The 56313-nt window shown below is 65.4% G+C and carries 52 protein-coding genes (1 of these 52 only partly in view); 32 read left to right on the top strand and 20 right to left on the bottom strand.

Features of this window, described 5'->3' with window-relative positions; translation table 11 throughout:
* Positions 1-316, bottom strand: partial view of a hypothetical protein gene (locus SSO01S_RS14450; RefSeq protein WP_066800082.1) — the 5' portion only. It extends 98 nt beyond the left edge of the window; only the first 316 of its 414 coding nucleotides appear in the window; it begins with the start codon at positions 314-316; its stop codon lies off the left edge, out of view.
* A gap of 87 nt (positions 317-403) precedes the next feature.
* Here SSO01S_RS14450 and SSO01S_RS14445 point away from each other — a divergent pair, with 87 nt between their 5' ends.
* The 5 genes from SSO01S_RS14445 to SSO01S_RS14420 all read left to right on the top strand — a co-directional run bounded on the left by SSO01S_RS14445 (position 404) and on the right by SSO01S_RS14420 (position 8676).
* Entirely contained in the window at positions 404-1081 is a 678-nt protein-coding gene (locus SSO01S_RS14445) for a DUF2490 domain-containing protein (protein ID WP_066800079.1), read from the top strand.
* Positions 1082-1604: 523 nt separating this feature from the next.
* Complete coding sequence (locus SSO01S_RS14435; protein ID WP_066800073.1) at positions 1605-3773, top strand: primosomal protein N'; 2169 nt, start codon at positions 1605-1607, stop codon at positions 3771-3773.
* A gap of 107 nt (positions 3774-3880) precedes the next feature.
* Complete coding sequence (locus tag SSO01S_RS14430) at positions 3881-5410, top strand: hypothetical protein (RefSeq protein ID WP_066800070.1); 1530 nt, start codon at positions 3881-3883, stop codon at positions 5408-5410.
* Positions 5411-5539: 129 nt separating this feature from the next.
* The gene (locus SSO01S_RS14425) at positions 5540-7060 is read left to right on the top strand and encodes a tetratricopeptide repeat protein (protein WP_066800067.1); all 1521 of its coding nucleotides are present in this window, start codon (positions 5540-5542) and stop codon (positions 7058-7060) included.
* A 74-nt stretch (positions 7061-7134) separates the two neighbouring features.
* Positions 7135-8676 (top strand): S1C family serine protease, encoded by a 1542-nt coding sequence (locus SSO01S_RS14420; protein WP_066800220.1) that lies wholly within the window; start codon positions 7135-7137, stop codon positions 8674-8676.
* A gap of 25 nt (positions 8677-8701) precedes the next feature.
* On the opposite strand, the gene ada is transcribed toward SSO01S_RS14420, so the two are convergent.
* Positions 8702-9739 carry a bifunctional DNA-binding transcriptional regulator/O6-methylguanine-DNA methyltransferase Ada gene (gene ada, locus SSO01S_RS14415; protein WP_066800064.1) on the bottom strand — a complete coding sequence of 346 codons (1038 nt, stop codon included), beginning with the start codon at positions 9737-9739 and terminating at the stop codon, positions 8702-8704.
* Positions 9740-9968: 229 nt separating this feature from the next.
* Here ada and SSO01S_RS14410 point away from each other — a divergent pair, with 229 nt between their 5' ends.
* From SSO01S_RS14410 to SSO01S_RS14395, 4 genes are all read left to right on the top strand, one after another.
* Positions 9969-11402, top strand: a complete 1434-nt coding sequence (locus tag SSO01S_RS14410) for an MFS transporter (RefSeq protein ID WP_083943118.1) — start codon at positions 9969-9971, stop codon at positions 11400-11402.
* Positions 11399-13006: a glycoside hydrolase family 43 protein gene (locus tag SSO01S_RS14405; RefSeq protein WP_066800061.1), complete on the top strand. Its 1608-nt coding sequence runs from the start codon at positions 11399-11401 to the stop codon at positions 13004-13006. The genes SSO01S_RS14410 and SSO01S_RS14405 overlap by 4 nt, the downstream gene beginning before the upstream one ends.
* Positions 13007-13133: 127 nt before the next feature.
* Complete coding sequence (locus tag SSO01S_RS14400) at positions 13134-13529, top strand: cupin domain-containing protein (protein ID WP_066800058.1); 396 nt, start codon at positions 13134-13136, stop codon at positions 13527-13529.
* Complete coding sequence (locus SSO01S_RS14395) at positions 13526-14059, top strand: hypothetical protein (protein ID WP_066800054.1); 534 nt, start codon at positions 13526-13528, stop codon at positions 14057-14059. Before SSO01S_RS14400 ends, SSO01S_RS14395 begins: the two co-directional genes overlap by 4 nt.
* A gap of 14 nt (positions 14060-14073) precedes the next feature.
* Here SSO01S_RS14395 and SSO01S_RS14390 read toward each other — a convergent pair whose 3' ends face one another.
* Positions 14074-14502 carry a PilZ domain-containing protein gene (locus SSO01S_RS14390; protein ID WP_066800051.1) on the bottom strand — a complete coding sequence of 143 codons (429 nt, stop codon included), beginning with the start codon at positions 14500-14502 and terminating at the stop codon, positions 14074-14076.
* Positions 14503-14777: 275 nt separating this feature from the next.
* Here SSO01S_RS14390 and SSO01S_RS14385 point away from each other — a divergent pair, with 275 nt between their 5' ends.
* Positions 14778-16205: a DEAD/DEAH box helicase gene (locus tag SSO01S_RS14385; protein WP_066800048.1), complete on the top strand. Its 1428-nt coding sequence runs from the start codon at positions 14778-14780 to the stop codon at positions 16203-16205.
* Positions 16206-16261: 56 nt separating this feature from the next.
* Here the strand turns inward: SSO01S_RS14385 and SSO01S_RS14380 are convergent, their stop codons facing one another.
* The gene (locus tag SSO01S_RS14380; RefSeq protein WP_066800044.1) at positions 16262-17170 is read right to left on the bottom strand and encodes a tetratricopeptide repeat protein; all 909 of its coding nucleotides are present in this window, start codon (positions 17168-17170) and stop codon (positions 16262-16264) included.
* A 197-nt stretch (positions 17171-17367) separates the two neighbouring features.
* Between SSO01S_RS14380 and SSO01S_RS14375 the strand changes: the two genes are divergently transcribed.
* From SSO01S_RS14375 to SSO01S_RS14350, 6 genes are all read left to right on the top strand, one after another.
* A complete protein-coding gene (locus SSO01S_RS14375) occupies positions 17368-17922 on the top strand; it encodes a F0F1 ATP synthase subunit delta (protein WP_066800217.1) in 555 nt (184 codons plus the stop codon).
* 2 nt (positions 17923-17924) lie between these two features.
* Complete coding sequence (atpA, locus tag SSO01S_RS14370) at positions 17925-19454, top strand: F0F1 ATP synthase subunit alpha (RefSeq protein WP_066800041.1); 1530 nt, start codon at positions 17925-17927, stop codon at positions 19452-19454.
* Positions 19455-19554: 100 nt separating this feature from the next.
* Positions 19555-20442, top strand: coding sequence for a F0F1 ATP synthase subunit gamma (locus tag SSO01S_RS14365; RefSeq protein WP_066800037.1), 888 nt, complete (start codon positions 19555-19557; stop codon positions 20440-20442).
* A 99-nt stretch (positions 20443-20541) separates the two neighbouring features.
* Positions 20542-22071: a F0F1 ATP synthase subunit beta gene (atpD, locus tag SSO01S_RS14360; protein ID WP_174520797.1), complete on the top strand. Its 1530-nt coding sequence runs from the start codon at positions 20542-20544 to the stop codon at positions 22069-22071.
* Positions 22072-22076: 5 nt separating this feature from the next.
* Complete coding sequence (locus SSO01S_RS14355) at positions 22077-22601, top strand: hypothetical protein (RefSeq protein WP_066800034.1); 525 nt, start codon at positions 22077-22079, stop codon at positions 22599-22601.
* A 1-nt stretch (position 22602) separates the two neighbouring features.
* Complete coding sequence (locus tag SSO01S_RS14350) at positions 22603-22860, top strand: ATP synthase F1 subunit epsilon (protein ID WP_066800031.1); 258 nt, start codon at positions 22603-22605, stop codon at positions 22858-22860.
* Between the two features lie 33 nt (positions 22861-22893).
* Here the strand turns inward: SSO01S_RS14350 and SSO01S_RS14345 are convergent, their stop codons facing one another.
* The 3 genes from SSO01S_RS14345 to SSO01S_RS14335 all read right to left on the bottom strand — a co-directional run bounded on the left by SSO01S_RS14345 (position 22894) and on the right by SSO01S_RS14335 (position 25305).
* Positions 22894-23325 (bottom strand): DUF6265 family protein, encoded by a 432-nt coding sequence (locus SSO01S_RS14345; RefSeq protein ID WP_066800028.1) that lies wholly within the window; start codon positions 23323-23325, stop codon positions 22894-22896.
* Positions 23325-24020 carry a Crp/Fnr family transcriptional regulator gene (locus SSO01S_RS14340; RefSeq protein ID WP_066800025.1) on the bottom strand — a complete coding sequence of 232 codons (696 nt, stop codon included), beginning with the start codon at positions 24018-24020 and terminating at the stop codon, positions 23325-23327. Before SSO01S_RS14340 ends, SSO01S_RS14345 begins: the two co-directional genes overlap by 1 nt.
* 184 nt (positions 24021-24204) lie before the next feature.
* Positions 24205-25305 (bottom strand): GNAT family N-acetyltransferase, encoded by a 1101-nt coding sequence (locus tag SSO01S_RS14335; protein WP_245646798.1) that lies wholly within the window; start codon positions 25303-25305, stop codon positions 24205-24207.
* A gap of 113 nt (positions 25306-25418) precedes the next feature.
* Between SSO01S_RS14335 and SSO01S_RS14330 the strand changes: the two genes are divergently transcribed.
* Together SSO01S_RS14330 and SSO01S_RS14325 are read left to right on the top strand one after the other, a co-directional pair.
* The gene (locus SSO01S_RS14330) at positions 25419-25880 is read left to right on the top strand and encodes a DUF2721 domain-containing protein (protein WP_066800022.1); all 462 of its coding nucleotides are present in this window, start codon (positions 25419-25421) and stop codon (positions 25878-25880) included.
* An 89-nt stretch (positions 25881-25969) separates the two neighbouring features.
* A complete protein-coding gene (locus SSO01S_RS14325; RefSeq protein ID WP_066800019.1) occupies positions 25970-29086 on the top strand; it encodes a hybrid sensor histidine kinase/response regulator in 3117 nt (1038 codons plus the stop codon).
* Positions 29087-29137: 51 nt separating this feature from the next.
* Here the strand turns inward: SSO01S_RS14325 and SSO01S_RS14320 are convergent, their stop codons facing one another.
* The gene (locus SSO01S_RS14320; protein ID WP_066800016.1) at positions 29138-29602 is read right to left on the bottom strand and encodes a GreA/GreB family elongation factor; all 465 of its coding nucleotides are present in this window, start codon (positions 29600-29602) and stop codon (positions 29138-29140) included.
* The gene (mgrA, locus tag SSO01S_RS14315) at positions 29599-30660 is read right to left on the bottom strand and encodes an L-glyceraldehyde 3-phosphate reductase (RefSeq protein ID WP_066800013.1); all 1062 of its coding nucleotides are present in this window, start codon (positions 30658-30660) and stop codon (positions 29599-29601) included. Before mgrA ends, SSO01S_RS14320 begins: the two co-directional genes overlap by 4 nt.
* 70 nt (positions 30661-30730) lie before the next feature.
* On the opposite strand from mgrA, the gene SSO01S_RS14310 reads away from it, so the two are divergent.
* Positions 30731-31225, top strand: a complete 495-nt coding sequence (locus SSO01S_RS14310) for a CAP domain-containing protein (RefSeq protein WP_066800010.1) — start codon at positions 30731-30733, stop codon at positions 31223-31225.
* Here SSO01S_RS14310 and SSO01S_RS14305 read toward each other — a convergent pair.
* From SSO01S_RS14305 to SSO01S_RS14270, 8 genes are all read right to left on the bottom strand, one after another.
* Positions 31222-31569, bottom strand: coding sequence for a HesB/IscA family protein (locus tag SSO01S_RS14305; protein WP_066800007.1), 348 nt, complete (start codon positions 31567-31569; stop codon positions 31222-31224). The two genes, SSO01S_RS14310 and SSO01S_RS14305, sit on opposite strands and share 4 nt — an antisense overlap.
* Positions 31569-32027 (bottom strand): SUF system Fe-S cluster assembly protein, encoded by a 459-nt coding sequence (locus tag SSO01S_RS14300; RefSeq protein WP_066800003.1) that lies wholly within the window; start codon positions 32025-32027, stop codon positions 31569-31571. The genes SSO01S_RS14305 and SSO01S_RS14300 overlap by 1 nt, the downstream gene beginning before the upstream one ends.
* A complete protein-coding gene (locus SSO01S_RS14295) occupies positions 32024-33235 on the bottom strand; it encodes a cysteine desulfurase (protein WP_066799999.1) in 1212 nt (403 codons plus the stop codon). Before SSO01S_RS14295 ends, SSO01S_RS14300 begins: the two co-directional genes overlap by 4 nt.
* Positions 33232-34317: a SufB/SufD family protein gene (locus SSO01S_RS14290; protein ID WP_066799996.1), complete on the bottom strand. Its 1086-nt coding sequence runs from the start codon at positions 34315-34317 to the stop codon at positions 33232-33234. Before SSO01S_RS14290 ends, SSO01S_RS14295 begins: the two co-directional genes overlap by 4 nt.
* A gap of 154 nt (positions 34318-34471) precedes the next feature.
* Positions 34472-35212: a Fe-S cluster assembly ATPase SufC gene (gene sufC / locus SSO01S_RS14285; RefSeq protein WP_066799993.1), complete on the bottom strand. Its 741-nt coding sequence runs from the start codon at positions 35210-35212 to the stop codon at positions 34472-34474.
* Positions 35213-35276: 64 nt separating this feature from the next.
* Complete coding sequence (locus SSO01S_RS14280) at positions 35277-35813, bottom strand: hypothetical protein (RefSeq protein ID WP_066799990.1); 537 nt, start codon at positions 35811-35813, stop codon at positions 35277-35279.
* Complete coding sequence (sufB, locus tag SSO01S_RS14275; protein ID WP_066799987.1) at positions 35810-37291, bottom strand: Fe-S cluster assembly protein SufB; 1482 nt, start codon at positions 37289-37291, stop codon at positions 35810-35812. The genes SSO01S_RS14280 and sufB overlap by 4 nt, the downstream gene beginning before the upstream one ends.
* The gene (locus SSO01S_RS14270; RefSeq protein ID WP_066799984.1) at positions 37291-37725 is read right to left on the bottom strand and encodes an RrF2 family transcriptional regulator; all 435 of its coding nucleotides are present in this window, start codon (positions 37723-37725) and stop codon (positions 37291-37293) included. The genes sufB and SSO01S_RS14270 overlap by 1 nt, the downstream gene beginning before the upstream one ends.
* Before the next feature lie 184 nt (positions 37726-37909).
* Between SSO01S_RS14270 and SSO01S_RS14265 the strand changes: the two genes are divergently transcribed.
* The 3 genes from SSO01S_RS14265 to SSO01S_RS14255 are packed head-to-tail and all read left to right on the top strand — an operon-like array spanning position 37910 to position 42474.
* Positions 37910-38887: a quinone-dependent dihydroorotate dehydrogenase gene (locus SSO01S_RS14265; RefSeq protein WP_066800209.1), complete on the top strand. Its 978-nt coding sequence runs from the start codon at positions 37910-37912 to the stop codon at positions 38885-38887.
* A 45-nt stretch (positions 38888-38932) separates the two neighbouring features.
* Complete coding sequence (gene ggt / locus SSO01S_RS14260) at positions 38933-40648, top strand: gamma-glutamyltransferase (RefSeq protein ID WP_083943116.1); 1716 nt, start codon at positions 38933-38935, stop codon at positions 40646-40648.
* Positions 40649-40689: 41 nt separating this feature from the next.
* On the top strand, positions 40690-42474 hold the full coding sequence (locus SSO01S_RS14255) for an AMP-dependent synthetase/ligase (RefSeq protein WP_066799981.1): 1785 nt from the start codon (positions 40690-40692) through the stop codon (positions 42472-42474).
* Positions 42475-42949: 475 nt separating this feature from the next.
* Here SSO01S_RS14255 and SSO01S_RS14250 read toward each other — a convergent pair whose 3' ends face one another.
* Complete coding sequence (locus SSO01S_RS14250) at positions 42950-45865, bottom strand: M16 family metallopeptidase (protein ID WP_066799978.1); 2916 nt, start codon at positions 45863-45865, stop codon at positions 42950-42952.
* Between the two features lie 180 nt (positions 45866-46045).
* On the opposite strand from SSO01S_RS14250, the gene SSO01S_RS14245 reads away from it, so the two are divergent.
* The 6 genes from SSO01S_RS14245 to SSO01S_RS14220 all read left to right on the top strand — a co-directional run bounded on the left by SSO01S_RS14245 (position 46046) and on the right by SSO01S_RS14220 (position 49395).
* On the top strand, positions 46046-46618 hold the full coding sequence (locus SSO01S_RS14245) for a NifU family protein (RefSeq protein ID WP_066800203.1): 573 nt from the start codon (positions 46046-46048) through the stop codon (positions 46616-46618).
* Positions 46618-47211: a malonic semialdehyde reductase gene (locus tag SSO01S_RS14240; protein WP_066799975.1), complete on the top strand. Its 594-nt coding sequence runs from the start codon at positions 46618-46620 to the stop codon at positions 47209-47211. The genes SSO01S_RS14245 and SSO01S_RS14240 overlap by 1 nt, the downstream gene beginning before the upstream one ends.
* A 4-nt stretch (positions 47212-47215) precedes the next feature.
* Positions 47216-47848: a tRNA (adenosine(37)-N6)-threonylcarbamoyltransferase complex dimerization subunit type 1 TsaB gene (tsaB, locus tag SSO01S_RS14235; protein WP_066799972.1), complete on the top strand. Its 633-nt coding sequence runs from the start codon at positions 47216-47218 to the stop codon at positions 47846-47848.
* Positions 47845-48321, top strand: coding sequence for a ribosomal protein S18-alanine N-acetyltransferase (gene rimI, locus SSO01S_RS14230; RefSeq protein WP_066799969.1), 477 nt, complete (start codon positions 47845-47847; stop codon positions 48319-48321). Before tsaB ends, rimI begins: the two co-directional genes overlap by 4 nt.
* A gap of 124 nt (positions 48322-48445) precedes the next feature.
* Positions 48446-48859, top strand: a complete 414-nt coding sequence (locus SSO01S_RS14225; protein WP_066799965.1) for a Ros/MucR family transcriptional regulator — start codon at positions 48446-48448, stop codon at positions 48857-48859.
* 113 nt (positions 48860-48972) lie between these two features.
* Complete coding sequence (locus SSO01S_RS14220) at positions 48973-49395, top strand: Fur family transcriptional regulator (protein ID WP_066799962.1); 423 nt, start codon at positions 48973-48975, stop codon at positions 49393-49395.
* A gap of 10 nt (positions 49396-49405) precedes the next feature.
* Here SSO01S_RS14220 and SSO01S_RS14215 read toward each other — a convergent pair whose 3' ends face one another.
* Complete coding sequence (locus SSO01S_RS14215) at positions 49406-50167, bottom strand: energy transducer TonB (protein ID WP_169798364.1); 762 nt, start codon at positions 50165-50167, stop codon at positions 49406-49408.
* Between the two features lie 95 nt (positions 50168-50262).
* Between SSO01S_RS14215 and SSO01S_RS14210 the strand changes: the two genes are divergently transcribed.
* Positions 50263-51138: a lysophospholipid acyltransferase family protein gene (locus SSO01S_RS14210; protein WP_066799957.1), complete on the top strand. Its 876-nt coding sequence runs from the start codon at positions 50263-50265 to the stop codon at positions 51136-51138.
* A 54-nt stretch (positions 51139-51192) separates the two neighbouring features.
* Here the strand turns inward: SSO01S_RS14210 and SSO01S_RS14205 are convergent, their stop codons facing one another.
* The gene (locus tag SSO01S_RS14205; RefSeq protein ID WP_066799954.1) at positions 51193-51504 is read right to left on the bottom strand and encodes a GIY-YIG nuclease family protein; all 312 of its coding nucleotides are present in this window, start codon (positions 51502-51504) and stop codon (positions 51193-51195) included.
* Between the two features lie 100 nt (positions 51505-51604).
* On the opposite strand from SSO01S_RS14205, the gene miaB reads away from it, so the two are divergent.
* From miaB to SSO01S_RS14190, 3 genes are all read left to right on the top strand, one after another.
* Positions 51605-52909: a tRNA (N6-isopentenyl adenosine(37)-C2)-methylthiotransferase MiaB gene (miaB, locus tag SSO01S_RS14200; protein ID WP_083943112.1), complete on the top strand. Its 1305-nt coding sequence runs from the start codon at positions 51605-51607 to the stop codon at positions 52907-52909.
* A gap of 222 nt (positions 52910-53131) precedes the next feature.
* Positions 53132-54991 (top strand): M61 family metallopeptidase, encoded by a 1860-nt coding sequence (locus SSO01S_RS14195; RefSeq protein WP_066799952.1) that lies wholly within the window; start codon positions 53132-53134, stop codon positions 54989-54991.
* A gap of 231 nt (positions 54992-55222) precedes the next feature.
* Entirely contained in the window at positions 55223-56230 is a 1008-nt protein-coding gene (locus tag SSO01S_RS14190; RefSeq protein WP_066799949.1) for a PhoH family protein, read from the top strand.
* Positions 56231-56313 lie beyond the last annotated feature (83 nt).

Below are 56313 nucleotides of genomic sequence, written 5' to 3'. Positions count from 1 at the left end.
GATACGTTCCCGGCTGAAGCCGGTAGCGGACGATCTTGCTGATGCCGGAGCAACGCGGCCCGCGATTTTCCGCCACCATGCGCAGCGGCTTGCCACGCTCGGGCGCTACGTCGATCCAGCCGTCACCGTTGATCGCGATGCCGAATGTGCCCGCCTTGCGGATCGTCACTTGCGTCTCGACTCGCCCGCCGCGCGGAGCGCGCGTCGTCGCATGGCGGGTGTCAAGGCCTTGGCCGGTGCGCGACCAGCCGGCAAGCTCGCGCGGCAAAGTGCATGGGGGCGCGGCCAATGCCAGCGCAAGGACGCTCAGAAGCACGGATATTCTCCTCATTCGAGTCGCATTGTTCTATATTTGTTCTTTACGTTATTTGCAACAATTCGCCCGCGATGCTGTTAAGGCGTGATGATGTTTCGCACCGCGCTCGCTTCGCTTGCCCTCGCCACGCCCGCCGCCGCCCAGCAGATGGACGAGCAGCTCTGGCTGCAGACCAACGGATCGGTGGAACTCAGCGAGGCCGATAAATTAACGCTGGAAGGCATCGGCCGCTTCAGCGATCGCGCCGAGGGATTCTCCCATGCCGAGGCCGGAATTCTCTACACACGCACCCTGAAAAGCGGCGTCGAACTGTCCTTCGGCTATCGCCACGTCGAGGATTGGAACCGTGGCGTTGCCCAGCCCAATGAAGAACGGCTGCGCCAGATGGTGCTGGTGCCGCTGGGGTCGGGCTTTTCGGGGCGGCTCCGCGTCGAGCAGCGCTTCAACAGCCAAAGCGGGGGAGTGGGCGTGCGCGTGCGCCCGCGACTCGGCTTCGATGCGTCGCTCAACGATCACGGCCTGAAGCTTTTCGCCACGCAGGAGCATTTCGTGAACCTCAACACGACCGGCTGGGGCCAGCGGGAGGGGTATGAGAGGATGCGCAATGCGGTGGGTCTCTCAATCCCGATCGCAGACAAGGTGCGCGGCGAAGTGGGGTATCTCAACCAATATCGCTTCGGCCGCGGCGGTCGCCGCGACCAGATGGACCACGCCGCCACCCTTACCCTCTCGTTCAACATCGCCAGCGTGGGCGAGAACGACTAGTCGCGGACGAGCATCACCCTTGACCTGAGGCTTGGTAAGCTTGGTGAGCATCAGCGTGTAAGCCCCGGGCGCGAGCTCAAACCGCACGATCTTGCGAATCGTCGAGCATTCCGGCCCATGGCCGTGCTTGACCGATTTGAGCGTCTCGCCATCTTTGGGCGCGACATCGATCCAGCCGCCCTGATCGAGCGCGATGCCATAGATTCCCGCGGTCTCGATCCGGAAGCTGATCCGCGCCGCGCCGCCCGTCAGTGCAGGTTCCGGGGGATTCGCCGGATCGACCGGCTTGCCCAGCTCCTCGGGGCGGATGCTCTGGAGAACGACCGGCCTGGTCAGGTCGCTCGGATACCCATGTCCCGGCGTCGTCCACACGGCAAGCGTCGCGGGAAGCTTCGCATCCATCGCCGTGCAGAGCGCGGCCTGGGCGACAAACAGGGCAGCGGCGATCAACATCGGGCAATCTCCTGACCCCACGGACGATACGGGATTCCGCTTCGCCCACAAATCCCCATATGAGGCGGGAATGACTCGCGCCCGCGTCCTCGTCATGAACTCCGCGCTCGGCCCGCTCGATTACCGCGTCCCCCAGGGGATGCAGGTCGAGCCGGGGTCGATCGTCGTTGCACCGCTGGGACCGCGCCAGCTTGCGGGCGTGGTGTGGGAAGCCGATCGCATGCCTTCGGATGCGGAGGTGGGCGACAATCGCCTGCGACCGCTGCTGGGCGTCTCCGATTCGCCGCCTATTCCCGCGCCGGTCCGACGACTCGTCGAATGGACCGCGAATTATTATCTGAGCCCGCCGGTTTCGGTGCTGGCGATGGCGCTGCGCACATCGGCAGCCTTCGAGAGCGCGCCGACGATCACGGAATATCGCGCGACGGGGCTGGTGCCCGAACGGCTGACACCCCAGCGTGAACAGGCATTGGAGCGCATCGGCGACCGCCAGGGGCTGGTCCGCGAGCTCGCCACCGTCGCCGACGTCTCCGAAGCGGTGATCCGCGGGCTGGTGAAGGTCGGCGCGATCGAGGCCGTGGTGGTCGATACCGACAGCCCCTATCCGCTGCCCGATCCGAACTTCGCCCCGCCCGATCTCTCGCCCGAACAGGCCGGCGCCGCCTCGATCCTGCGCCAGTCCGTCGGTGCCGAGCAGTTCCAGACCTTCCTGCTCGACGGCGTCACCGGCTCGGGCAAGACCGAAGTCTATTTCGAGGCCGTCGCCGCAGCGCTTGCTTCGGGCAAGCAGACGCTGGTGCTGCTCCCGGAAATCGCGCTCACCGAGCCTTTCCTCACCCGCTTCGCCAAGCGCTTCGGCTGCGAGCCCGTGGCGTGGCACTCGGGGCTGCGCACCTCGCAGCGGCGCCGGGCATGGCGGGCGATCGCCAGTGGCGAGGCGATGGTGACGGTCGGCGCGCGCTCGGCGCTGTTCCTGCCTTATCCCAATCTCGGGCTGATCGTTGTCGACGAAGCGCATGAGACGAGCTTCAAGCAGGAAGACGGCGTCCATTATCACGCCCGCGACGTCGCGGTGATGCGCGGCTATTTCGAGGAATGCCCGGTCATCCTCGCCAGCGCGACCCCGGCGATCGAGACGCGCCACCAGGTCGAGCTGGGCCGCTATGAGGAATTGAAGCTTCCGGTCCGCTTCGGCACCGCAGAGATGCCGCGCATCGAAGCGATCGATCTGATCGCCGAGCCGCCCGAACGCGGCCGCTGGCTCAGCCCTCGCCTGGTCAAGGCGCTGGAGGAAACGTTGGCGCGCGGCGAGCAATCTTTGCTGTTCCTCAATCGCCGCGGCTATGCCCCGCTCACGCTCTGCCGCCACTGCGGCCACCGCTTCCAATGCCCCAATTGCACGGCGTGGATGGTCGAGCACCGGCTGATCCGCCGCCTTTCGTGCCACCATTGCGGCCATACCGAGCAGACCCCCGAAATCTGCCCCGAGTGCCAGAGCGAGGACACGCTGGTCGCCTGCGGCCCCGGGGTCGAGCGCATCGCCGATGAAGTCGCCGCGCTCTTCCCCGATGCGCGCAGCGCCGTCGTCACCTCGGACACGATCTGGTCGCCCGCACGCGCCGCCGAATTCGTCAGCCGGATGGAGCATTGCGAGATCGACATCGTCATCGGCACCCAATTGGTGACCAAGGGCTATCATTTCCCCAATCTGACGCTGGTGGGCGTGATCGATGCCGATCTCGGGCTCGACGGCGGCGATCTTCGCGCCTCCGAGCGGACCTTCCAGCAGATCATGCAGGTCTCCGGACGCGCGGGCCGCGGCGAGAAGCCGGGCACCGTCTATATCCAGACGCACGCCCCCGATGCACAGGTGATGCGGGCGCTGGTTTCGGGCGATGCCGACAGCTTCTATGCTGCGGAGACGGAGGCGCGGCGCGATGCCGGAGCGCCGCCCTTTGGCCGCTATGCCGCGATCATCGTCTCCTCCGAGGACAAGGCAGCCGCCGAGGAGGTCGCGCGGATGATCGGCCGCAGCGCGCCGCAAAGGGACGAGATGCACGTCTATGGCCCCGCCCCCGCCCCGCTGGCCATGCTGCGCGGCAGGCACCGCTTCCGGCTGCTCATCCATGCCCGCCGCGCGTTCGACGTCCAGGACATGATCCGCGAATGGCTGGGAGGCCTGAACTGGAGCGCCAGGGTGCGCGTCGCGGTCGACGTCGATCCCTATAGTTTCGTGTGACCGGTGCACCACCGTCCCAGTACGACCGTTTTGGCGTCAAATCAGAAGGTGACGCGAGACGCCGGGCCAACTAGCCTGCGGTAACGACTCGAATGGAGGGGGCTCCGTTGCGCAAGCTTCTGGTATTTTTCGCGTTTCTGCTGTGTCCGCTGTCCGCCAGCGCGCAGTGGCGTCAGGCGGTGAGCGACCATTTCGTCATCTACGCCGAAGGCGATTATAACTGGATCCGCAACTTCGCCGAGGAGCTTGAGCGTTTCGATCGCGGCGCGCGGCGGCTGCGTAACCTTCCCGATTCTCCCACCGCTCCGGCGACGAAGGTCACCGTCTATGTGATCTCGTCGTCCAGCGAGTTCACCAAGCTTGCCGGCAGCAACCGAATTGGCGGCTTCTATCTGGCGCGCGAAAGCGGAGCGCGGGCGTTCCTGCCCAAGCTGGGCGGCACGGACAATATGCGGCAGACGCTGTTTCACGAATATACCCACCACCTCTACATGGTCGCCTGGGCCAATGTGGCGATCCCCGGCTGGCTGCAGGAAGGGCTCGCCGAATTCCATTCCTCGGCCGAGTTCAACAAGGACGGATCGCTGGTGATCGGCCGAGAACCCGCGACGCGCTATTGGCAATTGTCGGAACTCACCACCGACCAGATTCGCAAGATGCTGCTGATGTCAAAAAGCGCGTCGGGCGTGGACGTCTATTATAGCGGCGGCTGGCTGCTCACCCATTTCCTGACCTTCGCGCCGGGCCGGGAGAATCAGATCGGGAGCTACATCGCCGCGATCAACAAGGGGAAGTCGCTGGGTGATGCGGCTGAAGAAGCCTTTGGCGACACCGGAAAGCTCGGCTCTGACCTGGCCCGCTACCGCCGGGGTACGGGCCTTCGCGCCGTGGTGGTGCCCAAGGCGGATCTGCAGATCGGGCAGATCACCGTCCGTCCGCTGACCGCAGCGGAGACTTCGACGATCCAGATCCGCATCCAATCCGATCGCGGCGTCAATGAAAAGACCCGCGACGGAGTCTATGCACTCGCCAAGGCGGCGGCGGCTCCCTATCCCAACGACGCCGCAGCGCAGCGCGTGCTGACCGAGGCGGCCTATGACGCAAAGGATTTCGTCGAAGCGGAGGCGGCAGCCGATCGCGCCATCGCCGCCGATCCCAAGCTCGGCAGCGCCTATGCCTATAAGGCGATGGCAATGATCGCCCGCGCGAACGCGGACAAGGACAATAGCGCGCCGCGATGGACCGCGATCCGCAAGGTCATCGCAGAGGGCAAGCGCATCGATCCAGACAATCCCGAATTGCTGATGATGTTCTATCGCAGCTTCGCACAATCGGGGATGGCCCCAAACCAGCCCGCCAAGCAGGCGCTGTACCGCGCCGTGGTGCTCGCGCCGCAGGTCGGCAGCATCCGGTTCACGGCTGCCATGCAGCTGATACGCGATGGACTCGCCGTTGAGGCGAAATCGGTGCTGCGCCCGCTTGCCTTCAATCCGCACAGCCAGAAATCGGCGGAACGGGCTCGCAACGCGATCGAAGAAATCGACAAGGGCAATCTGGAAGGCGCCAGCAAGGCACTGGCGGGCGGCGAGGAACCAGACGAGGAAGAAACCCCACCCTCGCCAAAACCCGAGGCCTGAAAAGGCGCTCGTAGCCTGAAACCCATCTGGCCGAGCCTGCTTGTTACAGGTTGCGACAAAGTCCTGCGTGACTGTGGTTGCATCCGATACTAGCGTCCCCCGCAACGACTCGGAATTCAGGGGCATCTTGTGCGTAAACTACTGATTGCAATTATTTTTCTGCTTCCCCCACTTTCCGCCAACGCACAGTGGCACAAGGCGGTCAGCGATCATTTCGTGATTTACGCCGAAGGTGACGAGGCGTGGCTGCGCAATTACGCCGAGGAGCTCGAGCGCTTCGACCGGGGCATCCGCAGCTTTCGCAACCTGCCCGATTCGCCGGCAGGGACCGCCAACAAGGTGACGCTGTTCGTCGTCGAGCCGAGCAATCTGAGCCGCCTGGCGGGCAGCCGCATGGGCAATCTCGCCCGCGCCACCGAAAGCGGATCGGTCGCGTTCCTGCCGCGCACCAGCAACGATCCCGAAGCGACGCGGCGGCCGCTGTTCCACGCTTACGCCCACCATGTCTATGCAGTCGCATGGCCGAACGTCACGATCCCCGGCTGGCTCCAGGAGGGACTGGCCGAATTCCACGGCACCACCGAATTTCGCCCCGACGGCTCGATCGTGCTGGGCCGCGAGCTCGGGGCGCGTATGCGAGCGCTGAACCCGGCGGACCGCGAGCCGATCATCAAAATGCTCAACCTGCAGCGCCAGGAGCCCGGCGAGCGCATCTTCACCACCGGCGGATGGCTGCTGACCCACCTGCTTACCTTCTCGCCCGGCCGCGAAAACCAGATCGGCGCCTATATTGCCGCGATCAACAGCGGCAAATCGCTAAGCGAAGCAGCCCAAGTCTTTGGCAGCATGGACAAGCTGGGCGCCGACCTCATCAAATATCGCCGCGGCACGGGTCTTAAGGCGGTGGTCGTGCCGGCATCGGATCTAAAGTCCGGCCCGGTGACAGTGCACGCGCTGACGCTCGGCGAAGCGGCGATGATCGACGTCCGCATGGAATCACAGGGTCCGGGTGACGAGAAGGCCGCACAGGCCCTCTACGCCCGCGCGAAAGCAGCTGCGGCCCCTTATGCGGACGATGCCGACGCTCAGCTCGTGCTCGCCAAGGCGGCCTATGACGCCAAGGACTTCGCCGCCACTGAGGCCGCCGCCGACCGCGTCATCGCCACCGATCCCAAGCTGCCCGGCGGCTATGCCTATAAGGCGATGGCGATGACCGCGCGCGCCCAAGCGGAGAAGGACAAGAGCGCTCCGCGCTGGGCCGCGATCCGCAAGGTGCTGGCCGATGGCAAGCGGCTGAACCCCGACAACCCGCAATTGCTGATGCTGTTCTACCGCAGCTTCGGCGATTCGGGGATTCCGCTCAACCAGCCGGCCAAGCAGGCACTCTATCACGCGGTGGCCGTGGCCCCTGATGTCCGCACCATCCGCGTCGCCGCAGCCGCGCAGTTGATCGAGGATGGCTCGGGCGAAGAGGCCAAGATCGTGCTGCGTCCGCTCGCCTTCGATCCGCACAATGCGAAATCCGGCGAACAGGCGCAGAGCGCGATCGACCTGATCGACAAGGGCGACCTTCCGGGGGCAGGCAAGGCGCTGGCCAGCGCTGCGCACAAGAACGAGAATGACGAGCCACAGGCCGAGCGCCGCCGATAGCAAACGCGCCGCCGCCTTGAACCCGGCGGCGATTTCGGTGAGAGGATTGGCGCGGAGTGGAGCCGTATGCGCCGATGCTGATTCGTTTTTTTGCCCTGTTGAGCCTGTTTGCCGCGATTATCGTGCCGGCGCGGGCGGACGATATTTCAGCATCGGGGCGCGGCGTCGTGCGCATCGTCACGATTGCGGTGGTGGGAGACGAAGTGGTCGGCTTCGGCCATGGCAGCGGCTTTGCCGTCTCGCCCAATCGCATCGTCACCAACGCGCACGTCGTCGAACTGGCCTCGCGTTACCCCGACAATGTCGTGATCGGCGTGGTGCCCAGTGAGGGCGACAAGTCGTTCCAGGGCAAGCTCATCAAGATCGACAAGGATCGCGATCTCGCGCTGATCGAGTTCAGCGGTGTCCGCCTGCCGGCGCTTACGCTCTACACCGGCTCCCCCACCGACGGTGAAGCGCTGTTCGCGCTGGGCTATCCGGGCAATGTGGACATCGCCACCGCCCGGTCCGCAGCCGATTTCATCAAGCCGCAATCGCCGGTGCGCTCGCAAGGCGGCTTTGCGGGGATGCGCACGCTGCAGGGCACCAGCGTGCTGCTCCACACCGCCAATATCGCGCGTGGCAATTCGGGAGGGCCGTTGCTCGATCGCTGCGGCCGCGTGCTCGGCGTGAATTCGGCGATCACCCGCGCCGATGAAGGTGACGCCACCTTCGCCTTCGCGATCTCGGGCAAGGAGCTCGCGGCGTTCCTATCCGAAGCCAGGCAGCCGATCGCGCAGGTCGGCGTGCCGTGCACCAGCGTCGAGGAGCAGATGGCGCAGGAGCGCACCGCGGAGGAAAAGGCGCGCGCCGAAGCAGAGGCGCTGTCGCGCAGCAACGCTGCCAAGACCGCGGCCGAGCGCGAAGACGCGATTGCGCAAGCCCGCGCCCGCAGCGACGCGGCCCGCGAGAATTATATGGCCGGAGCCGCGTTATTGCTCGTGCTAGGCGCGCTGGCGGTTGGCGGCGGCGGGCTGTTGCTTTCCCGCGACCGCCAGCGCGAGGCGATCTGGGTGGCCGCGGGCGGCGGCATCCTGATGCTGGGGGCGATCGCCCTGTTCTTCAGCCGCCCCGGCTTCGACGAATCCAAGGTGATCCCGGTCCCGAAGACCCCGACCGGCACGGCGCCGGTCCAGATCACGCAGGGCCGCATGATCTGCACATTGGCGCCCGAGCGCAGCCGCGTCACCGTCACGGCCACCGACACGGTCGATCTGGACGTGGGCGAAGACGGCTGCATCAACGGCCGCACGCAATATGCAGAGGCGGGCACGCACTGGCAGCGCATCCTGGTCCCCGATCAAGAGCAGACCGTATCGGTGCTCGATTACGACCCGGGCACAGCGACCTATACGCACACGCGCTATCTGCTCTCGTCCGAGCAGATGGCGAAGGCGCGCAGCCTGCGCAAAGGCGTTCCGCTAAAGACCTGCTCGTCCGACCAGGCCAAGCGCGCTGAACTGGCCACGCAGCAGCAGTCGATCCGCACGGCACTGCCGGCGGTGTATAACGAAAAGCTCGTCTATCGCTGCACGGAGGCGGAAGGGCCCCCACCAGCGGTCACTGGCGCAAAATAGTCCCTCCCCGCGCGGACCGGAACGCTCACTCGTCAACCCCCTCCCGCCTGCGCAGTGCCCGTTTGCGATCGACGCCATAGGCATAGCCGCCCATGCTCCCGTCGGTCCGCTGAACCCGGTGGCAGGGGATTATGATCGCAACCTGGTTTGCCCCGCATGCGGTGCCCGCAGCGCGCACCGCCCCGGGTTTGCCAACTTCTGCCGCGAGCTGGGCATAGCTGCGCGTCTCGCCAGCGGGAATCGCTCGCAGCGCATTCCACACTGCTTCCTGAAACGCCGTGCCCTGCACATCGACCGGCAGATCCCCATCCCGGCCCGGCGATTCGACTTCGGAAACCACGCGCGCCGCAAGTTCGGCCAGCGCTGCGCCGCCCGCCACGATCTCCGCCGCGGGAAAGCGCCGCGCGAGGCTCAGCGAATCCTCGTCGAAGGCGACGCGGCACAACCCCTTGCCGGTCGCCGCGATCAGCAGCGGCCCCAGGCTGGTATCCGCGATCGTCCAGCGGATCGTCACCCCTGCCCCGCCGCGCCTCCACGCGCTAGGCGTCATTCCCAGCCGGGCATTGGCAGTCTCGTAGAAGCGGCTCGGCGCCGAATAGCCCGCTTCGTAGATAGCATCGGTCACGCTTTCTTCTTCTGTCAGCGCCACCGCCGCGCGCCGCGCCTTCAGCCCGCGCGCATAGGCCGCCGGTGTCACCCCGGTCGCGCGCTTGAATAGTCGATGGAAGTGATACGGCGCATAGTCGACCGCCGCCGCGATCTGCTCGAGCGAGACGATCACCTCGGCCGCCTCGATCAGCCCCACTGCCTTTGCCACCGCGATTCGATCGCGCGCCACTTCGTCGGGCTTGCACCGCAGGCAGGCTCGGTAGCCCGCCGCCCGCGCAGCTTCTGCGTCGGAGTAGAAGATCACATGCTCGCGCTTCGGCCGCCGCGCCGGGCAGCTTGGCTTGCAATAGATCCCGGTGGTGGTGACGGCGACGATGAAGCGCCCGTCGGAATGCCGGTCGCGCGCCTCGAACGCGGTCCAAGCAGCGTCGTCGGAGAGGGAAAGCTGGGTCATGAGTCGGATATAGACCTCCCTTCCCCTGGGCACATCCCGAGCCTTGCGACCAAAACACCAAACCTCCATCTCCGCCTCGCGCCGATAGGTCCGAGGCCATGTTCCCCCGCCCCAAGCGCAACCAGTTCAGGAGGGGAGTTCGATGCCCCCTACCATCCGCCCCCTTGCCCTCCGCGCCGCTTGCAGTCACTGTTAGCGCTAACGGGCGCGAACGCCCGAGGGAGAGGTCATGACCTTCTGGCAACGCACCCGCGCGCTCCGCTGGTGGATCATCGCGATCGTGATGCTCGGCACGATCATCAACTATCTCGTCCGCCAGACACTCGGCGTCGCCGTCGCGACCGATGCGTTCAAGGCCGATGTGCCGATGACTAAGGAGCAATATAGCTGGGTCACCGGCGTGTTTCAGGGCTTCATCATGATGCAGCCCGTGGTCGGCTATATCCTCGACCGGATCGGGCTGCGCACGGGCATGGCGATCTTCGCCACGGCATGGGCCGTGCTCATCGCAGCGCACGGCTGGGTGACGAGCTGGCAGGGGCTGGCGGCTCTGCGCGGCATGCTGGGATTTGCGGAAGGCACCTCGCACACTCTGGGCCTCAAGGTCGTCTCCGAATGGTTCCCCGCCAAGGAGCGCGGCTTTGCCGGCGGCATCTATAACCTCGGTGCCTCGGCAGGCATCGCGCTGGCCGGCCCGCTGGTCGCGATCGCGATCGTCTGGTGGGACTGGCGTGCCGCTTTCTACATCGCCGCGGGCCTCGCGATCCTCTGGGTGCTGCTCTGGCTGCGTTACTATCGCGCGCCCGAGGCGCATCCCGATCTCTCGCCCGAGGAACTGGCGCTGATCCAGTCGGGCCAGGAAGCGCATATCCAGGCCGCGGGCGACAAGCCGCCGGTGCTCTCGCTGCTCGGCCGCCGCAATTTCTGGGGCATCGCCCTCCCGCGCTTCCTCGCGGACCCGACCTGGGCGACGCTGACCTTCTGGCTGCCGCTGTACCTGAGCGAGGTGCGCGGCATGAACCTCAAGGAGCTGGCGATCGCGGTGATCCTGCCCTTCATCGCCGCCGATCTCGGCTGCCTGTTCGGGCCCGCCGTGGTCGTCTGGCTCGAGCGTCGCGGCATCGCGCTGATCGACGCACGCCGCTGGACCTTCACATTGGGCGCCGTGCTGATGACGAGCATGCTCTTCGTCGGATCGGTCACCAGCCCCTATGTCGCGGTCGCCCTGCTCAGCATCGGCGCCTTTGCCCACCAGACGCTGTCGGTCACCTGCATCACCCTCGCCACCGATCTCTTCCGCAAGAACGAGATGGGCACGGTCGCGGGCATGGCGGGCACCATGGCCAATCTCGGCGTGATGATCTTCACCCTGCTGATCGGCGCGCTGGTCACCCAGATCGGCTATACCCCCTTCTTCATCGCGCTCGCGGTGATGGACCTGATCGCCGCCGCGATCCTCTGGACGCTGGTGGTCAAGCCCGGGGGCGTCGAACGCGAGAGCGGCTGGATCCCGATCCTGCTCGGCGGCGCGACCGCGGCCTATCTGGCCTATGTCGGGATCGGCACGGTGGGGGTCGCCGGCTATGTCGGCTTCGGCTTCGGGCTTCTGCTGCTCATCCTCGGCCTCGCCATCCAGTTCCGCGCGCGCCGGAGCCCCGCATGATCCGCAATCCGATCCTTCCCGGCTTCAATCCCGATCCCTCGATCGTCCGGGTCGGCGACGATTATTATATCGCCACCTCCACTTTCGAATGGTTCCCCGGCGTCCAGATCCACCACAGCCGCGACCTCGAGAACTGGACGCTGATCGCCCGCCCGCTCAACCGCGCCTCCCAGCTCGACATGCGCGGCGATCCCGATGGCTGCGGCGTCTGGGCGCCCTGCCTCAGCCATGACGGCGAACGCTTCCACCTGATCTACACCGATGTGAAGCGCTATGGCCGCACCACCGTCGGCGGCGCATCGGGCGCGAGTCTCCGCGACTTCCACAATTACCTCGTCACCTGCGAAACCATCGACGGGCACTGGTCCGATCCGATCCACCTCAACTCCAGTGGCTTCGATCCCTCGCTCTTCCACGATGACGACGGCCGCAAGTGGTTCCTCAACCAGCTCTGGGACCATCGCCCGGGCCGCAACCGCTTCGCCGGCATCGTCCTGCAGGAATATTCGCCCGCCGAGCAGCGCCTGATCGGCGAGCGCGTCAACATCTTCCCCGGCACGCCTCTGGGCCTCACCGAGGCGCCGCACCTCTACAAGCGCGACGGCTATTATTACCTCGTCACCGCAGAGGGCGGCACCGGCTGGAACCATGCCGTGACGATGGCGCGCTCGCGCAGCCTCACCGGCCCCTACGATCTCCACCCCGACAGCTATATCCTCTCCAGCCGCACCCGCCCGGATGCCCCGCTCCAGCGCGCCGGCCATGCTGATCTGGTCGAGGCGCCCGACGGCGCGCCCTGGCTGGTCTATCTCTGCGGCCGCCCGCTCCCCAATCGCGGCCGCTGCGTGATGGGCCGCGAGACCGCGATCCAGCAGATGCGCTGGGCCGAGGATGGCTGGCTCTACACGCTCGATGGACAGGGCGTGCCCGTGGTCGGTGCGCCGCCCCGCGCCGACACCCACCAGCGCGACGATTTCGACGGCCCCGATCTGCCGATCGACCTGCAATGGCTGCGTACGCCCGATCCCGATGCGATCTTCAGCCTCACCGCGCGCCCCGGCTTTCTCCGCCTCTACGGCCGCGAGACGATCGGCAGCCTGTTCACCCAGTCGCTCGTCGCCCGCCGCCAACAGGCCTTCTGCTACACCGCGACGACGCAGATGGATTTCACTCCCCGCCACTTCCAGCAATCCGCCGGGCTGGTCGCCTATTATAACGGCAGCAAATTCCACTATCTCCATGTCAGCCATGACGAGGAGCATGGCCGCCACCTCCGCGTGATGTCCGCGCTGCCGGACAGCCCCCAGGCCGACGCCTTCACCACGCCCATCCCGCTGCCCGAAGGCCGCATCGAACTGCGCTGCGAGGTCGATTACGAACGCCTCCGCTTCGCCTATCGTCTCGACGGCGGCGAATGGCGTTGGCTCCCCGAGCAGTTCGACGCTTCGATCCTCTCCGACGAGGCCACCCAGCCCGGCGCGCCGAACTTTACTGGCGCGTTTATTGGCATGGCGTGTCAGGACATGTCCGGCACCGACCACCCGGCCGATTTCGACTGGTTCGACTATCGCGAGCGGGAATATGTCGCCGACCTGACCTCATAGCGGGCATCCCCGCGAAAGCGCGGACCCAGGATCACAAGCGACGCAGCGGGTGGCTCCGGGCTCCCGCTTTCGCGGGAATGAGGAAAGGGGGATTGCCGCCCCGCGCCAACCACGCCACGCTTCCCCGATGCGCATCATCCTCCTCGCCCCGCTCCTGCTTGCCGCAACCACTGCGCAGGACAGCCTGCCGCCGCCGCCGGATCTCCGCTTCGATATCCCGGCGGATGCGCTTCCCCAGCAGGTCCAGCTGCGCGGAGGCAATTACGCTCCCGGCGAGGGCGTAGCGCTGCATGTCCATCCCGGCGTGGAGATGGCCTATATTGTCGCGGGCACGGTCGAGTTCCGCATGGGCGACAAGATCGTCGTCAAGCGCGCCGGCGAGAGCAATTTGATCCCTCGCGGGGTGCCGCATGCGGCGAAAAGCATCGGCCCGGAGACCGCGCGAATCGTCAGCGCCTTCGTGATCGATCAGGGTGCACAGCTGCGCGTGCCGGTGGGCGAAGACGGCAAGCCGCTGCAATGAGCCGTGTCATCCTCACCGGCGTCGCGGCCGCCATAGCGCTCGGTGCAATCGCATTTCCGGCTTGGGCGGTGCTTAAGTACGTGCCGACCCTGGATCCGACGACGATGCAAAGCCTCGCGAGCAAGGCATGCAAGTGCGCGCGGGCCACTGTCGGGCATTATAGCGACAAGAAGTGCTGGGAGGCGTTCGAAAAGCTCCTACCGATCGATCCGGATATGAGGGGTGGCACGACCTGCTTCCCGCTCTCGGAAGAGACCTACGAGATTCCCGGAACCAATGCGCGCGTCGTGCTCCGCTATCGGATTGTCGCCAGTAAGGCGCCGCCGCTCTGTTCCAGAGAGGAGGCAATGGCTGGCGAGGCCATCTGGTACCGAATCGGTTCGCAGGGAAATACCGAACCGGACGGGCAAGTCAGCCTTCAGCGGGCAAACGCGGCACTGAGCCAATTCGCCGAAGAACTCGCCAAGGGCCGGCCATTGGAAAAGCTCGTGCCCGAGATGGGCTGCGTTACCGGCTATCCTTCGGACTGACCACGACAGCGAAGTCAGCGCCGCAGCCAGCCGCGCAGCCGCGCGATCAGCCCGCTCGAGGGCTCCTCGCCCATCCGGGCCGCCTGAAACCGCGCGTCGAGGCGGGCTGAGAGGTCCGCCAGCACGCTTTCCTGCCCCTTGAACGCGCGGGCCATGTCGTCGGCGCTCAGCGCCACCATGAATGCGCAGCCATAGACATTGTCGCGCCGCCGCACGATTCGCGCAGCGCGTGATCCCGCGCCCGAAAGGCCCAGCGAAACCAACGTGCCGATCGGCAGGTCCGCTTCGGAGATGAAGCGAAAGCCCGTGCGCGAGAAATCCTCCACGGTCACGTCGATGGGCTTCCCATCGGGCACGCGCAGCGTGCTGGGACTGTCGGCGTCGAAGCGTATGGCTCCACGCCGGTCGATATCACCGAGGATCTCGAGCTTGGTAACGAGCATATGAGGGTGGCCTGTGTCGGAAACCGCGACACGCTATGCTCCGTTCGTTAACGAGTTCTTGCCACGCTCGCCTCGGCCGCAACCTTGACTTATGTCAGCTTCCCTGCCATATGCGCCGCCATCGAGGCATCATGCAGCGTGATGGAGCGAGCAGCTCCGGCTCTGCCTCGGTTATTTTTTCCGGCTTCCCTTATCACGCGGGTCGTCATTTTTGACACCACGCTTCCGCGCGCGCTCTTTTGCCGTGCGCGTCAGCCGATTCCATAAGGTTTACAATGCAATTCAAAGAACTCGGGCTCTCGGAGACCGTTCTCGCCGCGCTTGCGGCCAAGGGCTATAGCGAAGCCACCCCGATCCAGGAAAAGTCGATCCCCTCGCTGCTCGAAGGCCGCGATCTTCTCGGCATCGCGCAGACCGGCACTGGCAAGACCGCCGCGTTCATGCTGCCTTCGATCGATCGTCTGGTCGCATCGGGCAAGCGCGCCCAGCCGCGCGGCTGCCGCATGCTCGTCCTCGCGCCGACGCGTGAGCTCGCCAGCCAGATCGCCGAGAGCGCCCGCAATTATTCGAAGGGCACGCGCCTTAGCGTGATGACCTGCTTCGGCGGCACCTCGGTTCACAAGAACAAGACCGATCTCGCCCGCGGTGTCGACATCCTCGTCGCCACGCCGGGCCGTCTCGTCGACCTGCTTGATCAGCATTATGCGATCATGCTCGGCATCGAGATCCTCGTGCTCGACGAAGCCGACCAGATGATGGACCTAGGCTTCATCCACGCGCTCAAGCGCATCGTGAAGGAGCTGCCGACCAAGCGGCAGACGCTGTTCTTCTCGGCCACCATGCCCAAGACGATCCGCGACCTCGCCGGCCAGTTCATCAAGAACCCGGTCGAAGTTAAGGTTACCCCCGAGGCGACCACCGCAGAGCGCGTCGAACAGCGCGTCACCTTCGTCCAGCAGGCGGAAAAGCAGTCGCTGCTCACCATCCTGCTGCGCGATCCGACGATCGATCGCGCGCTGATCTTCACACGCACCAAGCATGGCGCGGACCGCGTCGTGAAGCTGCTCGCCGGTAGCGGCATCGCGTCCAACGCGATCCATGGCAACAAGTCGCAGCCGCAGCGCGAGCGTGCGCTGGGCGAGTTCAAGTCTGGCAAGGTCAAGATCCTCGTCGCGACGGATATCGCCGCGCGCGGCATCGACGTGTCGGGCGTCAGCCATGTCTTCAACTTCGAGCTGCCCAACGTGCCGGATCAATATGTCCACCGCATCGGCCGCACCGCGCGTGCGGGCGCATCGGGGCTGGCCTTCAGCTTCTGCGCCGATGATGAAAAGCCGTACCTGCGCGATATCGAGAAGCTCACCCGGCAGAAGGTGACCGTGGTCCCGCTGCCCGAAGGCTTCCTGGCGGAATCGGCCAAGATCAAGTCGAGCCGCTCGCCCATGCCGATCAGCCGTGACGAGCAGAATGGCCGCAACGGCCGCGCGATGCAGCATCAGCGTGGTCCCCGCCCCAATCCGGCGCGCGGCGATCAGCCCCGGCGCGATGGCCAGGCGCACGGCGACCGCCGCCCCGCACAGGGCGAGCCCCGTCGCGACGGTGCTCCGCGTGGTGACGCGCCGCGCAACTACGCCCGGCCCAAGGGCAAATATCATGCGCGGCCCGCCCGTCCGGCGGGAGCCGGTGGAAGCCGTCCGCGCTAAACATCGCGTTTGAGAAGCATGAAAGGCCGGGGAGCACGTCTCCCCGGCCTTTGTCGTTAGTTCCGCCGCTCCCGCACGCGGGCATCATCGCGGCCCGCGATCAGGCGCAGCGCCCGGTCCGCGCCTTCCCCGCCTTCCGCCGCTCCTGACTGCGAAGCCCGCCGGTAAAGCGCCAGCGCGCCGTCATAGTCGCCGCGTTGCTCGGCGCAGAGCCCCAGGTTGAACGTGAGCGAAGGATGCCCCTGCGCCTCCGCCTGCATCTGGTTCCACCCCGCACAGGCCCCGCGCGCGTCGCGCTTGGTCAGCTTGACCAAATCCTTGAAGCGCTTGGCCGCCTCTTTCGAGAGCCCCTTGGTGCTTTCGCGCACACGGATGTCATAGGTCTGGACGCTTGGCGCGATATCGAAGCGCACGTCGTTCGCGATGTGCTGGATTCCCGCGGTCACGGTATCCTCGACGCTGCGGCTGGCATTCTGCCCTTCGCACCAGCTCAATTCCTCGCGGAACGGCTTGCTCTCCGAATAAACCACGCGCCCGCTATCGTTGTCCACCATCCTGAGGTCGGCGCGAATGCTGACCGCCCGGCGGCGGCAGCGCACCTCCACCTCTTCCTCCTTGATGCACTTGCCGTCCTTGTTTTTTTCGGTGCAGCGCTTTTCCTTTTTTCGGAAGGGGGTTTCCTGGACATCGGTGGTGACGGCGCCGGAAAGAGAGGCATCCGCATGTTGGCGCCCGGCGCGTCCGCCGAGCATTTCGAAATGCGTGCGGCCCATCGCGCGCTCGATCGCATTTGCCAGCGCGATGCCGTCCTGCCCATCGAACCGGTTTATCGAAAGCGAGTGGAGCAGGCTCGCCTCGCGGAACCGCGCGGGGAACTCGCCCGTCACCCGCAGCACTTCCGCCTGCGCCGCGCCCGTCATCGCCACAAACGCAACCGCCGCCGCACCCCATATCTTCACGTTCATTGGATCCCCCCATTTCCCGAGCCGCCAGATCAACATTTCGGCACCGTAATGTCCAGAAGGACGATACCCGGCCCGACTCGGGTTGCATCGCAGCACACGCGATGCTAACCGCGCCGCGACCCATCGGGGCTGCCCTCAAGGCGTGCCCCTTTTTCGTATGGGCCGACATTCAGACCCTCCAGGAGGAACTCGATCGCGTGGAGAATTCCGGCGGTATTCAGGCCAGTCTAAGCGGACGCTACGCGACCGCCCTGTTCGAACTGGCGCGCGAATCGAATTCGCTGCCCAAGGTGGAGGCCAGCCTCGCCACCGTGCGCCAGGCGCTCGGCGAATCGGCTGAGTTCAAGGCGCTGACCGCCAGCCCGCTGGTCGCCCGCGCTGCTGCGGCGGCTGCGGTTGCGGGCGTGGCCAAGAGCCTCAAGCTCGATTCGATCACCGCGAAGTTCCTCGGCGTCCTCGCCGAGAATCGCCGGCTCGGCCAGTTGTCCGCCGTGATCAGCGCATTCGGCGCGCTTGCCGCCGCACATCGCGGCGAGGTCACGGCGCAGGTCACCTCGGCGCACCCCCTCACCGCCGATCAGGTCGCTGCGCTCAAGGCCCAGTTGCGCGCCCGCATCGGCCGTGACGTCTCGGTCGACCTGTCGGTCGATCCCTCGCTCCTTGGCGGTCTGGTCGTGAAGATCGGCAGCCAGATGATCGATTCGTCGATCAAAACCCGACTGAACTCCCTCGCGAATGCGATGAAAGGCTGAACATGGACATCCGCGCCGCAGAAATCTCGAAGGTCATCAAGGACCAGATCGCCAATTTCGGCACCGAGGCCCAGGTCTCGGAGACCGGCCAGGTGCTCAGCGTCGGTGACGGCATCGCGCGCATCCACGGTCTGGACAACGTCCAGGCCGGCGAGATGGTGGAATTCGCCAACGGCATCCAGGGCATGGCGCTCAACCTCGAAGCCGACAATGTCGGCGTCGTGATCTTCGGCACCGACGCCGAGATCAAGGAAGGCGACACCGTCAAGCGCACCGGCACCATCGTGGACGTGCCCGTCGGCAAGGGCCTGCTCGGCCGCGTCGTGGACGGCCTTGGCAACCCGATCGACGGCAAGGGCCCGATCGTCGCCGATCAGCGCAGCCGCGTCGAAGTGAAGGCACCGGGCATCATCCCGCGCAAGTCGGTCCACGAGCCCGTGCAGACCGGCCTGAAGGCGATCGACGCCCTCGTTCCCGTCGGCCGTGGCCAGCGCGAGCTGATCATCGGTGACCGTCAGACCGGCAAGTCGGCTGTCGCGATCGACACCTTCATCAACCAGAAGACGGTCAACGCGGGCGACGACGAATCGAAGAAGCTCTACTGCGTCTATGTCGCCGTCGGCCAGAAGCGCTCGACCGTCGCACAGCTGGTGAAGACGCTCGAAGAGAATGGCGCGATGGAATATTCGATCGTGGTCGCCGCGACCGCGTCGGATCCCGCCCCGCTGCAGTTCCTCGCGCCCTACACCGGCACCGCGATGGGCGAATATTTCCGTGACAACGCGATGCACGCGCTGATCGTCTATGACGATCTCTCGAAGCAGGCGGTCGCATATCGCCAGATGTCGCTGCTGCTGCGTCGTCCTCCGGGCCGCGAAGCCTATCCGGGCGACGTGTTCTATCTCCACAGCCGCCTGCTCGAGCGTTCGGCAAAGATGAACGACGCCAACGGCAATGGCTCGCTGACCGCGCTGCCGATCATCGAAACCCAGGCAGGCGACGTTTCGGCCTATATTCCGACCAACGTGATCTCGATCACCGACGGCCAGATCTTCCTCGAAACCGACCTGTTCTTCGCGGGCATCCGTCCGGCGATCAACGTGGGTCTGTCGGTGAGCCGCGTGGGTTCGTCGGCGCAGACCAAGGCGATGAAGAAGGTGTCGGGCTCGATCAAGCTCGAGCTGGCGCAGTATCGCGAAATGGCGGCCTTCGCGCAGTTCGGTTCGGACCTCGACGCCTCGACCCAGCGCCTGCTGAACCGCGGCGCGCGCCTGACCGAGCTGCTCAAGCAGCCCCAGTTCTCGCCGCTGCCCTTCGAAGAGCAGACGGTGTCGATCTTCGCCGGCACCAACGGCTATATCGACAATGTTCCGGTGCAGGATGTCACCCGCTACGAAGCCGCGATGCTCGCCGAGATGCGCTCGAAGCATGCCGACATCCTCAAGGACATCCGCGACAGCAAGGATCTGGGCGACGCCGCCAAGGCCAAGCTCAAGGACGCGCTGGAAGCGTTCGCGAAGACGTTTGCTTAAGTAGCCGTCACCCCAGCGAAAGCTGGGGTCTCGCCACGAGCGAGCGGCCTGTGGCACGAGATCCCGGCTTTCGCCGGGATGACGAGGTTGAAGGAAGAAAATGGCCTCTCTCAAGGCACTCAAGATCCGCATCGGCTCGGTGAAGTCGACGCAGAAGATCACCAAGGCGATGAAGATGGTCGCCGCCGCGAAGTTGCGCCGTGCGCAGGAAGCGGCGGAAGCAGGCCGTCCCTATGCCCAGCGCCTCGAAAGCGTGGTCGCAAGCCTCGCCAGCAAGGTGACGGTGAGCGAATCGAGCCCGAAGCTGCTCGCCGGCACGGGCAAGGATCAGGTCCATCTGCTCGTCGTCGCGACCAGCGACAAGGGCCTGGCCGGCGCGTTCAACACCAACATCGCCCGTCTGGCGCGCAAGCATGCGCGTGACCTGACCGCCGCCGGCAAGACGGTCAAGATCTACACGATCGGCCGCAAGGGCCGCGCCGTGCTCAACCGCGAATTTCGCGCCAACATGATCCACGGCATTGAGCCGGGCGATCTCGGCAAGCTGAACTTCGCCGATGCGCGCGCTTATGCCGACGACATCATCGCGCGCTTCGAAGCGGGCGAATTCGATGTCGCGACGCTCTTTTATTCGAACTTCAAGTCGGTCCTGACCCAGGAGCCGACCGCGCAGCAGATCGTCCCCGTCGCACCGCCGGTTGCCGGTGCCACCGGAGAGGTCACGTCGTCCGGCGCGGCCGTCACCTATGAGCCCGACGAGGAATCGATCCTGGCGGACCTGCTGCCCAGCAACGTCGCGATCCAGCTTTACCGCGCGATGCGCGAGAATGCTGCGTCGGAGCAGGGATCGAAGATGACCGCGATGGACAACGCCACGCGCAATGCCGGCGACCTGATCAATCGCCTGACCATCCAGTATAACCGCACCCGCCAGGCCGCTATCACGACCGAGCTGGTGGAAATCATCTCCGGCGCCGAGGCGCTGTAATTTACCGGGCCGTCACCCCGGCGTGCGCCGGGGTATCGAGCCGCTAGCGATCCCAGCCTTCGCTGGGATGACGAATTTGAGGAAGAAGGTAGGACTAAAATGGCCACTGCAGCCCCGACCACCGAGAAGCCCGCCCGCAAGCCGCGCGCCCCCAAGGCAGCAGCGTCGGCGCCGGGCGCCGCCCCCGCCACGACCAACAATGTCGGCCGCATCAGCCAGGTCATCGGCGCAGTCGTCGACGTGTCGTTCGATGGCGGCGTCCTGCCGGCCATCCTCTCGGCGCTCGAGACCGATAACAATGGCAACCGCCTCGTGCTCGAGGTCGCCCAGCATCTCGGCGAGAACACCGTCCGCACGATCGCGATGGACGCGACCGAGGGCCTGACCCGTGGCCAGTCGGTGACCGACACCGGCTCGCAGATCCGCGTGCCGGTCGGCCCGAAGACGCTCGGCCGCATCCTCAACGTGATCGGCGAGCCGATCGACGAGCGTGGCCCGGTCAATGCCGAGCAGACCGCGCCGATCCACGCGGAAGCACCGCTGTTCGTCGACCAGTCGACCGAAAGCTCGATCCTCGTCACCGGCATCAAGGTCATCGACCTTCTCGCGCCCTATGCGAAGGGCGGCAAGATCGGCCTGTTCGGCGGCGCCGGCGTTGGCAAGACCGTGCTTATTCAGGAACTGATCAACAACATCGCAAAGGGCCATGGCGGCACTTCGGTGTTCGCGGGCGTCGGCGAGCGCACCCGCGAGGGTAACGACCTGTATCACGAGTTCCTCGACGCGGGCGTTATCGCCAAGGACGCCGATGGCAATGCCATCTCGGAAGGTTCGAAGGTGGCGCTGGTCTATGGCCAGATGAACGAGCCGCCGGGCGCCCGCGCACGCGTCGCGCTCTCGGGTCTGACGATCGCCGAATATTTCCGCGACGTCGAAGGCCAGGACGTGCTGTTCTTCGTCGACAACATCTTCCGCTTCACCCAGGCGGGCGCGGAAGTGTCGGCGCTGCTCGGCCGTATTCCTTCGGCCGTGGGCTATCAGCCGACCCTGTCGACCGACATGGGCGCGCTGCAGGAGCGCATCACCTCGACCAACAAGGGTTCGATCACCTCGGTGCAGGCCGTGTACGTTCCCGCGGACGATCTTACCGATCCGGCCCCGGCAACCTCGTTCGCCCACCTGGACGCGACGACCGTGCTCAACCGCGCGATTTCGGAGCTGGGCATCTACCCGGCAGTCGATCCGCTCGACTCGACCTCGCGCGTGCTCGAGCCGCGCGTCGTTGGCCAGGAGCATTACGAGACCGCCCGCGCCGTGCAGGCGACGCTGCAGAAGTACAAGTCGCTGCAGGACATCATCGCCATCCTCGGCATGGACGAGCTTTCGGAAGAAGATAAGCTGACCGTCTCGCGCGCCCGCAAGATCCAGCGCTTCCTTTCGCAGCCGTTCCACGTCGCCGAAGTGTTCACGGGCATCCCCGGCGCGTTCGTGCAGATCGAAGACACCATCAAGTCGTTCAAGGCGGTGGTGAACGGCGAGTATGACCACCTGCCGGAAGCAGCCTTCTACATGGTCGGCGGCATCGACGACGCCATCGCCAAGGCCGCCAAGCTGGCCGAAGACGCGTAAGGCCCGTGATCGGCCGCCTCATTCTGACCGCCGCCGCGCTGGTGCTTGCACCTGCCGCCGCGGCGCAGAATGCGGACAAGCCGATCGCAGAGGTCGCGGCCGATCTCGCTTATGGCTATTGCCCGTTATACCTGAGCGGGCAGTTCGCGATCACCGGCAATCCGGTGCTCAAGGGTTTCGGTTTCAGCGAGGCGGTCGAGACGCGGGAGCATCCGCGCGGCGAGATCAACATCGTCGCCGCCGAGCGCTCTGATGGCGAGCTCGGCTTTGGCGGGATCAAGGACTCGATCTGCCAGGTCATCGTGATGGGTGCGGGCCGCGCCGCAGCGTGGGACATGCTCCACAAGAACATGGCGCTCGCCGGCTTCGACTTCAAACCGGACCCCGCCAATACCGGGCCAAAGAACGGCGCCACGCTCGAAACGTACAAGGCGCCGGTGGAAGACCAGTTCATCTACCTCCAGCTTGTCGAGGCCGATGCAGGTCCTTCGCCGATGGTCATGGCACAAATTTTCGTGATGGAAGAATAACATGGCTCTCCACTTTGAACTCGTCACCCCGGAAAAGCTCGTCCGTTCGGAAGACGTCCACATGGTCGTCGTTCCCGGCAGCGAGGGCGATTTCGGCGTGCTCCAGGGCCATGCCCCGCTGATGAGCACCGTCCGCGACGGCAACATCGAGATCTACAAGAACTCGATGAGCGAGAGCCCCGAGACGATCCGCGTCGAAGGCGGCTTCGCCGAAGTCAATGAGCGCGGGCTGACCGTGCTGGCCGAGCGCGCGGAATAATATCCGCTATCCTGGCGACCGCCGGGATGACGACTATTTCGGTTTCCGCCGATACGCCCAGCGCCTCGCCTTGCTGCCGTCGGCCAGCGAAATCTCCGCGTTCAGCATATCGCCTTCGCGCCAGTAGCGGATCACCTGCGGATAATCGTGCGCAGGGTTTTCGAAGCGCACCGATTGCGGTGGCTGCGCGCCCATGGCGTGGAAATCGCCGCCTTCCTGCCCCACGGGATCGGCGTGAAACACCAACTGCCCGGGCTCGGCGCTGATCCGCATCCGCTCCAGCACCTGGACCGGCCCTTCGGATACCGATCTTTCGCTCACCCCGATCAGCAGGCCCTTCTCCGCAGTCCAGGTCTCGCAGGTGACCCGTCCCCTGGCGTCAGCGTCGGTGCACCATTGGCCCTCGAGCCACCCCAGCGGCGTATCCTGTGCAAGCAACAGCGCCAGCGCCATTATCGGTCCCATCAGTCTCTCCCTCGCAGCAGCTCCCGATCGCGGATGGTGATCCCCCGCGCGCCGGCCAGCGTGATCGCGCCCTTGCTCTTGAGCCGCGTGAGCTGCCGGCTCACCGTCTCGATCGTCATCCCCAGCACTTCGGCCATCTCGCCGCGGGTGAGCGGAAGGTCGAACGTCACCGGCCCGGGCGGCATCGCGCGGCAGCCGGTGGCGCGATCGGCCATGTCGAGCAGGAAGCCGGTCACCTTTTCGGCCGCGCTCAGCCGGGCGAGCGCCAGCATCCGCGCGCGCGCCTCGTCGAGCGCGGCGAAGGTGCGCTGGAGCAGCAGCCGCTCCATGCGGGCATGGTCTTCGAGCACACGCTCGAACGGCGCGCGCGGGAAGAGGCAGAGCTCCGCTTCGCTCACCGCGGTCACGGTGAACTCGGCCTGCCCGGCATAAGGGCGCCCGACGAAATCGGCGGGATAGGCCAGCCCCACGATCTGTTCGCGACCATCGGGGGTCGAAGCGGTGAGCTTGAGCACGCCGGAGATCAGATTGCCGCAGATCAGGCTGTCGTCGCCCGCCCAGGCCAGCACCTCGCCGCGCGCCAGCTTGCGCCTGCGGCCCAGCGCGTTGAGCGCCATCAGCTCGCCGTCATTCAGGCTCGCGCACAGCGCCGAATCGCGTACTGCGCAATCGGCACAGGTGTTGGTCGCTTCCATGCTCCGATTATGCGGCCGGCTTTGACCGCGGTCAAAGCGTAGAAGCCATGGCGGGCGCATCGCGGGGGCACATCAAAGGAGTGCCTGCCATGTTCCTCTACATCGTCTTCGCCGCCGTCGCCGCCTTTGCCGGTGCGGTCGGGTTCGTCTGCATCGAGGATGCCGTCCGCTTCGGCTGACGCGCTTATTGGCCGCTACGTCGCCACATGCCGCGAAGCAGCTTCGCGGCGGCGGCGGGCAGGCCGGGCCGCAGGAACAGCCAGTCGCGGATCGCCGGGCCCCTGTCTGCCCCGATCACCTGCTTGTAGCCGCTGTCACCGGCGCCCCAATCGACCAGCACCATGCCGTCTGCCAGCGCGCGGACGAGGTTACGATAGTAAAGCAGCTTGCCCGGCGAGTGCTTTCCGAACGCCGGATCATAGCTGTTGGCAATCGCATATTTCAGCGCGCCCGCGTTGATATCGAACGAGAACGCCGCCGGTTCGCCATCCACACGCAGCACTGCCGCCCACATCATGCCGGCGACGACAGGATCCGCCGCCGCCGCACGCCAGAACGCACCATGACCCTCGCGCGTGAATTTCGCGTCCGAGCCATCGGTCCGCGCCGCGATCCAGCTCTTTTCCTCAACCGCAGCCAGCGCATCGAACGCGGCATCGTCCCAATCGCTGCCGTGCACGAACGCCCAGTCGAGCGCGCCATGGCTGCCGAGATGCTTTTCGTGAAACCGGTTCTTGCGCAGCGTCGAGTTGCGCGGCCAGCCGCCTTCCTCATTCTGGGCGGCCCGCATATCGAGCAGGTACGAATCCGCCACAAAGCGATCCAGCACACCCCAGCCCTGGGCCCGCGCCGCTTCCTTGAGCAATTCGAGCCCGGGATCGCCATCATAGACCGGCCCGACCCGGAGCGCGCGCACTTCGCGGGCGAGCCGCGGGAGCATGGCGTCCATCGCCTCCGTTCCGGCATCCTCGCGCACCGGAAAGCTGCGAAACGGCCAATAGCATCCAGCGACTTCGGCCAGCCCCAGCCATGCCGGCCCCCTTGCCACGAACGGCAACGCGACGACCGGCTCGCTCTCGCGCGCCACCAGCAGCGTCCGCGCCGATCCGCCATATGCCCTGAGCGCAGCAGCGAACCAGCCGTAGCGCAGGAACCGGTGCGAAGCGGCCGCGTGCTCCGCGACGGCGTCGATCGCCCCCGCCAGTCCGTCGACACAGTCTACCGCATGCGCAGGCGGCAGGCGCGTGAACTGTTCTAGCGGCATCGGCTTCGACATGGCGGTCATTTTAGATCGCATCCGTTACCAAGCGGTGCAGATGCAAGCCTCTTCACACTCTGAAATGCCTGCGTAACGAAGATGGCTTCACGGCATGCGCGCCGATCGTCATAAAGGCGTACATGCTCCCCGCCCCCTATCTCTCCACGGTAGCCGATACGATCCAGGCGGCGATTGCGCCGGTGTTCCTCCTCGCCGGCATCGGGGCGTTCCTTAACGTGATGGTCGGCCGCCTCGCGCGCATTGTCGATCGGGCGCGCGTTATCGAGCAACTTCACCCGCGTTCCACCGGGCTCGAACATGATCGCCACGTCTGGGAATTGCGGATCATCGACAGGCGCATTTCGGTGATCAACAATGCAATCTTCCTCTGCGTCGCCAGCGCTCTCGCCATATCGATCGTCGTCGCACTGATGTTCATCTCGCGGCTCGCGAATCTGCATGTCGGGCTGTGGGTCGCCATCGCCTTCATCGTTTCGATGCTGCTGCTGATGGCGGGGCTGATCTACTTCCTGTTCGAAGTGCGGATGTCGCTAAAATCGATTCATATCCGCAAGGAATTGCTCGAATTAGACCGCAAATGAAACGCTGCGGTTGTTGCGGGAACGCAATAGCGAATCTCGCGTTGTAACCGATTACGGTGAATCGACCGTCCAGCAAGAGATCGGCCTGCATGAATGATGAAGGCTCGGGCTTTCTAAAGGGGGGAGGCCAGCTTAGCGAATTGATCGCGGCGTTCGACTGGTCGAAGACCAGCATGGGCCCGATCGCCAACTGGCCACAGCCGATCAAGGCCGTGGTCGGGATGGCGCTGCGTGCGCCCGTGCCGATCGTCATGCTGTTCGGCGAATCGGGCGTGATGATCTACAACGACGCCTATTCCGAGTTCGCTGGGAGCCGCCATCCGGACCTGCTGGGAATGGACGTTCGCGAGGCCTGGCCCGAAGTGGCCGATTTCAACGATCACGTCGTCGAGACCGTGTTTCGCAAGGGCCAGACGCTTTCGTACAAGGATCAGGAGCTCAAGCTCCAGCGGCATGGCCAGTTGGAGCCCGTGTGGCTGGATCTGGATTATTCGCCGATCATCGATGAGGAAGGCACGCCGCTGGGCGTTATCGCGATCGTCGTCGAGACCACCGAGAAAGTGCTGGCGGACCGGCAGCTGCGCGACGAGCGGATCCGGCTGGAGCAGATGTATGCCCAGGCGCCCAATTTCATGGCGCTACTGGAAGGACCGGAACACCGCTATGTCATGGCCAATCCGGCTTATACCCGGGTAGTCGGCGGCCGGGACGTGATCGGAAAGACCGTCGCCGAAGCGCTGCCGGAAGCCGTTGCGCAGGGTTATCTCGCGATGCTCGACCAGGTCTATTCGAGCGGCAAGGCGCTGGTTCTGACCGGCGCGAGGTTCGACCTGGGCCAGCCAGAGGACGGCTCCGTTCCCGAACGCTTCGTGGACTTCGTTTATCAGCCGATCATCGATGGCAGCGGCATGGTCACCGGCATCTTCGTCAATGGCGTCGATGCAACCGAACGCGTGCAGGCGCGGAACGCCATCAACGCCAGCGAGGCCGAGTTCCGCGCCTTCGCCCAGGCGATGCCCAATCATGTATGGACATCGGCGCCGACGGGAATGCTCGACTGGTTCAACGATCGCGTAGTTGAATATTGCGGGCGCAGCGCAGAGGAATTGCGTGGTGTCGGCTGGGCGGCAACCGTGCATCCCGACGACCGGGATGGCGCGGCTGCACGCTGGGCCCACTCCATCGAGACCGGCGAAAGCTACGAAACCGAGTTTCGCATCGAGAATGGCAATGGCGAGTATCGCTGGCATCTGGTGCGTGCGCTGCCGATCCGCACCGCAGATGGCCACATTCTCCGCTGGATCGGGTCAAACACCGATATCGACGACCAGAAGCTCCTCGAGGCCGAAACCGCGCGCGACCGCGATCGGATGTGGACGCTCTCTCAAGACCTGATGATGGTGAGCGACTATCAGGGCATCGTGATCGCGGCGAACCCCACCGCGACGCGAATGCTCGGCTGGACGCCTGCAGAGCTGGTCGGCAAGCCGATCAGCGACTTCATCCACCCCGATGATCTGGACGCCACGGCAGCCGAGATCGAAAAGCTCGCCGGTGGCGAATCTACCCTCGCCTTCGAAAATCGCTGGCGCTCGATACACGGGACGTACCGCCTGTTCGCCTGGACCGCGGTGCCCGACGAAGGGCGCATCCACGCGATTGGACGCGATATTACCCGGGAGCGCCTGCTGGCGCGCGAGCGCGAGCGCATCTGGAACCTGTCACCGGTCGTGAAGGTGGTGGTGAACCTCGCCGGCGAGGTCTTTGCGGTAAATCCCTCCTGGGAACGTGTCCTCGGCTGGAGCGAGCAGGAGACGATCGGCCGGGACATCCGCGATTTCATTGACCCCAGCGATGTCGACAATGCCACGCGCCGCCTGGCCGAACTCCCCTATGATCACGCGCTTCCGGAGCATGATACCGTGTTCCGGACCAAGGACGGGGAGTTGCGGCGGATCGCGTTCACCAGCGTGCTGGAGGGCGAAACCATCTATGGATTCGGCCGCGACGTCACTGCCGAGCGGGAAGCGGCCGAAGCGCTGGCGACGACCGAGGAAGCGCTGCGCCAATCCCAGAAGATGGAGGCAGTGGGCCAGCTGACCGGCGGCATCGCGCACGATTTCAACAATCTGCTCCAGGGCATCACCGGCAGCCTCGAGATCATCGAGCGGCGCGTATCACAGGGCAGGCTCACCGAGATCGGGCGGTTCCTCGCCGGCGCCACGACGGCCGCCAATCGCGCCGCCGCCCTCACGCACCGCCTGCTCGCCTTCTCGCGCCGCCAGCCGCTTGATCCGCGCCCCGTTCGCGCCAATCCGCTGGTGGCGTCGATGGAGGATCTGTTGCGCCGCACGATCGGCGAGCGCGTCGAGCTGGAGCTGGTGCTGGCCGGCGGGCTGTGGCTGACCTTGTGCGATCCCAACCAGCTCGAAAACGCGCTGCTCAACCTGGTCATCAACGCCCGCGACGCGATGCCCGAAGGCGGCAAGCTGACGATCGAAACCTGCAACGCCCATCTCGACGACGCCTATGCCGCGCGCCAACGCGACGTGAAGCCCGGCCAATATGTCTGTATCTGCGTGACCGACACGGGCACCGGCATGGACGCCGACACGATCGCCAAGGCGTTCGAACCCTTCTTCACCACCAAGCCGATCGGCCAGGGAACGGGGCTGGGCCTGTCGATGATCTATGGCTTTGCCCGCCAGTCGGACGGCTATGCCAAGATCTATTCCGAGATGGGCAAGGGAACGACCTTCAAGCTCTATCTCCCCCGCTTTCGCGGCCAGGCCGAAAGCGATGAGGAGGTGCCCCAGCTGAGCGAAGCGCACGCCACCGATGCGGGCGAGGTGGTGCTCGTGGTGGAGGACGAGCCGGTGGTGCGCGGGCTTATCGTCGAGACGCTGAGCGAGCTTGGCTATCGCGCGATCGAGGCCGGGGACGGCCCGAAGGGCGTCGAGATATTGCGCTCCAAGAAGCGGATCGACCTGTTGATCACCGATATCGGCCTGCCCGGGCTCAACGGCCGCCAGGTGGCCGATGCGGGGCGCGCGGTACGTCCCGAGCTCAAGGTGCTGTTCATGACCGGCTATGCCGAGAATGCCGCGCTCGCCTCGGGCTTCCTGGAGCCGGGAATGACGATGATCACCAAGCCCTTTGCGATGGAAGCGCTGGCGACGCGGATCCGGACGATTATCGAAGGATAGCGGGAAACCGACGTCACCTTTCCGGTCAAGCCCGGGATGGCGGGGAAGGTCTCAGGGCTCCACGGCCACCGACAGTATCTCGATCGCCTCGGCCCTGCCGTTGAAATCGATCAACTCCCCTTCCTCCGCGCCGAGCAGCGCATGCGCGAGCGGTGCCGCGAAGCCGAGGCGGTCCGCCGCCGGATCGGCCTCGTCATGGCCGACGATATGGATGGTGCGCGTCTTGCCCGCGAGGCGGATGGTCACATGGCTGCCAATGCCTGCAACACCCGGCTCGGGGGGCGGAGCGATCTGCGCGGTGGTGCGGCGCGTCTGCCAGTAGCGCAGCTCGCGCTTGAGCGCTTCGCGCGCCTCTTCATCCGTCGCGGCGGCCACCGCCGATTCCAGCTCAGTCTGCTTCGCCTCGATCAGCGCCAGTCCCCGCGCCGTCACCAGATTGGGCCCCGGGGGAAGCGGCAGTTCGAACTTCGGTTCCTTATGTTCCTCGTCGCTCTCGCGGCGAAAGGCGACGCTCATCGCTGGGGCACTTCCTCTAGGTTGGACGAAACCTTCCAAAGATCGAGGCCGCCTTCGGTTGCATGCGCATCGATTTCGGCGAGTTCCGCGTCCGAGAATGCGAGGTTGTTCACCGCATCGAGCGAATCGTCGAGCTGCTGCACATTGCGCGCGCCGATCAGCGCCGAGGTGACCCGGCGGTCGCGCAGCACCCAGGCGATGGCCATCTGCGCCAGCGTCTGGCCGCGCTTCCTGGCGATCGCATCGAGCGCGCCGATGCGGCGCAGATTTTCCTCCGAGAGCAAATGCTGGCCGAGCGACCCGCCCTTTGCGGCGCGGGCATCCTGCGGCACGCCATTCAGATATTTGGAGGTGAGCATTCCCTGCGCGAGCGGCGAGAAGGCGATGCAGCCGGTACCGAGATCCGCCAGCGTATCGAGCAGCTCGTCTTCCACCCAGCGATTGAGCATCGAATAGCTCGGCTGGTGGATCAGCAGCGGCACGCGCTCCTCCGCGAGGATCGCCGCGGCCTTGCGGGTCAGTTCGGGCGAGTAGCTGGAGATGCCGACATAGAGCGCCTTGCCCTGGCGGTGGAGCTGCGCGAGCGCGCCCATCGTCTCCTCCAGCGGCGTCTTCGGATCGACGCGGTGCGAATAGAAGATATCGACATAATCGAGCCCCATGCGCTTGAGGCTCTGATCGCACGAGGCGATGAGGTATTTCCGGGAGCCCCCGACATCGCCGTAGGGGCCGGGCCACATATCCCATCCGGCCTTGGTGGAGATCACCAGCTCGTCTCGGTGCGAGGCAAAGTCAGTCGCCAGCACGCGGCCGAAATTCTCTTCGGCGGAGCCGTACGGCGGGCCGTAATTGTTGGCGAGATCGAAATGGGTGACGCCGCGATCGAACGCGCGTCGGAGGATCGCACGCCCGGTCTCGAACACGTCCTCGCCACCGAAATTCTGCCAGAGGCCGAGCGAGATCGCGGGCAGATCGAGCCCGCTCACGCCACAGCGGCGATACGGCATGCGGCCGTCATAGCGGGCAGGATCGGCGGCATAGGGTTTCGGGAAGGACATGGTCGGCTCCGGTGAGACCTAACCAGGATAGGGTATTGGGGCGGTTCGTGGCCACGATAAACAAGTCGCCATGCTGAGATTTCTGGCCTGCGCCGCGCTTTTCATCGCCCATCCCGCCTTCGCGCAGACGCGCGGGGACGCCGAACTCAAGGCACAAATGCTCGCCGTCCATAATGCCGCCCGCGCCGAGGTGCGCGTCGCGCCGCTGACCTGGAGCGACACGCTGGCCGAGGGTGCGAAGGCGCATGCCGCATGGATGGCGGCGAACAACAAGTTCGAGCACGCGCGCACCGAATTCGGCGAGAATCTATGGGCCGGAACCCCGGGCGCCTATAGCTATGCGCAGATGGCTGGAGCCTGGGTGGCCGAGAAGCGCTATTATGTCGACGCGCCGTCGCCGAAGAACAGCTCCTCGGGCAATTGGGGCGATGTCGGGCATTACACGCAGCTGGTGTGGTCGACCACCACGCAGGTTGGCTGCGCGACGGCTGTCGGCCGCGACTTCGAATATCTGGTGTGCCGATATTCCCCGCCGGGCAATATCAGCGGGCGCAAGGCCTATTAAACGGTAAAGCTCTCGCCGCAGCCGCAGGCGCCCTTGGCGTTGGGATTGTTGAACACGAAGCCCGCGGCGAAATCGTCTTCCACCCAATCCATCGTCGAGCCGATCAGATAGAGGATCGAGCCGCCATCGACATAGAGCGTGCCGCCCGGCGTCTCGATCTTCTCGTCAAACGCCTTGGCTTCGGTCACATAATCCACCGAATAGGCCAGCCCCGAGCAACCGCGGCGTGGCGTCGAGAGCTTCACGCCGATCGAATCCTCCGGCGCCTTCGCCATAAGTTCGGCGATGCGCGCCTCGGCGCTGGGCGTCAGGTTGAGCGCGGCGGGGCGTTCACGAACCGCCATCACAGCATCCCCAGTTCAAGCTTGGCGTCGTCGCTCATCTTCTGCGGATCCCATGGCGGATCCCAGACGAGATTGACTTCGGCATGGCCGACGCCGGGGACCGAGCCGACGCGCAGCTCGACCTCGGCGGGCATGGATTCAGCGACGGGGCAGTGCGGCGTGGTCAGCGACATCGTCACGGCAGCATGGCCGTCATCGGTCACCTCGACGCCGTAGATCAGCCCGAGATCGTAGATGTTCACCGGGATTTCCGGATCGTAGATATCCTTCAATGCGGCGATGATCGCCTCATAGACCTCGCCGCCGGGCGCACCGGCGGGATCGGCCTGCGGCTTTTGCGCCAGGAAGCCCGCGAGATAATCCTTCTTTCGCTCAAAGGTCTGGACGACGTCTTCCACGCGCGCCTTGGGCGGCGGAGCCACCGCATCCACTTCTTCGATTTCGAACTTGTCGCTCACCCGAAAATCCTCGTCACTCGTTCGATACCCTTGACCAGCGCGTCAATGTCCGCCGCGCCGTTATACACGCCGAAGCTGGCCCGCGCCGTCGCGGGCACCCCCAACGCGTCCATCAGCGGCTGGGCGCAGTGATGCCCCGCGCGGATCGCGACATTGCCCTCATCCAATATGGTGGCGACGTCATGGGGATGCACCCCCTCCACCGCGAAGCTGACGATACCCGCCGCATCGTCCGGCCCGAACAATTGCACGCTGTTGATCTTCGACAGCGCAGCGCGCGCCCGACGCACCAAAGCCGTTTCATGCGCATGGATGCGGTCGAGGCCGATGCCTTCGACATAGTCGATCGCCGCATGCAGCCCGAGCACCCCGGTGATGTGCGGCGTCCCCGCCTCGAACCGGCCGGGCGGCGGCGCATAGGTGGTACCGGCAAAGCTCACCCGGTCGATCATCGAGCCGCCACCCTGATAGGGCGGCATCGCGTCGAGCAATTCATAGCGGCCCCAGAGCACGCCGATCCCAGTGGGCCCGTAAAGCTTGTGCCCGGAGAAGACGTAGAAGTCGCAATCGAACTCGGCGACATTGACGGGCATGCGCGGCACCGCCTGGCAACCATCGATCAGGATCTTGGCACCCACCGAATGCGCGAGCGCGGCGGCGCGCTTCGCATCGAGCACCGAGCCGAGCACGTTCGAGACATGCGCCAGCGCGACCATTTTGTGGCGGGGCGTGAGCATCGCCGACATAGCGTCGAGATCCACGCGCTGATCGGCGGTGAGCGGCACCACGTCGATCTCCGCGCACACCTTCTCCGCGACCATCTGCCACGGCACTATATTGGAATGATGCTCGAGCGTGGAGAGCAGGATGCGGTCGCCCGCCTTGAGCTCGTTGCCCGCCCAGCACTGCGCGACCAGGTTGATCCCCTCGGTCGCGCCGCGCACGAAGACGATTTCGCACTCCTGACCGCCGATGAACTTCGCCACGCGCTGGCGGGCAGCCTCGAAGGCGAGCGTCATGTCGGCCGAGCGCTGGTACACGCCGCGATGGACCGTGGCATAGGTCTCGCCATAGGCCCGGTTGATCGCATCGAGCACCGGCTTCGGCTTCTGCGACGTCGCCGCCGTATCGAGATACGCCCATCCCGCCGGGATCGCCGGGAAATCGGCGATCACGTCGAGCGCGCGGGTGCCTTCGGTGAGGCTCACAGAGTACCCCCGAGCCACTTGTCCGCATCCGCCTCGAATGCTTCGCGCACCGCATCCTCACCGATCCGGCTCAGCGCATCGGCGACGAAGGAGCGGGTCAGCATCGCGGTGGCACGCGCCTTGTCGATGCCGCGGCTCTCCAGATAGAAAAGCGCGTTCTTGTCGAGCTCGCCCACCGTCGCGCCATGCGCGCACTTCACGTCATCGGCGAAGATCTCAAGCTCGGGCTTGAGGTTCACCGTCGCGGTGCGATCGAGCAGCAGGCCGCGCAGCGATTGCTCCCCATCGGTTTTCTGCGCGCCGCGCGCGACTTCGACCCGGGCGGCGAGGCTCGCGACCGATTTGTCCGCCGCCACCGCGCGCCAGATCTGGCGCGAGCTGCCGTCGGTCTCTTCGTGCCGCACCGCGACCGCGCATTCCTGGCGCTGCGAACCCCGCGTAAGCAGCGCGCCGCCCATTTCGGCAAACGCGCCCTTGCCCGTAAGCGTCAGCGCACCATCGATGCGCGAGCCCATACCGCCCGCGCCGAGGAAGATCGAAACCAGGCTCGCAGCCTCGCCCACCTCTGCCTCGTCCCGGACGGAAACAAAGCCTTCGTCCTGCAACAGGCGCACCGAACGCATCAGCCGCGCGCCGCGCGCGAGCGAAATGCTGGTCAGCCGGTTCGCCCAGCCCACGCCGGCATAGGTCTCGACCAGCGAAGCGACTGCATCCTCGGCGAGCACGATCCGCGCGGGCACATGGCTTTCCCCGCCCGAACCCAGATGGACGATCTGGATCGCCGTCACCGCATGCTCGGGCTCGATGTGGAGCGACCAGCCCTCGCCCTCCGCCAGGCTGGCGAGAGGGTGCGTGCTGCTGACGATCTGCCGCGTTACCTGCACGGCTCCAGGGCGGCTGTGTGCGGGTTCGAACGCGCCATCGATGAAGCAGAGGCGCGGGCCGTCCAAATCGAGGAACAGGTCTGCCGGGTCTAAGCCGGTGACGCGCGGTTCCGCCTCGGCGGCGGAACGCAGCGCCTGCATGTCGGCCCAGCGCCACTCCTCCATGCGCGGGGTCGGGAGTTCAAGCGTGGAGACCATCAATTCCTCCCTCGCGCAGCGGGGGAGGTGGCAGCCCCGATCCGGGGCTGACGGAGGGGCCTTATCCGCGAACGCATCGCCTGGAGCGAGGCCCCCTCCTCCACTTCGTGGTCCCCCTCCCCCGCTTCGCGAGGGAGGAAAAGAAATGAACTCGTCACGCCGCCACCCCATAGCCTTCGCGTTCGAGCTGGAGCGCGAGTTCGGGGCCACCGGTGCGGGTGATGCGGCCAGCCTCCAGCACATGGACGAAATCGGGCTGCACGTAATCAAGCAGGCGCTGATAATGGGTGATCAGGATCACGGCCTTGTCCGGCGCGCGCATGATCCGGTTGATACCGTCGCCAACCGCCTTGAGCGCATCGATGTCGAGCCCCGAATCGGTTTCGTCGAGGATAGCGAGCTTGGGCCCGATGATGCCCATCTGCACCATCTCGTTGCGCTTCTTCTCGCCGCCGGAGAAACCGACATTGACCGGGCGCTTGAGCATTTCCTGGTCCATCCCCAGCGCATCCGCCTGCGCACGCGCCAGCTTCAAAAACTCGCCGCCTGACAGCGCCGCCTCGCCGCGCCCGCGCCGCTGCGCATTGAGCGCCTCGCGCAGGAACTGGACGTTCGACACGCCCGGAATCTCGACCGGATATTGGAAGCCAAGGAACAGGCCCGCCGCTGCGCGCTCGTGCGGCTCCAGCTCCAGCAGGTCCACACCATCGAAGCGTACGCTGCCGCCGGTCGGCGCATAGCCGGGCCGCCCGCCCAGCACATAGCCGAGCGTCGACTTGCCCGCGCCGTTCGGCCCCATGATCGCGTGGATCTCACCCGCATTCACCGCGAGCGAGAGCCCGCGCAGGATTTCCTTGCCGTCGACTTCGGCGCGGAGATTGTCGATCTTGAGCATCACTTGGGTTCCGAATTCCTGGCCGGGGCACATGCCCGGCTGTTCCGTGTTACGCGCAGCCGCATCATGGCCGCGCCTCTTCCTTGGCTGCAGTGCCGTCACCGAATTTCATCGTCACCACCGAGCCGCTGGTGGACGCGCTCGGTGGCGGCGGAAGCGGCTTGACGCGCTGCTTGTCATTCTCTTCCGTGCGATCGGCGATCGGACCCAGCGTGCCTGGCGCAGGCGCGGTCTTGGGCTGGACCAGCTTGGGCATGTCGAAGATCGCGGGCGCGCCGGTGCCGAGGTTGCTGCGCGCCGCCCCGATCGCGGGCTCGATCGCGGTCAGTTCGACGCAATCGGTAACTTGGTCGGCAGTCTTCGCATAACAGACCGGCGTCGCCTGACAGGCATTGGTATCGCGCCGCTGGCTGCCGCTGGAGATCATGATCCGGCAATTGCGCAGCTTGTTGTCCGCGCCCTTGTCGAACAGCATCGTCGTGGTGCCATAGGTCGCCTGGACGACGATATCTTCATACTGGTCGTCCTCCACCGGCGGCGCGGCGGCAGCAGCCTTGGGCACGTCCTGCGCGGCGAGGAGAAGGAGTGTGGGGACGATCATCCCACGCTCCCCTCAAGCGAGATCCCCAGCAGCTTCTGCGCTTCGACCGCGAATTCCATCGGCAACTGCTTGAGCACTTCGCGCGCGAAGCCGTTGACGATCAGCGCGACCGCCGCTTCGGAATCGAGCCCGCGCTGCATCGCGTAGAACATCTGGTCTTCGCTGATCTTGCTGGTCGTCGCCTCATGCTCGATCTGCGCCGAGGGGTTCTTCACCTCGATATACGGCACGGTATGTGCGCCGCACTGATCGCCGAGCAGCAGGCTGTCGCACTGGGTGAAGTTGCGGACATTCTCGGCACCGGCATTGACCAGCACGCGGCCCCGATACGTGTTGTTCGACTTGCCCGCACTAATCCCCTTGGAGACGATCGTCGAGCGGGTGTTCTTGCCGATATGGAGCATCTTGGTGCCGGTATCGGCCTGCTGATGGCCGTTGGTGACCGCGACCGAATAGAATTCGCCGACCGATCCATCGCCCTTCAGCACGCAGCTGGGATATTTCCAGGTGATCGCGCTGCCGGTCTCGACCTGGGTCCAGCTCACCTTCGAGTTCTTCCCCTCGCACAATGCGCGCTTGGTGACGAAGTTGAAGATGCCGCCCTTGCCGTTCTCGTCGCCGGGATACCAGTTCTGCACGGTCGAATATTTGATCTCGGCATCGTCCAATGCGACCAGCTCGACCACGGCGGCATGGAGCTGGTTCTCGTCGCGCATCGGCGCTGTGCAGCCTTCGAGATACGAGACATAGCTGCCCTTGTCGGCGACGATCAAAGTCCGCTCGAACTGGCCGGTATTCTCGGCATTGATGCGGAAATAGGTGCTGAGTTCCATCGGGCAGCGCACGCCCTCAGGAACGTAAACGAACGTACCGTCGGAGAAGACCGCCGCGTTCAGCGCCGAGAAGAAATTGTCGCGGACGGGCACGACCTTGCCCAGCCATTTGCGGACGAGATCGGGATATTCGCGGATCGCTTCGCTGATCGAACGGAAGATGACGCCTGCCGCTTCGAGTTCGGCGCGGAAGGTGGTCGCGACCGAGACGCTGTCGAACACCGCATCGACCGCAACCTTGCGCGCGCCCTCGACGCCCGCGAGCATCTTCTGCTCCTCGATCGGGATGCCCAGCTTCTCATAGACGCGTAGGATTTCGGGATCGACCTCGTCGAGGCTGCCGAGCGCCTTCTTCTGCTTGGGCTCGGCATAATAATAGGCGTCCTGGTAATCGATCTCTGGGATCGCCAGCTTGGCCCATTCGGGCAACTCCATCGTCTGCCAGGTGCGAAACGCCTTGAGCCGGTATTCGAGCATCCATTCGGGCTCGTTCTTCTTGGCCGAGATGAAGCGGACAGTGTCCTCGCTCAGCCCCTTGGGCGCGAACTCCTGCTCGATGTCCGAGCTGAAGCCCCACTCATATTTCTTGTTCGCGGCGGCGAGTGCCTCGGCATTCCGCGCCTTGGTGTCGGTTTCGGTGGTCATCACGCGTGCTCCGCCACGGCCGGCACAGGCGCCTGCGCGGAAAGTTGGGCGAGGGTTACACCGGCGAGCGCGCCACGGACGGCACCATTGACGGTGCCCATATGCGGCTTCACGCGGCAGCTCCCTTCGACGGCGCAATCATGCTTGCCTGTATCGACGCAGGAGGTCATCGCGATGGGGCCTTCGATCGCCTCGACGATATCGGCCAGGCTGATCGCGGCCGGCGGGCGCGACAGGCGAAAGCCGCCGCCCGTGCCGCGCGTCGATTCGATCAGGCCCGCGCCGGAAAGCTTGCTCACCAGTTTCTGCACCGTGGGCAGCGGCAGCCCCGTCTCATCGGCGAGCAAGGTCGCGTTGAGGCGAATGCTTCCACAGTGCCTCGCGGCGGCAGACATCATCACGACGGCATAGTCGGCCAGGCTGGACAGGCGCATTATTGCGAACGACTCTCAATCAGATCAATTTAATCCGATTGCCAAATGGGCGTCTCGCCCTCTCAGGTCAACCTTTTCGGGGAAATGTTCGGGAAGAAAGTGGAGCCGGTTGCCCAAAGCGACCCGGAGCGGATTTCACAACCACGTTTTGACGGACGGTGATGCGGGTGCGAAAGGCGCTGGCATGGCCCGTACCCTCAGCTCCGCCTTATTCGCGCTCGACCCCGAACGCGCCCACCGCGCCGCCGTCCGCAGCCTCGCGCTCTGGGGATCGCTGGGCACGCCGTTTGGCGGCGTGGTCGAAAATTCGCAGGGCGTAGCGATCGCCGGAATCAAATTCCCCAATCGGGTCGGGTTGGCCGCGGGCTTCGACAAGGACGCGGAAGCGATCGCCGGGCTGTTCGCGCTCGGTTTCGGTGCGGTTGAGGTCGGCACGCTCACCCCGCGCGCACAGCCCGGCAACCCGAAGCCGCGCCTGTTCCGGCTTACCGAAGACGAAGCGGTGATCAACCGCATGGGTTTCAACAATGGCGGCGTGGACGCGGCACTTGCCCGCATCGCGGCGCTGAAGAAGCGCGCGGGCGTGCTGGGCATCAATGTCGGCGCGAACAAGGACAGCGACGATCGCGTCGCGGACTATGCGCTTGGGGTCGCCAAGGCCGCGCCGCATGCGGACTATATCACGATCAACGTTAGCTCGCCGAACACGCCCGGCCTGCGCGATCTGCAATCGCGCCCCGCGCTCGACGAACTGCTGGCGGCCGCAGACGCTGCGCGCGCGGGCACGCCATTGTTCCTCAAGATCGCGCCCGATCTCGACCGTGCGGGTATCGAAGGCGCGGTCCGCGCCGCTATCGACAACCGCATCGACGCGCTCATCGTGTCGAACACCACGATCTCGCGTCCGCCGCTCGAGTCGCGCTATGCGGGTGAGGCCGGCGGCCTTTCGGGCAAGCCGCTGCGCGCGCTGGCGATGGCCAAGCTGATCGAGGCGCGCGAGGCGTCCGGCGGCGCGCTTCCGCTGATATCGGCGGGGGGGATCGACAGCGGCGACGAAGCAAGGCGGCGCGTGGATGCGGGCGCGGCGATGGTGCAGATTTATTCCGCGCTCGTCTTCAAGGGGCCGGGCCTGGCGCGCGAGATCGCCCGCGCGCTTCGCTGACGTAGCGGCTTTGCCGCGCCATCAAACCCCGCTACGGCTAGCCCGATGAAGAAGCTGGCCGCGTATCTCGTCGTTCTACTGCTCCCGCTCAGCGCCTTTGCGCAGGGTATCGTCAGCGCCGCGGACCCCCGGGCTGCGGCGGCGGGCGTCGAAATCCTCGGCAAGGGCGGAAGCGCCACCGATGCCGCCATCGCGACCATGCTGGCGCTCAACGTCGTCGAGCCGCAAAGCGCAGGGATCGGCGGCGGCGCATTCTTCGTGCAATATGACGCAAAGGCCCGGCGGACGACCACGATCGACGGGCGCGAAAAGGCCCCGGCGGCGGCAACCTCGCGCTGGTTCTACGATGCCGATGGCAAGCCGCTGAGCATTTTCCAGGCGGTCCCCGGCGGGCGCAGCGTGGGCGTGCCGGGCACGATCCGGGCCATGGCCGCTGCGCATCGCCGTGGCGGGAAGCTGCCCTGGGCCGCCCTGTTCGAACCCGCGATCCGGCTAGCGCGCGACGGCTTCGAGGTTTCGCCCCGGCTCAACAACGCGCTCACCCGCTTCGGCAGCCATGTCGATCAGGGCGTCCGCGCGATCTTCTCGCCCGAAGGAACGCCGCTGGCAATCGGTGCGCATGTGCGCAACCCGGAGCAGGCGGCGCTGTTCGAGCGGATCGCCAAGTCCGGGCCGGACAGCTTCTATGTCGGGCCCCAGGCCGAGAAGCTCGTCGCCACCGTCAACGGCGCGGCGCGCAACCCCTCGCACATGACCGCCAGCGATCTGGCCGCCTATGAGGCACGCGAGCGTCCGGTGCTTTGCGGCAAATATCGCCGCCACAAGATCTGTTCGATGGGTCCCCCTTCGTCGGGCGGTATCGCGGTGCTGATGATCCTCAAGCAGCTTGAGCGCTTCGATCTGGCGGCGCTCGGCAAGGATTCGCCCACCGCCTGGCACCTGTTCGCCGAAAGCTCGCGGCTCGCTTACGCCGATCGCAATCTGTATGTCGGCGATCCCGATTACGTGTCGGTCCCGGTCAAGGGCCTGCTGGACAGGAAGTATCTGGCCGGCCGCTCCGCCCTGATCGATCCCAAGGGCACGATGACCAGCGTCACCGCCGGCAAGCCGCGCGGCGCGCCGCCCCGCCTGCCCGCGCCCGACACCGAAGTGCCCGGTACGACCTCGCTCAGCGTGGCGGATGCCAGCGGCAACGTGGCACAGGTGACCACCACGATCGAGAGCTCGTTCGGGTCGGGCCTGTCGATGGACGGCATCCTGCTCAACAACGAGCTCACCGATTTCGATATCGTGCCGGAGAAGGACGGCTATCTCGTCGCCAATCGGGTGGAGGGCGGCAAGCGCCCCCGCAGCTCGATGGCGCCGACGATCGTCTATGGGCCGGATGGCAAGGTCCGCATCGCGATCGGCGCGGCGGGCGGATCGACGATCATCGCGCAGGTGGCGAAGGCGCTGATCGGCGTGATCGACTGGAAATTGTCCGCGCAGGACGCCGTGGCGCTGGGGCTGCTCTATGCGCCCGGGCCGGTCGCGACCGCGGAGAAGGGCACGCAGCTCGATGCGATGATCCCCGCGCTCAGGGCGCTTGGCGAAAAGGTCGAATCGGGCGCGCTGGGGCTCAAGGCCAACGCGATCGAGCGCGTGCAGGGCAAGTGGGACGGTGCCGCCGATCCGCGCAGCGAAGGCGCGGTGATGCATCAGGATGGACGGATGAAGGAAATCGTGCGGGCGGGCGCGCAGCCCAACCGCCCTGCGGAATGAGGTGACGCCGCCAAAGCGGCGCATCGGGGAGAGGGATGACAATGCGAAAGCTCGAACGCTTTGAAAATCTGGTCGCGATGTTCTTCGCGCGCGCCCGCGAAAAGGGCGACAAGCCGTTCCTGTGGCACAAGTCGGAGGGCGCCTGGCGCCCGACGAGCTGGGCAGAGGCGGCGCGACAGGTCGCCAGCCTGGCCTCGGCCTTCACCGCGCTCGGCCTGAAGCGCGGCGACCGCGTCATGCTGGTCAGCGAGAACCGTCCCGAATTCTGCATCACCGATCTCGCGATCATGGCGGCGGGCTGCATCACCGTGCCGACCTACACCACCAATACCGAGCGCGATCACCAGCACATCATCGAGAACTCGGGCGCCTGCGCGATCGTGGTCTCGACCACCAAGCTCGCCAAGACGCTGCTGCCCGCCGCGATCCGCGCTTCCTCTGCCCGGATGATCATCGGCATCGATGAAGTGCGTATCGGACAGCAGGGCGCGCTGGAATTTCACGACTGGCACGATCTGATCGCGAAGCACGATACGCCCGCCAGCGAAGCCGCCGCGCGCGCCACCTTCGCGCGTGAGGATACCGCCTGCATCATCTACACCAGCGGCACGGGCGGAAGCCCGCGCGGGGTGATGCAGCATCACGGCGCGATCCTGCACAATGTGGAGGGGTGCTGTTCGGTCATTTCGGAGGATTTCGGCTGGGGCGACGAAGTGTTCCTCAGCTTCCTGCCCTTGAGCCATGCCTATGAGCATACCGGCGGGCAATTCTTCCCGATCGGGCTCGGCGCCGAAATCTATTATTCCGAAGGGCTGGAGAAGCTTGCCTCGAATATCGAGGAGGTGCGCCCGACGCTGATGGTCGTCGTCCCCCGTCTGTTCGAAGTGCTGCGCACGCGCATCGTCAAGCAGGTGGAGAAGCAGGGCAAGTTCGCCAACTATCTGCTCGATCGCGCGGTCACCATCGGCAACAAGGCAGCCAAGGGCAGCATCCCGCTCCATGATCGCCCGATGGACCTGTTCCTGGGCGCGACGCTGCGGCCAAAGCTGGCCAAGAAGTTTGGCGGGCGGATCAAGGCGATGGTCTCGGGCGGCGCGCCACTAAATCCCGAAGTCGGCAATTTCTTCGCATCGCTGGGGCTCACCTTCCTTCAGGGCTATGGGCAGACCGAGGCCGCGCCGGTCATCTCGTGCAACCGACCGCGCGCGGGCCTCAAGATGGATACGGTCGGCCCGCCGCTGGACGGCGTCGAGGTGAGGATCGCGGAAGACGGGGAGATATTGGTGCGCGGCGAGCTCGTCATGCACGGTTACTGGCGCAATGAGGAAGAAACCGCGCGAGTCCTGAAAGACGGCTGGCTCCACACCGGCGACATCGGCCTGATCGACGAAAAGGGACGCATCCAGATCACCGATCGCAAGAAGGACATCATCGTCAACGACAAGGGCGACAATGTCGCGCCGCAAAAGGTGGAGGGGATGCTGACCCTCCAGCCCGAGATCGTCCAGGCGATGATCGCGGGTGACAAGCGCCCCTATATGACCGCGGTGATCGTGCCCGATCCCGAATGGACGCAGGAATGGTGCGCGAAGTCGGGAACGAAGTGTGACTTCAAGGAGCTGGCGCACGATCCCGATTACAAGGCGGCCCTGGGCGCGGCGGTCGAGCGGGTAAACAAGGAGCTCTCGGTAATCGAGCGCGTCCGCAAGTTCATCATCGCCGACGGCCCGTTCACGATCGAGAACGAGCAGCTAACGCCGAGCCTGAAGATCCGCAGGCATGTGTTGAAGCAAGCTTATGGGGAGCGGCTGGACGCGCTGTATTGAGGTCAGCAGGGCCCATGCCAGAACAGGCGTAGACTTCTTAAAGCAGCCTGTCGGCTAGCGACCCATTGCAGACTTCCGTACCCTCCTGTTCCCCTCTCTTCGTCACCCCGGGCTTGCCCCGGGGTCCCGCTTCTTCCTTACGTACCGTCAGCGCGTTCCAGACAGCTCGCGCGGCTGGAGCTGAAAAGCTGCCAGACCGCTCCCTCGTTCCTTTCCCTCGCGGGGGAGGAACTGCGGATCCTGAATCCTTGTCACCCCGGACCTGTTCCGGGGCCCACCAAGCCGCGGGTGTTTAGGCTGGAGCCTCTTGTCCATCGAGTGCCGCCAGGTGGGTCCCGGAACAAGTCCGGGATGACGGGTGTCGACGTGGGGTGTGCCCGCTTTCCACCCATAGTCGGCCGTTCAGCCCTACTGCCGAAAGCGGTCGTTTATGGTCTCACGCCCTAGCCGTCGCCAGCCGCGGAGAGTCAATGGATCACTTCTTGGCCGCCGCCTTCTTTGCCGGCGCGGGCGCCTTCTTCTCCGGCACCACAGCCATCGTCCAGTCCTTGCTCGGCACCAGATATTTGGCGGCGAGCTTCTGAAGCTCTTCTGGCGTGGTCATCGCGATGTCCTGCGCCAGCGTGTTCACCGCTTCGATCCGCGCCGGATCGCGCGTGCCGCCCTCGACGAGGCGCATCCAGAACATGTTGCCGCTCGATTGGCGGATCAGCAGCTGCTTGATCGGCGTCAGCGCCCGGTCAAGCTCGTCCGCCTCCACGGGCTTGGCGACCAGATCCGCGGCGATCCCGCGAGACAGCTTGAAGAAGAAATCGGTCTTGTCCGGCGGCACCATGCCCAGCGCGAGCAGCTTGCCGCCGCCCGGCATCCCGACCGGCCAGTCGCTCACCACGGCGGGCGAATAGCTGATCCCCGCCTGGCTGCGAAGCTGGTCCATCAGCCGGTCGCGGAAGATCGCGGCGAGCACGTCGAGCTTGCGGCTCTCGGTGATGCCCGCGCTGCCGCCGCCCGTGGGCCAGGCGATCACGGCCGCGGCCTGATCCTGCTTGCCGGTATGCGTGCGGATTACCGGCTTCGCGACATGCGCCGGGAATTTGGCGGGCGGCCCGGCGCTGGCGGCGGCGGGCCGCGGCGCCAGCGCGCCAAAGGTGGCCGCGACGGCATCGACGGTCACGTTCGCATCCATGTCGCCAAAGATCGAAATCTCGATCGGCCCGCTGGCGAGCAGCGGCTCCCACAGCTTGCGGAAGGATTGCGGCGTGATCGCCTCGACCGTCGCACGCGGCGGGGTGCCCCAGCGCGGATCGCCCGAATGGAGCAGTGATTCCAGATCGCGCGAGACCACGGCGTCGGGCGATGAAGACAGGCCGGCATAGCCCGACAGCACCCCGGCACGCGCCCGGACAACCGGATTGGGGTCCCAGCCGGGCGCGGCGAGCTTGGTGGCGAACAGCTTGAGCTGATCGGCCAGATCCTCCTTGGTGGTCTGCGCGCTGAGCACGAAAGCGTCGTCGGCGATCGAGAAGTCCATTCCGATCTGACGGCGGCCGGTCAGCGCGTCGAGCTCTTCCTGGCCATAGGTGCCGATGCCGCTCGCCATCAGCGCAGGCTCACCGGCCCATGCCGGGGACTGGCGATCGGCGGGCAGCGCCTTCAACCCCCCACCGAAACGCACGCGAACATAGACCTTGCCGGTCTCGCCCTGATCCTGCCGCATCAGCAGCTTGACCCCGTTGGAATAGGTCACCTGATCGATCTGCGCGGAAGGCAGCACCGTCTGGCGCAGCGCGACCACGCCGGGCGCGCCAAGCTTCGGCAGCGCATCGAAGCTGACATCGCCCACGAACTTGCGGTTCCCCGCCGCGACGACATTGGCGGAAAGCGCCGCAGTCACCTTGGTCAGCACCTTCGCGTCGGGCACGTGGATATTGACCAGCGCGCGTGTCGCGGTGCCTTCAAACACCTTCTTGGAAGCCGCGAGCACGGTTTCGGGCGTGAAGAATTTCGCGTCCACCGCACCCTTGAAGATGTCGTAGCTGCCCTCGGGCGTGGTCACGGTTTCGTTGATGTCCACCGCTTCGATCAGATCCTCGGCGATCTTGGATCCCGCCTCCACCGGAGCGGTATTGATCCGCTGCTTCATCGCGGCGTCGATCTCGGCAAGCTCGCGATCGATCTCGGCCTGGGTCGGCGGGGTTTCCTGCGCATCGGCGATCACCGCGCGCACGTCGCGCAGCGCCGCTTCCCAATCGTCGCCGGCGGGCAATACCTGCATCGTGGTCACGTTGGCCGATCGCGCGATATCCGAAAGGTCCGCGCCTGCCGCCAGGAAAGTGCCGCCCGAGCGCGCGCGCGTTTCCAGCCTGCGGTTGATGATGCGGATCGCGACCAGATCGATCATCCGCTTCTGGTTGAAGATCACCGTATCGGCAAAGACCGTCCAGGGGCGTACGGTCGTCATCATCACCATCGGCGGGATGGCGGGCTCGACGATGCTCGCCGCCACGGGGTGCCCGGCGCTGGGCTGGCCGAAATCGGGCGTCGCCGGGGCAGGACCGTTGCCCTGCCAAGCAGAGAAATGCTTGGTTACGAGTTGCTCGAGGATCGCGGGATCCATGTCGCCGATCACCACCACGGTGGCGCGTTCGGGGCGGTACCAGCGGTCGTGGAACGCCTTCACCGCTTCGGCGGTCGCGCCGGTCAGCGTCTCGACCGTGCCGATCGGCGCGCGCTGCGCCAGCGGCTGGCCCGCGAAGATCAGGTCGAGCTGCGCGTCCTGCAAGCGAACCTGCGGGCCCGGCTGCTCGCGCTGCTCGGCGAGGACCACCGGCCGCTCGGCGGTGAGCGCTTCCGGCGTGATCGCCGGACCGGTCATCATGCCGGACAGGATCTTCATGCTCTCGTCGAGCTTGTCGCTCGTCGCGCTGGGCAGATCGAGCTTGTAGGTTGTCGCGGTGAAGGTCGTCGTCGCGTTCGAATCCGAACCGAAGGTGACGCCGTAACGCTGCCATATCCGCTTCGATTCGCCATCGGGCACATGGATCGATCCGCGGAACGACAGATGCTCGAGCAGATGCGCGAAGCCGCGCTCGCTATCCTGTTCCATCAGCGATCCGGCATCGACCCTGACGCGCACCGATACCTGGCCCGGGGGCACGCCATTCTTGCGCACCGCATAGCGCACCCCGTTGGGGAGCCGTCCGAATTTCCACTCGGGATCGTGGACGAGGTCACTGCCCTTGTAGAGCCAGGGATCGTCCGCCGTCTGGACCGGCCGGGGGGCCGACTGCGCCGAAGCCTGCGGCGCGGTCTGCGCCTGAAGGGCGACCGGCGCGGCGAGCGTTACAAGGGCCAGAAGGGCGAAATGCGGCAAGCGCTTGATAGGGGGCATGCGGCCTCATCTAAAGGGGATCACGTCGCCATGCCAGCGCGCACCTTTCCGGCAGGTGTACGGCGAGCGGACCGCGGCAGCTTCACCCCGATCGCATGTCGCCGTCAGCTATTTTCCCGGCAACCTTTCGTTTCCGCCGCGCCGCTTGATCCGCGCGCTCCCAAGCGCCACATGCCGCTCATGCTGATCGAGACAGAACCCACACCCAATCCGGCGACGCTGAAATTCCTGCCGGGCCGTGCCGTGATGGATTCGGGCACGCGCGACTTCGCCACGCCCGAAGAGGCCGAGGCTTCGCCGCTGGCCGAGGCGCTGTTCGGCCTGGGCGACGTGACCGGCGTGTTCTTCGGCCGCGACTTCATCTCGGTCACCGCCGCGCCTGGCGTTGAGTGGCGCGACCTGAAGCCCGATGTGCTGGGCATCCTGCTCGATCATTTCAGTGCGAACATGCCCTTGTTCCGCGCGCCGTCGGCCGGGTTCAGCGTGCCCGCCGAGGATCAGGATTTCGGCGACAATCCCGAAGATGCGGAGATCGTCGCGCAGATCAAGGAGCTGATCGAGACGCGCGTGCGTCCGGCCGTCGCCAATGACGGCGGCGATATCGTCTATCGCGGCTTCGATCAGGGGAAGGTCTACCTCCAGATGCAGGGCGCCTGCTCGGGCTGCCCCTCCTCCTCCGCGACCCTCAAAAATGGCATCGAGCAGCTGCTCAAACACTATGTTCCCGAAGTAACCGAAGTAAGGGCCGTATAATGGCAACCCCGCTTGATGATGAGGCGCTCGATCGCCTGTTCCGCACTGCCCGCACCGCCAACGGCTACACCGACCACCCGGTAAGCGAAGCCGATATCCGCGCGATCTACGACCTCCTCAAGATGGGCCCGACCTCGGCCAATCAGCACCCCGCCCGCTTCGTCTGGATTACCAGCCAGGAAGGCAAGGAGAAGCTGGCCGCGCTGTCGAGCGGCACCAATGGCGAGAAGATCCGCAAGGCGCCTGCCGCGGTGATCATCGGCATGGACCTGAATTTCAACGAAGAGCTTCCCTGGCTCTTCCCGCACGCACCTGGCGCCAAGGACTGGTTCGGCGACGAAGCCACGCGCTACACTCATGCCTTCCGCAATTCGTCGCTCCAGGGTGCCTATTTCATCATCGCGGCGCGCGCGCTGGGCTTCGATACCGGCCCGATGTCGGGCTTCGACAACGCCAAGGTTGACGAAGCCTTTTTCGCGGACCAGCCCAGTGTCCGGTCCAACTTCATTTCGACGATCGGGCATGCCGACCCCAGCACCATCTTTGAGCGGCTCCCCCGCCCCGAGTTCGAGCGCTTCAACCGCGTCATCTGAACCGTTGCGCACGCTCGTCATCGAAACGGCGACTGCCGCCTGCTCGGTCGCGCTGATCGAGAGCGGACGCGTGATTGCCAACGCGCATGAAATCGTCGAGCGCGGCCATGCCGAGCGGCTGATACCGATGATCGCCGCGTTGCCGGGCGAAGGCAGGGCGGACGGAATCCTCGTGGACGTGGGTCCCGGCAGTTTCACCGGAGTGCGGGTGGGGCTTGCCGCCGCGATCGGGCTGGGGATCGGACGCGGCGTTCCCGTGCAGGGCTATTCTTCGCTCGCCCTGCTCGCGGCCACAGCCTTTGCCCGCGATCCCGCCCTCGCGCGCCTTGCCGTGGTGCTCGAAGGGGGGCACGGTGAGGTGTTTATGCAGATATTCCATGCATCTCCGTTCGGCACGGACACGCCGCTTCGATCGCTGACGCCATCCGCCGCGATCGAATTACTGGATGGGCTTCCCGCAATCGGCAGCGGCGTTCGCCGCCTCGCGCAGATCGCGCCTTCTTCCGCACTGGCCGAGGCTTGGCCCGATGCGGCCGACGCTGTTTCGCTGCCGCCTGCTTTCGCTGCGCTCCCCGCCAGTCCCATCTATGGCCGCGCGCCGGATGCGAAGACACTGGCGGAACGCGGCCTCGCATGAGCGGCGTCCTTCACCAGCGCGAGTTGCGCGAAGGCGGGGTCCATGACCTGCCACAGATCGTGCAAATCATGCAGGATGCGTTCGAACCGCGCTTCGGCGAGGCATGGACCAGCGCGCAATGCATGGGGATGCTTTCGCTCCCGGGCGTCTGGATGGTCATTGCCAGCCTTGACGGCAAGGACATCGGCTTCGCCCTTACGCGCCTGGTCGCGGACGAAGCCGAATTGCTATTGCTTGCCACCCGCCCCGGCGCGCGCCGCCGCGGCGTTGGCGGTGCGCTGCTGCGCGCCGTGATAGAAGAGGCGCGCGCCCGCGGCGCTGCGCAGATTTTCCTGGAGGTTCGCGCTGGAAACAGCGCCGCAAAGCTCTACAACCGTGAAGGTTTCGCCAAAGTTGGCGAGCGGACCAATTACTATCGCGGAAAATCTGGCCAGCTATTTGATGCGCATACCTACGCTAGAAAACTGAATTGATTCCAATCTATTCAGGGAATTTTGGCACACAGCAAGGTTAAGCGCTTGCCTTATGACCAAAATGGACCGATACGGCCCGGCGAAGGGTGGAATGTACCCGCCTCGTACGGTCGAAAGGAAAACAATGGATACCATGTCGGACATTCAGGAGACGCTTGTCACGCTCACGGCTGACATCGTTGCGGCTCATGTCAGCAACAACAGTGTTGCTGTTTCTGATCTGCCGGTACTGATCCAGAACGTTCATGGCGCGCTTTCCGCTCTGGGCACCGCGCCCGCCGAGCCGGAAGTGAAGCAGGAGCCCGCCGTATCGATCCGCTCGTCGGTAAAGCCCGATTTCATCGTCTGCCTGGAAGATGGCAAGAAGCTCAAGATGCTGAAGCGCCACCTGATGACGCATTATCAGATGACCCCTGATCAGTATCGCGCCAAGTGGAACCTGCCCGCCGACTATCCGATGGTCGCCCCCAACTATGCCGAGCAGCGCCGCACCCTGGCGAAGAAGATCGGCCTGGGCACCAAGCGCCGCAAGCGGTAACTGCCCCTCCCTCTCGGGAGCGACTTCAAGCGCCGGCCAGGGCGATAGCCCGGGTCGGCGTTTTGCGTTCAACCGCCCTTCCCCCTGCTGACCAATATGGCTACATCATCGCAATGCCACGCAAGATCGACCTGGAAGCCCTTTGCCATGAGAAGGGCCTGCGCATCACCGAACAGCGCAAGGTGATCGCCCGCGTGCTTTCCGATGCCGAGGACCATCCCGACGTCGAAAAGGTCTATGAGCGCGCATCCGCAATTGATCCCGGGATCTCGATCGCCACGGTCTATCGCACCGTGCGCCTGTTCGAGGAGGCAGGCATCCTCGACCGCCACGATTTCGGCGACGGCCGAGCACGCTACGAGCCCGCACCCGAAGCCCATCACGATCACCTGATCGACGTCGAGACCGGCAAGGTCATCGAATTCGTCGATCCGGAATTGGAGCTGCTCCAGAAGCAGATTGCCGAGCGGCTGGGCTTCCGCCTCGTCGATCATCGGATGGAATTGTACGGCGTCGCTCTGGACCGGAAGAACTGACGCTTCGCGTTCAGCCTCCCTTGGCCCAAGCCATGTTAAATTCCTTGTAGACACCGCGCACCGGATTTCCCGCGGCATCGATCGCGGGGAAGAAGCGCCCCCGCAGCATCAGCGCCCGGCAGGTTGCCCGATCGAACGAACCAAACCCGCTGGACCTGATAACCTTGCAGCCGGTGGCGCGCCCCGCCTCATTGACGGCGAGCGCCACGGTGGTGCGCCCTTCCGCGCCGATCCGGACCATGTCCGCCGGGTAATCGTTGAGCCCGATCGGGGGAGGTCCGGGACGCATCTTTACTTCAGGGAGTGCAAAATCGGGGGTGTCGCCCATGCCCGTAAATGCCGCGCTGGTATCGACCACTGGAGCCCCGGTCGAGCTTGAGCATTCGAGCCAAGTCGCGCCGGTGATGATGCTCCGCTCGTTCACCAATTGCTCGTTTGCCCGGCACTGCTTGACGTGCAGATAAGCCGACACGCCGGTGTCGTTATGAACGCGAGTCTCCTGGCCCGGCACCAAGTTCCGGACCAGATATTGCGCGGCGTTGGTGCACGGCGTGGTCGCGGGGCTGAAGCAATAGTAGAATTTTATCGGATAAGAACAGATATTGCGAAAGTCGGCGATTTGCGTGGTGACGCGATAATGACGCGTCCGTGTTCGCTCTACGCCGCGCTCTTCGGTCGTGCACGCATTCTGCTCCTGAGCCTTGGCGGGAGACGCGATCGTCAACGCCGCCCCCGCTCCGAACAATGCCAGCACGACCAAGAGCATCCGCATCATTCCCTCCCCGAATTTGCTTTGGACGGTGCAGCGCCACCGTGGCATCGTCAAGAGTACTTGCCTTGCGGGGGCCGCACCGCTTGAATAGTGCCATGAATGACAATCGCGCCGACCGCATGCGTCAAGATGCCGCTCGCGGCATGCCGATCACGCTGAACTTGCGCGAGCGACTGCGCCTGTCGGGCCGGATCTTCCTGCTTGTGCTGCTGATCACCACGCATGTGCCGATGCACTATCTTTGGCGTCTGTTGCGCCTGCCATCGCCCTGGCCGCGCTGGTTTCTCGGCAATGTTGGCCGCATCGTCGGCGCGCGCGTGGAAAAGATCGGCGTGCCGCTGCGCCGCGACGTGTTCTACGTCGCCAATCATCTGAGCTGGATCGATATCCTGGCGCTGGGCGGCGCGAGTGGAACGGCCTTCATCGCCAAGGCGGAGCTGGCCAAGGCGCCGCTCGTCGGCTGGCTCGCGAACCTCAACCGCACGGTCTATGTAAAGCGCGAGAACCGGCTGGGCGTTGCCGAACAGATCAACGATCTGCGCCTCGCGCTCGAAGACAATTGGGCGGTCACGATCTTCCCCGAAGGGACGACGACCGATGGCCAGTCGCTGCTGCCCTTCAAGACACCAATGCTCCGTGTGCTCGAACCCCCGCCCCCCGGCGTAATGGTCCAGCCGGTATTTCTCGATTACGGTGCGGTCGCCGAAGAAATTGGCTGGATCGGCGACGAAAGCGGCCTGACCAACGCCAAGCGGATCCTCGCGCGCAAGGGCAGCTTCAAGCTGAGCATCCACTATCTCGAACCCTTCCTCCCCGCCGATTTCCCCGGCCGCAAGGCCATCGCCGCCGAAAGCCGCCGGCTGATCGAGGAGGCCCTGCTCGAAGCGCTGGGCAAACCGCTCCGCCCCTTCCGCTTCGACGTCGCCCCCGTCCGCTATGCCGTCCGCGAAGACAGCCCCGCCGCCTCCTGACCCGCCCGCACTTCGTCATGCTGGACTTGTTTCAGCATCCAACGTGCAACCGGGCTACAGTCTCTCGGCTATCCCGAGCACCGGCGCCAGATCGTTCCATTCCGGATTCTGCCGCTCGATCAGGTTGAGCTTCCAGTCGCGATGCCAGCGCTTGAGCTGCTTCTCGCGCGCGATCGCCGCATCCATGGTTTCAGCCATTTCGAAATAGACGAGACGGTGCACCCTGCAGCGCGTGGCAAAGCCCTCCGTCACGCCGTGCCGGTGCTGATAAAGCCGCCCCGGCAGATCGGACGTCACCCCGATATAGACCGTACCGCGCGGCGCGCTCGCGAGGATATAGACGCACGGGTTGCGGTCTCTCGGCATCGCCGGATGCTGCTGCGCCTTGGATGCTGAAACAAGTTCAGCATGACAGTGACTCAATAGCGCTGACTAAACGAGGCTTCGCCGCTATAGGCCCGCCATCATGAACGCCCCGCACAAACCCAAGACCTTCCACGTCAAGTCGTTCGGCTGCCAGATGAACGTCTATGACGGCGAGCGCATGGCCGAGCTGATGGCCGCTCAGGGCATGACCGCAACCGACGATGCCAATGCCGCCGACCTCGTCGTGCTAAACACCTGCCATATCCGCGAAAAGGCGACCGAAAAGGTCTATTCGGACATCGGCCGCCTGCGCAAACACGGCAACGATCCGATGATCGCCGTCGCCGGCTGCGTCGCCCAGGCCGAGGGCGAGGAGATCGTCCGCCGCGCCAAGGTCGACGTGGTGGTCGGCCCGCAGGCCTATCACAATCTGCCCGAACTGGTCAGCAAGGCGGCGCGCGGCGAATCCGCGCTCGACACCGATATGCCGCTCGCCAGCAAGTTCGGCGCGCTGCCCGCCCGCCGAAGGGTCGCGCCCGGCGCGTTCCTCACCGTCCAGGAAGGCTGCGACAAATTCTGCACCTATTGCGTCGTGCCCTATACCCGCGGTGCCGAAGTCAGCCGGCCGTTCGATGCGATCGTCGACGAAGCCAAGGCGCTGGTCGATGCCGGCGCGCGCGAGATCACGCTGCTGGGGCAGAACGTCAATGCGTGGGACGACGAAGCAGGCACCGGGCTGCACGGCCTGATCGCCGCGCTCGACAAGATCCCCGATCTCGCCCGCATCCGTTATACCACCAGCCATCCCAACGACATGCGCGACGGCCTCATTCGCGCCCATGCCGAGGTCGAGAAGCTGATGCCTTTCCTGCACCTGCCGGTGCAGGCCGGCAGTGACCGCGTGCTCAAGGCGATGAACCGCAGCCACACGCGCGATTCCTATCTCAAGATCCTCGATCGCGTCCGCGCCGCGCGCCCCGATATCGCGCTGTCAGGCGACTTCATCGTCGGCTTCCCGCATGAGACCGAGGCCGAGTTCGCCGAGACGCTAAGCCTGGTCGATGCGGTCGGCTACGCGCAGTGTTTCAGCTTCAAATATTCGCCGCGTCCAGGCACCCCGGCGGCGGATATGACCGACGGTTTCATCCCCGGCGAAGTTATGGACGACCGCCTCCAGCGGCTCCAGGCGGCGCTCAACCGCGATCAGGCCGCGTTCAACGCCGCGACCCTCGGCAAGACCTGCCAGGTGCTGATCGAGCGCAAGGGCAAGCTTCCCGGCCAGATGCTCGGCAAGTCTCCCTGGCTGCAATCGGTACACCTGATGACCGATGCCGCGATCGGCGATCTGGTCGAGGTCGAGATCGTGCGCGCCGATCCCAATTCCCTGGCGGGCGTCGCGATCTGAGTCTCTCCCCCAATTTGGCCGTCATCCCCGCGAAAGCGGGGACCCAGGGTTACAGGCGGCCCGCTTGCCGCTTTGGATCCCCGCTTTCGCGGGGATGACGATAAGCAGGGCGGGTCAATCCCAACCCATTCACCTTGTCCCGGCCCACGCAACCGACTGACCACGTCTGGACAGCCCTCGCCCGCTCCTCCACATTCCTGCCAAACGCAAAGGGATGTTTTAATGCGCCGATTTCTGACGCTTTCGTGCCTTCTCCTCGCCACCACCGCGCATGCCCAGCAGGCGCGCGATCCCGGCCCCGACGCCCCGGTCTCCTACGAGCTGAGCTTCGACAATGCCGCGCACCGCGAAGCGAACATCGCCGTCACCTACCGCAAGCTGAAGCCCGGCCCGGTCGAGTTCAGCATGGCGCGCTCGTCGCCTGGCCGGTACGCGGTCCATGAATATGCCAAGAACGTCTATGCGGTCTCGGCCAGGGACGGCGCGGGCCGCGCGCTCGCGATCGATCGCACCGAGCCCAATGTCTGGCGCGTCGCGAACCATGACGGCAGCGTCACCTTCTCCTACACGCTCTACGGCGATCGCGGCGACGGCACCTATGCGCAGATCGATCAGACCCACGCGCATCTCAACATGCCGGCCACGCTGATCTGGGCGAAGGGCTATGACGAGCGGCCGATCCGCGTCACTTTCCGCGCGGCCGATCCCAAATGGAAGATCGCGACCCAGCTTGCCCCGGTCGCGGGCAGCAACACCATCTTCTGGGCGCCGCACCTCCAATATCTGCTCGACAGCCCGACCGAGCTTTCGGACTTCCAGTTGCGCGAATGGACGGTCAATTCGGGCGGCAGGACCCAGACGATCCGCCTCGCCGTCCACAGCGCCGACACTGCGGCGGACGTCGACACCTTTGCCGAAAAGGCCAAGAAGGTCGTCGCCGAGCAGATCCGCATCTGGGGCACCGCGCCCGAATTCGATTTCGGCACCTACACCTTCATTGCCGATTATGTCCCGCAGATCAGCGGTGACGGCATGGAGCATCGCAACTCGACGATCATCAGCCAGCCGCGCTCGCTGGCCGAGGGCAAATTCTCCCAGCTCGGCACGCTCAGCCATGAATTCATCCATGCCTGGAATGTCGAGCGCCTGCGCCCGGCCGAGCTCGAGCCTTTCGATTTCACCCAGGCCGATCCCACCCCGTCCTTGTGGTTCGCGGAAGGCTTCACCCAATATTACGGGCCGCTGGCGATCCACCGCGCGGGCGAATCCTCGCTCGACGCGTTCCTCGCGCAGCTCGGCGGAACGCTCGATCATATCGTCAACAATTCGGGCCGCCGCTACGGCTCGCCGCAGGAGATGAGTCTCCGCGCGCAATATGTCGATGCCGCCACCTCGATCGATCCGGTCAATGAGCGGATCTTCACGTCCTATTATCCCTATGGCGCGGTGCTCGGGCTGCTGCTCGATCTCAAGCTCCGCCAGAGCTTCGGCACCGATCTCGACGCCTATATGCGCCATATGTGGAAGCGGAACGGTGCCGCGCAGCGCAATTATGCGCCGGCAAAGCCCTATACCACCGCCGACCTTGAAGCGGGCCTCGCCGAACTGACCGGCGACCGCGCCTTTGCGAAGCATTATTTCGACGATCATGTCCGGCGCAGCGAGCTCACCGATTTCGCGCCGCTGCTGGCACAGGCCGGCCTGGTCTGGCGTCAGGCCAATCCGGACACCGTATGGATCGGCACAAACAATGTCGAGGGCGACAGCAGCGGCTCGGTCACGCTCAAGGAAATCCCCTATCCGGGCAGCCCGATCTATGCCGCCGGGCTCGATCGCGGCGACACGATCGTCTCGATCGACAACAAGGCGGTCGCGAACGCGGCGGACTGGCGCGCGGCGGTCAAGGCGCTGAAGCCCGGCCAGCCGGTCTCGATCGCGTTCAGGACGCGCGCCGGGCCGGGCACCGCGACGATCACGCCGGTCGTCGATCCGCGCTTCTCGCTCACCACGCTCGAAAAGGCGGGCGGCACGCCGACGCCGGAACAGCTCGCCTTCCGCCGCGCCTGGCTGACGCGGGACTGAGCTTCCCATTCCTCCCCCTCCCGGAGGGGGAGGAATTGGCGCTACCGATCGCTGTGCCCCGAAATCCTCACTCCACAGCTTTTGCGCGGCGTCCGCCGAATTCGCTGTCCTGTTGAGATTCGCTCTGCCAATCTGCACATCGCACATGCGCCACGGAACCACCCGCTTCGCTTCCGGTTACGCCCAGATGGCCCGCGCGCGCGCTTCGCACCGCAAACCCGAAAGGATCGCATGAGCCGCAAGCCTGTCCAGGCCCAGTCCGGGGATCGCTCCCGTACCGAGGTGACGTTCGACAAGCCCCAGCTCCTGCCGCAATTGTTCGGGGAGTTCGACAGCAACCTCCTCGCACTCGAAGAGCGGCTCGGCGTCTATATCCATGCCCGCGGCCAGAAGGTGCAGATCGAAGGCTCGGCAGAGGCGGTCGCGCACGCCCGCGAAGTGCTGCAGGAACTGCACAGCCGCGTGATCCGGGGCGAGGAGATCGATACCGGGCTGATCGAGGCGGTGATCGCCATGTCGAGCGAGCCGATGTTCACCGGCATCGTCAAGGCCGAGGTGGCGAATGGCAATGCCCCCCCCGGCATCATGATCCGCACCCGCAAGAAGACGATCGTGCCGCGCTCGCTAACCCAGGCGCATTATATGCGCGAGCTGGTGTCGAACGACATGATCTTCGCATTGGGGCCGGCGGGCACCGGCAAGACCTATCTCGCGGTGGCGCAGGCCGTCGCCCAGCTCATCACCGGCAGCGTCCAGCGCCTGATACTCTCGCGCCCCGCGGTCGAGGCCGGGGAGCGGCTCGGCTTCCTGCCAGGCGACATGAAGGAGAAGGTCGATCCCTATCTCCGCCCGATCTACGACGCGCTCTATGATTGCCTTCCCGCCGAACAGGTCGAGCGGCGCATCGCATCGGGCGAGATCGAGATCGCGCCGATCGCCTTCATGCGCGGCCGCACGCTCGCCGATGCCTTCGTCATCCTCGACGAGGCGCAGAACACCACGCCCGCACAGATGAAGATGTTCCTGACGCGCTTCGGCCAGAACAGCCGGATGGTGATCTGCGGCGATCCCAACCAGACCGATCTGCCCGGTGGCCCCGCCGCCTCGGGCCTCAACGACGCGGTCAGCAAGCTGGAGGGGATCGAAGGCATCTCCACGGTGCGCTTCTCCACGCAGGACGTCGTGCGCCACCCGATCGTCGGTCGCATCGTCCATGCCTATGAGGGCGCCAATGCGTAGCCACACGCAATCCTCCCCCGGAGGGGGAGGGGGACCGCGAAGCGGAGGAGGGGGCCAGCCCCAGACGGTATCGCTGGAGGCAA

The organism is Sphingomonas soli NBRC 100801 (genome assembly GCF_001591025.1).
GTDB classification, from domain to species: Bacteria; Pseudomonadota; Alphaproteobacteria; order Sphingomonadales; family Sphingomonadaceae; genus Sphingomonas; species Sphingomonas soli.
The sequence above is the reverse complement of the archived record's forward strand: the minus strand, read 5'-3'. Positions and strand labels throughout refer to the sequence as shown.

Bases quoted from the DNA above. Each gene is read 5' to 3' on its own strand.
- SSO01S_RS14195 (WP_066799952.1), top strand. From the start codon at position 53,132: ATGCGCCGATTTCTGACGCTTTCGTGCCTTCTCCTCGCCACCACCGCG.
- SSO01S_RS14380 (WP_066800044.1), bottom strand. From the start codon at position 17,170: ATGAACGTGAAGATATGGGGTGCGGCGGCGGTTGCGTTTGTGGCGATG.
- SSO01S_RS14225 (WP_066799965.1), top strand. From the start codon at position 48,446: ATGGATACCATGTCGGACATTCAGGAGACGCTTGTCACGCTCACGGCT.
- SSO01S_RS14245 (WP_066800203.1), top strand. From the start codon at position 46,046: ATGCTGATCGAGACAGAACCCACACCCAATCCGGCGACGCTGAAATTC.
- SSO01S_RS14345 (WP_066800028.1), bottom strand. From the start codon at position 23,325: ATGGGACCGATAATGGCGCTGGCGCTGTTGCTTGCACAGGATACGCCG.
- SSO01S_RS14445 (WP_066800079.1), top strand. From the start codon at position 404: ATGATGTTTCGCACCGCGCTCGCTTCGCTTGCCCTCGCCACGCCCGCC.
- SSO01S_RS14305 (WP_066800007.1), bottom strand. From the start codon at position 31,569: ATGGCGGTTCGTGAACGCCCCGCCGCGCTCAACCTGACGCCCAGCGCC.
- SSO01S_RS14420 (WP_066800220.1), top strand. From the start codon at position 7,135: ATGCTGATTCGTTTTTTTGCCCTGTTGAGCCTGTTTGCCGCGATTATC.
- SSO01S_RS14270 (WP_066799984.1), bottom strand. From the start codon at position 37,725: ATGCGCCTGTCCAGCCTGGCCGACTATGCCGTCGTGATGATGTCTGCC.
- SSO01S_RS14290 (WP_066799996.1), bottom strand. From the start codon at position 34,317: ATGGTCTCCACGCTTGAACTCCCGACCCCGCGCATGGAGGAGTGGCGC.
- SSO01S_RS14390 (WP_066800051.1), bottom strand. From the start codon at position 14,502: ATGCTCGTTACCAAGCTCGAGATCCTCGGTGATATCGACCGGCGTGGA.
- SSO01S_RS14395 (WP_066800054.1), top strand. From the start codon at position 13,526: ATGAGCCGTGTCATCCTCACCGGCGTCGCGGCCGCCATAGCGCTCGGT.
- atpA (WP_066800041.1), top strand. From the start codon at position 17,925: ATGGACATCCGCGCCGCAGAAATCTCGAAGGTCATCAAGGACCAGATC.
- SSO01S_RS14205 (WP_066799954.1), bottom strand. From the start codon at position 51,504: ATGCCGAGAGACCGCAACCCGTGCGTCTATATCCTCGCGAGCGCGCCG.
- SSO01S_RS14265 (WP_066800209.1), top strand. From the start codon at position 37,910: ATGGCCCGTACCCTCAGCTCCGCCTTATTCGCGCTCGACCCCGAACGC.
- ggt (WP_083943116.1), top strand. From the start codon at position 38,933: ATGAAGAAGCTGGCCGCGTATCTCGTCGTTCTACTGCTCCCGCTCAGC.
- sufB (WP_066799987.1), bottom strand. From the start codon at position 37,291: ATGACCACCGAAACCGACACCAAGGCGCGGAATGCCGAGGCACTCGCC.
- SSO01S_RS14350 (WP_066800031.1), top strand. From the start codon at position 22,603: ATGGCTCTCCACTTTGAACTCGTCACCCCGGAAAAGCTCGTCCGTTCG.
- SSO01S_RS14255 (WP_066799981.1), top strand. From the start codon at position 40,690: ATGCGAAAGCTCGAACGCTTTGAAAATCTGGTCGCGATGTTCTTCGCG.
- SSO01S_RS14250 (WP_066799978.1), bottom strand. From the start codon at position 45,865: ATGCCCCCTATCAAGCGCTTGCCGCATTTCGCCCTTCTGGCCCTTGTA.
- SSO01S_RS14400 (WP_066800058.1), top strand. From the start codon at position 13,134: ATGCGCATCATCCTCCTCGCCCCGCTCCTGCTTGCCGCAACCACTGCG.
- rimI (WP_066799969.1), top strand. From the start codon at position 47,845: ATGAGCGGCGTCCTTCACCAGCGCGAGTTGCGCGAAGGCGGGGTCCAT.
- mgrA (WP_066800013.1), bottom strand. From the start codon at position 30,660: ATGTCCTTCCCGAAACCCTATGCCGCCGATCCTGCCCGCTATGACGGC.
- SSO01S_RS14190 (WP_066799949.1), top strand. From the start codon at position 55,223: ATGAGCCGCAAGCCTGTCCAGGCCCAGTCCGGGGATCGCTCCCGTACC.
- ada (WP_066800064.1), bottom strand. From the start codon at position 9,739: ATGACCCAGCTTTCCCTCTCCGACGACGCTGCTTGGACCGCGTTCGAG.
- SSO01S_RS14335 (WP_245646798.1), bottom strand. From the start codon at position 25,305: ATGACCGCCATGTCGAAGCCGATGCCGCTAGAACAGTTCACGCGCCTG.
- SSO01S_RS14330 (WP_066800022.1), top strand. From the start codon at position 25,419: ATGCTCCCCGCCCCCTATCTCTCCACGGTAGCCGATACGATCCAGGCG.
- SSO01S_RS14340 (WP_066800025.1), bottom strand. From the start codon at position 24,020: ATGGAAGCGACCAACACCTGTGCCGATTGCGCAGTACGCGATTCGGCG.
- atpD (WP_174520797.1), top strand. From the start codon at position 20,542: ATGGCCACTGCAGCCCCGACCACCGAGAAGCCCGCCCGCAAGCCGCGC.
- SSO01S_RS14410 (WP_083943118.1), top strand. From the start codon at position 9,969: ATGACCTTCTGGCAACGCACCCGCGCGCTCCGCTGGTGGATCATCGCG.
- SSO01S_RS14325 (WP_066800019.1), top strand. From the start codon at position 25,970: ATGAATGATGAAGGCTCGGGCTTTCTAAAGGGGGGAGGCCAGCTTAGC.
- SSO01S_RS14365 (WP_066800037.1), top strand. From the start codon at position 19,555: ATGGCCTCTCTCAAGGCACTCAAGATCCGCATCGGCTCGGTGAAGTCG.
- SSO01S_RS14240 (WP_066799975.1), top strand. From the start codon at position 46,618: ATGGCAACCCCGCTTGATGATGAGGCGCTCGATCGCCTGTTCCGCACT.
- miaB (WP_083943112.1), top strand. From the start codon at position 51,605: ATGAACGCCCCGCACAAACCCAAGACCTTCCACGTCAAGTCGTTCGGC.
- SSO01S_RS14435 (WP_066800073.1), top strand. From the start codon at position 1,605: ATGACTCGCGCCCGCGTCCTCGTCATGAACTCCGCGCTCGGCCCGCTC.
- SSO01S_RS14220 (WP_066799962.1), top strand. From the start codon at position 48,973: ATGCCACGCAAGATCGACCTGGAAGCCCTTTGCCATGAGAAGGGCCTG.
- SSO01S_RS14210 (WP_066799957.1), top strand. From the start codon at position 50,263: ATGAATGACAATCGCGCCGACCGCATGCGTCAAGATGCCGCTCGCGGC.
- SSO01S_RS14280 (WP_066799990.1), bottom strand. From the start codon at position 35,813: ATGATCGTCCCCACACTCCTTCTCCTCGCCGCGCAGGACGTGCCCAAG.
- SSO01S_RS14320 (WP_066800016.1), bottom strand. From the start codon at position 29,602: ATGAGCGTCGCCTTTCGCCGCGAGAGCGACGAGGAACATAAGGAACCG.
- SSO01S_RS14385 (WP_066800048.1), top strand. From the start codon at position 14,778: ATGCAATTCAAAGAACTCGGGCTCTCGGAGACCGTTCTCGCCGCGCTT.
- sufC (WP_066799993.1), bottom strand. From the start codon at position 35,212: ATGCTCAAGATCGACAATCTCCGCGCCGAAGTCGACGGCAAGGAAATC.
- SSO01S_RS14405 (WP_066800061.1), top strand. From the start codon at position 11,399: ATGATCCGCAATCCGATCCTTCCCGGCTTCAATCCCGATCCCTCGATC.
- SSO01S_RS14215 (WP_169798364.1), bottom strand. From the start codon at position 50,167: ATGCGGATGCTCTTGGTCGTGCTGGCATTGTTCGGAGCGGGGGCGGCG.
- SSO01S_RS14310 (WP_066800010.1), top strand. From the start codon at position 30,731: ATGCTGAGATTTCTGGCCTGCGCCGCGCTTTTCATCGCCCATCCCGCC.